The organism is Hymenobacter sp. BT559 (assembly GCF_016427535.1).
Lineage (GTDB): Bacteria > Bacteroidota > Bacteroidia > Cytophagales > Hymenobacteraceae > Hymenobacter.
In genome coordinates, this window is record NZ_JAELXV010000002.1 from 921,386 (window position 1) to 979,056 (window position 57,671).

General features: G+C 58.3%; 46 protein-coding genes, 1 tRNA gene and 1 pseudogene (2 of these 48 running past the window's edge). 20 read left to right on the top strand and 28 right to left on the bottom strand.

From position 1 onward, the window contains the following. Positions 1-215: the beginning of an FAD-binding oxidoreductase gene (locus JAO77_RS10355; protein ID WP_198990268.1), read on the bottom strand. It extends 1,195 nt beyond the left edge of the window; the window shows 215 of its 1,410 coding nt (coding positions 1-215); its start codon is at positions 213-215; the stop codon falls past the left edge of the window. A 147-nt stretch (positions 216-362) separates the two neighbouring features. Here JAO77_RS10355 and JAO77_RS10360 point away from each other — a divergent pair, with 147 nt between their 5' ends. The 4 genes from JAO77_RS10360 (at position 363) to JAO77_RS10375 (ending at position 8,648) form a co-directional block, all read left to right on the top strand. After that, complete coding sequence (locus JAO77_RS10360) at positions 363-986, top strand: C40 family peptidase (RefSeq protein ID WP_198990269.1); 624 nt, start codon at positions 363-365, stop codon at positions 984-986. Positions 987-1,123: 137 nt separating this feature from the next. After that, a complete protein-coding gene (locus JAO77_RS10365; RefSeq protein WP_198990270.1) occupies positions 1,124-4,615 on the top strand; it encodes a TonB-dependent receptor in 3,492 nt (1,163 codons plus the stop codon). A 299-nt stretch (positions 4,616-4,914) separates the two neighbouring features. Next, positions 4,915-8,412 carry a TonB-dependent receptor gene (locus JAO77_RS10370; protein WP_198990271.1) on the top strand — a complete coding sequence of 1,166 codons (3,498 nt, stop codon included), beginning with the start codon at positions 4,915-4,917 and terminating at the stop codon, positions 8,410-8,412. A gap of 162 nt (positions 8,413-8,574) precedes the next feature. Continuing rightward, positions 8,575-8,648 (top strand) — tRNA-Ala (locus JAO77_RS10375). A gap of 62 nt (positions 8,649-8,710) precedes the next feature. Here the strand turns inward: JAO77_RS10375 and JAO77_RS10380 are convergent. Next, complete coding sequence (locus tag JAO77_RS10380) at positions 8,711-9,169, bottom strand: Fur family transcriptional regulator (protein WP_198990272.1); 459 nt, start codon at positions 9,167-9,169, stop codon at positions 8,711-8,713. 121 nt (positions 9,170-9,290) lie between these two features. On the opposite strand from JAO77_RS10380, the gene JAO77_RS10385 reads away from it, so the two are divergent. Next, positions 9,291-10,934, top strand: a complete 1,644-nt coding sequence (locus JAO77_RS10385) for an ArnT family glycosyltransferase (RefSeq protein WP_198990273.1) — start codon at positions 9,291-9,293, stop codon at positions 10,932-10,934. 16 nt (positions 10,935-10,950) lie between these two features. Beyond that, positions 10,951-11,901: a lysylphosphatidylglycerol synthase transmembrane domain-containing protein gene (locus tag JAO77_RS10390; protein ID WP_198990274.1), complete on the top strand. Its 951-nt coding sequence runs from the start codon at positions 10,951-10,953 to the stop codon at positions 11,899-11,901. A 14-nt stretch (positions 11,902-11,915) separates the two neighbouring features. On the opposite strand, the gene JAO77_RS10395 is transcribed toward JAO77_RS10390, so the two are convergent. After that, positions 11,916-12,719, bottom strand: a complete 804-nt coding sequence (locus tag JAO77_RS10395; RefSeq protein WP_198990275.1) for a carbohydrate deacetylase — start codon at positions 12,717-12,719, stop codon at positions 11,916-11,918. Between the two features lie 66 nt (positions 12,720-12,785). Further along, positions 12,786-13,787, bottom strand: coding sequence for a glycosyltransferase family 2 protein (locus JAO77_RS10400; RefSeq protein WP_235998346.1), 1,002 nt, complete (start codon positions 13,785-13,787; stop codon positions 12,786-12,788). A 169-nt stretch (positions 13,788-13,956) separates the two neighbouring features. On the opposite strand from JAO77_RS10400, the gene mrdA reads away from it, so the two are divergent. Then, positions 13,957-15,798, top strand: a complete 1,842-nt coding sequence (mrdA, locus tag JAO77_RS10405; protein ID WP_198990277.1) for a penicillin-binding protein 2 — start codon at positions 13,957-13,959, stop codon at positions 15,796-15,798. Between the two features lie 97 nt (positions 15,799-15,895). Here the strand turns inward: mrdA and JAO77_RS10410 are convergent, their stop codons facing one another. After that, a complete protein-coding gene (locus tag JAO77_RS10410) occupies positions 15,896-17,521 on the bottom strand; it encodes a RagB/SusD family nutrient uptake outer membrane protein (protein WP_198990278.1) in 1,626 nt (541 codons plus the stop codon). 12 nt (positions 17,522-17,533) lie between these two features. After that, the gene (locus JAO77_RS10415) at positions 17,534-20,557 is read right to left on the bottom strand and encodes a SusC/RagA family TonB-linked outer membrane protein (RefSeq protein ID WP_235998347.1); all 3,024 of its coding nucleotides are present in this window, start codon (positions 20,555-20,557) and stop codon (positions 17,534-17,536) included. A 611-nt stretch (positions 20,558-21,168) separates the two neighbouring features. Between JAO77_RS10415 and rodA the strand changes: the two genes are divergently transcribed. The 4 genes from rodA (at position 21,169) to JAO77_RS10435 (ending at position 24,712) form a co-directional block, all read left to right on the top strand. Further along, entirely contained in the window at positions 21,169-22,479 is a 1,311-nt protein-coding gene (gene rodA, locus JAO77_RS10420) for a rod shape-determining protein RodA (protein WP_198990280.1), read from the top strand. Positions 22,480-22,693: 214 nt separating this feature from the next. Continuing rightward, on the top strand, positions 22,694-23,422 hold the full coding sequence (locus JAO77_RS10425) for a dioxygenase family protein (RefSeq protein WP_198990281.1): 729 nt from the start codon (positions 22,694-22,696) through the stop codon (positions 23,420-23,422). A 44-nt stretch (positions 23,423-23,466) separates the two neighbouring features. Continuing rightward, on the top strand, positions 23,467-23,979 hold the full coding sequence (locus JAO77_RS10430; RefSeq protein WP_198990282.1) for a hypothetical protein: 513 nt from the start codon (positions 23,467-23,469) through the stop codon (positions 23,977-23,979). Between the two features lies 1 nt (position 23,980). Further along, entirely contained in the window at positions 23,981-24,712 is a 732-nt protein-coding gene (locus JAO77_RS10435) for a pirin family protein (protein WP_198990283.1), read from the top strand. A 108-nt stretch (positions 24,713-24,820) separates the two neighbouring features. Here JAO77_RS10435 and JAO77_RS10440 read toward each other — a convergent pair whose 3' ends face one another. Further along, positions 24,821-26,011, bottom strand: coding sequence for a DUF8457 domain-containing protein (locus tag JAO77_RS10440; protein WP_198990284.1), 1,191 nt, complete (start codon positions 26,009-26,011; stop codon positions 24,821-24,823). A 47-nt stretch (positions 26,012-26,058) separates the two neighbouring features. On the opposite strand from JAO77_RS10440, the gene JAO77_RS10445 reads away from it, so the two are divergent. The 4 genes from JAO77_RS10445 (at position 26,059) to recO (ending at position 30,538) form a co-directional block, all read left to right on the top strand. Then, entirely contained in the window at positions 26,059-26,382 is a 324-nt protein-coding gene (locus JAO77_RS10445; RefSeq protein ID WP_198990285.1) for a 2Fe-2S iron-sulfur cluster-binding protein, read from the top strand. Between the two features lie 182 nt (positions 26,383-26,564). Beyond that, positions 26,565-27,194 (top strand): thymidine kinase, encoded by a 630-nt coding sequence (locus JAO77_RS10450; RefSeq protein ID WP_286192451.1) that lies wholly within the window; start codon positions 26,565-26,567, stop codon positions 27,192-27,194. 113 nt (positions 27,195-27,307) lie between these two features. Further along, positions 27,308-29,674, top strand: coding sequence for a type IX secretion system anionic LPS delivery protein PorZ (gene porZ / locus JAO77_RS10455; RefSeq protein ID WP_198990286.1), 2,367 nt, complete (start codon positions 27,308-27,310; stop codon positions 29,672-29,674). A 141-nt stretch (positions 29,675-29,815) separates the two neighbouring features. Beyond that, positions 29,816-30,538: a DNA repair protein RecO gene (recO, locus tag JAO77_RS10460; protein WP_198990287.1), complete on the top strand. Its 723-nt coding sequence runs from the start codon at positions 29,816-29,818 to the stop codon at positions 30,536-30,538. Between the two features lie 102 nt (positions 30,539-30,640). Here recO and JAO77_RS10465 read toward each other — a convergent pair whose 3' ends face one another. The 3 genes from JAO77_RS10465 to JAO77_RS10475 all read right to left on the bottom strand — a co-directional run bounded on the left by JAO77_RS10465 (position 30,641) and on the right by JAO77_RS10475 (position 33,987). Then, positions 30,641-31,717, bottom strand: a complete 1,077-nt coding sequence (locus JAO77_RS10465; protein WP_198990288.1) for an FKBP-type peptidyl-prolyl cis-trans isomerase — start codon at positions 31,715-31,717, stop codon at positions 30,641-30,643. A 152-nt stretch (positions 31,718-31,869) separates the two neighbouring features. After that, positions 31,870-32,886: an FKBP-type peptidyl-prolyl cis-trans isomerase gene (locus JAO77_RS10470; protein ID WP_198990289.1), complete on the bottom strand. Its 1,017-nt coding sequence runs from the start codon at positions 32,884-32,886 to the stop codon at positions 31,870-31,872. Between the two features lie 45 nt (positions 32,887-32,931). Beyond that, entirely contained in the window at positions 32,932-33,987 is a 1,056-nt protein-coding gene (locus JAO77_RS10475; protein WP_198990290.1) for a DHH family phosphoesterase, read from the bottom strand. Positions 33,988-34,175: 188 nt separating this feature from the next. On the opposite strand from JAO77_RS10475, the gene JAO77_RS10480 reads away from it, so the two are divergent. Continuing rightward, entirely contained in the window at positions 34,176-34,583 is a 408-nt protein-coding gene (locus tag JAO77_RS10480) for a nucleoside-diphosphate kinase (protein WP_198990291.1), read from the top strand. A 118-nt stretch (positions 34,584-34,701) separates the two neighbouring features. On the opposite strand, the gene JAO77_RS10485 is transcribed toward JAO77_RS10480, so the two are convergent. The 6 genes from JAO77_RS10485 to JAO77_RS10510 form a co-directional block, all read right to left on the bottom strand. Beyond that, positions 34,702-35,286 (bottom strand): hypothetical protein, encoded by a 585-nt coding sequence (locus JAO77_RS10485; RefSeq protein WP_198990292.1) that lies wholly within the window; start codon positions 35,284-35,286, stop codon positions 34,702-34,704. A gap of 51 nt (positions 35,287-35,337) precedes the next feature. After that, a complete protein-coding gene (locus JAO77_RS10490) occupies positions 35,338-36,621 on the bottom strand; it encodes a nucleoside permease (RefSeq protein ID WP_198990293.1) in 1,284 nt (427 codons plus the stop codon). 192 nt (positions 36,622-36,813) lie between these two features. Further along, positions 36,814-37,419 (bottom strand): superoxide dismutase, encoded by a 606-nt coding sequence (locus tag JAO77_RS10495; RefSeq protein WP_198990294.1) that lies wholly within the window; start codon positions 37,417-37,419, stop codon positions 36,814-36,816. A gap of 86 nt (positions 37,420-37,505) precedes the next feature. Then, a complete protein-coding gene (locus JAO77_RS10500) occupies positions 37,506-37,943 on the bottom strand; it encodes a nucleoside deaminase (RefSeq protein WP_370550057.1) in 438 nt (145 codons plus the stop codon). Further along, positions 37,943-38,488 (bottom strand): hypothetical protein, encoded by a 546-nt coding sequence (locus JAO77_RS10505; protein WP_198990295.1) that lies wholly within the window; start codon positions 38,486-38,488, stop codon positions 37,943-37,945. The genes JAO77_RS10500 and JAO77_RS10505 overlap by 1 nt, the downstream gene beginning before the upstream one ends. A 171-nt stretch (positions 38,489-38,659) precedes the next feature. Beyond that, a complete protein-coding gene (locus JAO77_RS10510) occupies positions 38,660-39,100 on the bottom strand; it encodes a T9SS type A sorting domain-containing protein (RefSeq protein ID WP_198990296.1) in 441 nt (146 codons plus the stop codon). A gap of 215 nt (positions 39,101-39,315) precedes the next feature. On the opposite strand from JAO77_RS10510, the gene aspS reads away from it, so the two are divergent. Continuing rightward, positions 39,316-41,079, top strand: a complete 1,764-nt coding sequence (gene aspS, locus JAO77_RS10515; protein WP_198990297.1) for an aspartate--tRNA ligase — start codon at positions 39,316-39,318, stop codon at positions 41,077-41,079. 74 nt (positions 41,080-41,153) lie between these two features. Here the strand turns inward: aspS and JAO77_RS10520 are convergent, their stop codons facing one another. The 12 genes and pseudogenes from JAO77_RS10520 to JAO77_RS10575 all read right to left on the bottom strand — a co-directional run bounded on the left by JAO77_RS10520 (position 41,154) and on the right by JAO77_RS10575 (position 52,563). Then, on the bottom strand, positions 41,154-41,660 hold the full coding sequence (locus tag JAO77_RS10520; RefSeq protein WP_144852374.1) for an NADH-quinone oxidoreductase subunit J family protein: 507 nt from the start codon (positions 41,658-41,660) through the stop codon (positions 41,154-41,156). Between the two features lie 123 nt (positions 41,661-41,783). Next, entirely contained in the window at positions 41,784-42,368 is a 585-nt protein-coding gene (locus JAO77_RS10525; RefSeq protein WP_235998348.1) for a NuoI/complex I 23 kDa subunit family protein, read from the bottom strand. 44 nt (positions 42,369-42,412) lie between these two features. Next, positions 42,413-43,510 carry an NADH-quinone oxidoreductase subunit NuoH gene (gene nuoH, locus JAO77_RS10530; protein WP_144852378.1) on the bottom strand — a complete coding sequence of 366 codons (1,098 nt, stop codon included), beginning with the start codon at positions 43,508-43,510 and terminating at the stop codon, positions 42,413-42,415. Between the two features lie 18 nt (positions 43,511-43,528). Then, positions 43,529-44,554 carry an NADH-quinone oxidoreductase subunit G gene (locus tag JAO77_RS10535; protein ID WP_144852380.1) on the bottom strand — a complete coding sequence of 342 codons (1,026 nt, stop codon included), beginning with the start codon at positions 44,552-44,554 and terminating at the stop codon, positions 43,529-43,531. A 144-nt stretch (positions 44,555-44,698) separates the two neighbouring features. Then, positions 44,699-46,036 carry an NADH-quinone oxidoreductase subunit NuoF gene (nuoF, locus tag JAO77_RS10540; protein WP_198990298.1) on the bottom strand — a complete coding sequence of 446 codons (1,338 nt, stop codon included), beginning with the start codon at positions 46,034-46,036 and terminating at the stop codon, positions 44,699-44,701. A gap of 19 nt (positions 46,037-46,055) precedes the next feature. Continuing rightward, a complete protein-coding gene (locus JAO77_RS10545) occupies positions 46,056-46,628 on the bottom strand; it encodes an NADH-quinone oxidoreductase subunit NuoE family protein (protein WP_198990299.1) in 573 nt (190 codons plus the stop codon). Between the two features lie 23 nt (positions 46,629-46,651). Next, positions 46,652-47,914, bottom strand: coding sequence for an NADH-quinone oxidoreductase subunit D (locus tag JAO77_RS10550; RefSeq protein WP_198990300.1), 1,263 nt, complete (start codon positions 47,912-47,914; stop codon positions 46,652-46,654). A gap of 126 nt (positions 47,915-48,040) precedes the next feature. Continuing rightward, the gene (locus tag JAO77_RS10555; protein WP_198990301.1) at positions 48,041-48,610 is read right to left on the bottom strand and encodes an NADH-quinone oxidoreductase subunit C; all 570 of its coding nucleotides are present in this window, start codon (positions 48,608-48,610) and stop codon (positions 48,041-48,043) included. A gap of 90 nt (positions 48,611-48,700) precedes the next feature. Continuing rightward, the gene (locus JAO77_RS10560; RefSeq protein ID WP_144852391.1) at positions 48,701-49,258 is read right to left on the bottom strand and encodes an NADH-quinone oxidoreductase subunit B; all 558 of its coding nucleotides are present in this window, start codon (positions 49,256-49,258) and stop codon (positions 48,701-48,703) included. A 95-nt stretch (positions 49,259-49,353) separates the two neighbouring features. Further along, positions 49,354-49,731, bottom strand: a pseudogene (locus JAO77_RS10565) (NADH-quinone oxidoreductase subunit A); the annotation flags it as partial. 96 nt (positions 49,732-49,827) lie between these two features. Further along, positions 49,828-50,478 (bottom strand): DUF4136 domain-containing protein, encoded by a 651-nt coding sequence (locus JAO77_RS10570; RefSeq protein WP_198990303.1) that lies wholly within the window; start codon positions 50,476-50,478, stop codon positions 49,828-49,830. Positions 50,479-50,673: 195 nt separating this feature from the next. Further along, entirely contained in the window at positions 50,674-52,563 is a 1,890-nt protein-coding gene (locus JAO77_RS10575) for an ABC transporter ATP-binding protein (RefSeq protein WP_198990304.1), read from the bottom strand. 206 nt (positions 52,564-52,769) lie between these two features. Here JAO77_RS10575 and JAO77_RS10580 point away from each other — a divergent pair, with 206 nt between their 5' ends. From JAO77_RS10580 to JAO77_RS10590, 3 genes are all read left to right on the top strand, one after another. After that, the gene (locus JAO77_RS10580; protein ID WP_198990305.1) at positions 52,770-54,005 is read left to right on the top strand and encodes an MFS transporter; all 1,236 of its coding nucleotides are present in this window, start codon (positions 52,770-52,772) and stop codon (positions 54,003-54,005) included. A 101-nt stretch (positions 54,006-54,106) separates the two neighbouring features. Next, a complete protein-coding gene (locus JAO77_RS10585) occupies positions 54,107-56,173 on the top strand; it encodes a transglutaminase family protein (RefSeq protein WP_198990306.1) in 2,067 nt (688 codons plus the stop codon). Positions 56,174-56,228: 55 nt separating this feature from the next. Further along, positions 56,229-57,671 carry the 5' portion of a DUF3858 domain-containing protein gene (locus JAO77_RS10590; RefSeq protein ID WP_198990307.1) on the top strand. Its footprint extends 636 nt past the window's final position, so only the first 1,443 of its 2,079 coding nucleotides appear in the window; the start codon lies at positions 56,229-56,231; its stop codon lies off the right edge, out of view.

The following is a 57,671-nucleotide window of genomic DNA, read 5'->3' on the forward strand; positions in this document are numbered from 1 at the left end:
CGGTGCTCGTGGCAGAGGCGCATAATCTGGCTGACCTCCTCCGTGGTGCCGGGGCGCAGCACCACGTCGGGCGCAAAGTGGAAGTCCTCGGTGTGGTCGCGGCCGTAGGTTTCGTACTGTAGCGCTTCGGTGCGCTGGGCGGTGAGCACGTGCGCCGGGCCTACAATGCCCTCAAAGGCAACTACAAGCTCGGGAGTAAGCGGGGAGAAGGTCATGGGGTGAAAATGTCGGTGTCGGGGTCGAAAAGTATATTTGCTTTAATGCACAGTGAAGGAACGAAGGTACAGCGGATGATAATAGAGCACCTAGCGCGTAGTCGTCGCTTGGCCACTACGGCGCTTTATTTACTAGCAATAACAGGGTTGCTGCTGAGTGCCAGCTGCCAACGCCAGCTCAATCAGCGCAATGGCCGCTACTACTCGGCCCGCGATATGGTGCGCCTCAAGCGCGGCGAGCGCGTGGCAGCGCGCCCCGGCAGCCGGCCTGCCAGTCGCCCGGCTTTGGCCAAAAGCAAAGTGAAAACGAGCACGCCCAGCGGTAGCGGCACGGTAGTAGCCAAAACTGTAACCAAGCGCCCGGCGCGCATAGGCAACGCCACAGGGGCCCTCGCTAGCGTTATCGAAAACGCCCGCGCCTACTACGGCGTGCCCTACCTCTTCGGCGGCACCACCCGCCTAGGTATGGACTGTTCGGCCCTACTGCAGCTGTCTTTTGCCGATGCGGGCATTGATATTCCGCGCTCGTCCAACGAGCAGGCGGCCTGGGGCGAGCCCGTGAAGCCGACCGAGCTGCGGCCCGGCGATTTTTTATTTTTTGGGGCCTCGCCCGGCTCGCCCATCATCACCCACGTGGGCATGGTGACGGTAGTCGACAGCGAAGGCGTCGAATTTATTCATGCGTCAACCTCGCTGGGCGTTACCGAAAACAGCTTTGAGCTAGACTATTACCTCAGCCGCTTCATTCGGGCTGTGCGCCCTAGGTTGTAAAAAACAGCACGCGAAAGCCAAAGCGAGAAGGAGCGCTGGGGCGGTTTGGTAACATTGGGGTAATATGAGGGGGGAAGCGGCGATGGTACCTTTGCAGTACTATTTAATCCGGTTTTTTTACCTTCTTTCAGCTTCCTATGAAGTTACTTTACCTGCGACGTACCCTGTTGCTGCTCTTGCTACTCACGGCCCACCTAGGATGGGGCCAGGGTGCAACCACCGCCGCCATGAGCGGCACTATCACCGACAGCAAAGGGGAAAAGCTGCCAGGCGCCACGGTTATTGCCGTGCATACACCCACCAATACACAGTACGTGGCGCCCACCAATACCGACGGGCGTTTCAATATCCAGAACATGCGCGTGGGTGGCCCCTACAGCGTGCGCATCACGTTTGTAGGCTACCAGGACTACACCCGGGCGGGCGTAAACCTGACGCTGGCTGAGAACTTCCGCCTCGACGCCAAGCTGAGCGAAAGCTCGACCCAGCTAACCGAGGTAGCCGTGACCGGCCGCCAAAACCCGGTTATCAACGCGGACCGTACGGGAGCCGCTACCACGATTCAGCGCCAGCAAATTGAGCGCCTCCCCACCATCAACCGCTCGTTTCAGGAGCTGACGCGCCTCACGCCGCAGTCGAGCGGCAACTCTTTCGCAGGCCGCAACAACCTGTATAATAACATCACCATCGACGGGGCTATTTTCAATAACTCCTTCGGCCTGTCGGGCAACTCTATTGGCAGCCAAACCAATGCGCAGCCTATCTCGCTCGACGCCATAGACCAGATTCAGGTAAGCATTGCGCCCTACGACGTGCGTCAGGGCTCGTTTACCGGTGCTGGCATCAACGCCGTTACCCGCTCGGGTACCAACAAGTTTTCGGCCAGCGTCTACGGGTTCTACCGCAATCAGGAGATGGTGGGCAGCAAGGTCGGAACTACCAACCAGCCCCTGGCCAACTTCAACCTCTACAATATTGGCTTTCGCTTTGGCGGCCCCATTGTAAAGGACAAGCTGTTCTTCTTTTTGAACGCCGAGCGCGAGCGCCGCAACGACCCGCCGACCGGCAACTACTCGGCCAACCGCGGCACGGCGGGCGCCGCCGTATCGGCCGTGTCGGCCACCGACCTCGATGCCCTAGGTAGCTTTTTGAACACCAACTACGGCTTTAACCCCGGCCCCTACGAAGGCTACCAACTGGCGTCTAACAGCGATAAGATTACGGCCAAGCTCGACTGGAACATCAGCCAGAGCCACCGTTTCAATATCAAATACAACTACCTGCGGTCGTACCGCGATGTGGCGCCCAATGCGTCGGGTGCCATTGGCAGCAGCGGCCGGGTGCAGTCTATTTTCGGGCTGCCCTACCTCTCGTCTTATTACCGCATCAACAACAACCTCAACTCGTTTATTGCCGAGCTGAACAGCACCTTCGGGGCACGCTTTGCCAACAACCTGACGGCCGGCTACCTAGCCAACCGCGACTTCCGTGAAAGCCCGACGGGCTCGATTTTTCCGCTGGTTGACATCGGCAACAGCTCCAACCTGAGCGCAGTGGGCTCCCGGGTTACGGCTTCGCAGGAGCTGACGGCATTCGGCTTCGAGCCATTTTCTGCTTTCAATCTGCTGAACAGCGACACGTATCAGCTAGGCGACAACTTCACGGCCTACCTAGGCAAGCACAACGTGACGGTGGGTACTTACAACGAGCTGTATAAATTCACCAACGGCTTTGCACCGCAGTACTACGGCGCGTTCGTGTACAACTCGCTGCAAGATTTCTACGCCTCGGCTGCTACGGCCACTTCGCCTTACGGCTACAATTATTCGAACGGCGCCCTGACGCCTCGCTCGCAGGCCGATGGCTTGCGCTCGGCGCAGCGCTACCAGGTGCGGTACTCGGCACTTCCCGATGGGTCATTCCCGTTTGCCGTGACCAAAGCCGCGCAGCTGGGTCTTTATGTGCAAGATGAGTGGTCGCCCATCAGCAACCTCAAGCTGACCTACGGCATCCGGGCCGACTTGCCCATCATCTTCTCCGATATTGAGCAAAACGAAGGCCTCGCGCGCCTGACCGGCTTCCGCGACAACATCCGGATTAACACAAGCCAGACGCCCAAGAAAACGCCGCTTTTCTCGCCCCGCGTGGGTTTCAACTGGGATGTGAATGACGACAAGAAAACGCAGCTGCGGGGCGGTACGGGTATTTTCACCGGCCGCGTACCCTTCGTGTGGATATCTAACCAGGCCAGCAACAACGGCGTGCAGTTTGGTTCGATTGACGTGCAGGGTACGGCCGCGGGCTACAGCTTTAGCCCTAACGTAGACCAGTACCGCAACCAGCTTACAGCGGCCGGCGCCAACACCTCGTACAACGTGGCCTTCACCGCAAACTCGTTTAAGTTTCCGCAGGTGTACCGGAGCAACCTAGCCATTGACAAAGAGCTATTTGGCGGCGTAATTGCCACGCTGGAAGGCATTTACACCAAAGACTTGAACGCGGTATACTTCCAGAACGTGAACCTGCCGTACTCGACGACCAATGCTGTTTCGTCGGCCACGGACGCTACTTCTGGCGACCGCCGTCCCATTTTCTACACCACTACGTCGCGCACAGCCCCCGGCGCGTTTGCCCCCACCAACCGTATCTACGGCCAGGTGCTGAATGGTGCGCCCGTTATCACGCCTACTACTTACTCGCTGAATAGCCCCAATATCACGGACGCTATTCTGCTGAATAATACCAACAAAGGCTACTCGTATACCCTCACCGCCCAGCTGCAAAAGTCGTTTAGCAACGGCCTCTACGCCATGGCGGCCTACACCTACGCCGATTCGCGCTCGGTTAACGACGGGGGCACCATTGCGCAGTCGAGCTGGGCCGGCCGCCCCGTATCGGGCGACCCCAACGCCGATGTCCTAGGTTACTCGCAGTTCGTGGTGCCGAGCCGCGTCATTGGCTCGCTGGCCTACCGCTTCGAGTACCTGCACCACCTGGCCACCAGCATCTCTCTGTTCTACGAAGGAGCATCGACTGGGCGCTTTTCCTATGTGTATAGCGGCGACATGAACGGCGACAACGTGCAGGGCAACGACCTGATGTACATTCCGCGCAGCCAGGACGAAATCATTCTGACCGACCGTACTCTGCTCACGGGTACCGCCTCGCAGTACGTGTACACGGCCGCTCAGCAGTGGACCGACCTGAATAGCTTCATCAACCAGGATAAGTACCTCAGCCAACACCGCGGCGAGTACGCAGCCCGCAATGGCGCTCTCCAGCCCTGGCAGCACCGCCTCGATTTCCGCCTGCTGCAAGACATCTTCACCAACATCGGCGAAAACCGCAACTCACTGCAGCTAAGCGTAGATATTTTCAACATCGGTAACCTAATTAACCGCAACTGGGGCATCTACCGCTTCCAGTACACGGCTTCGCCGCTGGCCTTCCAGAACTACGACGCGCAGGGCCGCCCTACCTTCCAGTACCAGTACGCCACGGCCCCCAGCCGCTCGGCGGCCGGCGTCGTAACGCCTGCCCAGACCCTGGACACGACCTACCGCCCCGATGTCACGACCCTAGCCTCGCGCTGGCAAATGCAACTAGGTATTCGCTATATATTCAACTAATAATGCAATTTGAAAGGGCACTATAACGTGCCCTTAGTAGGAGAGCCAGCGGACGCCTAGTTCCGCTGGCTCTTTTTTATGGCCCATTGCGCAGTTACGTAACAAACGCGTAACATTGCGAGAGCGTCGAGCTAACGCATAGATTACGTGGGTGTTATTAGCTTATTGCCGATGGGATAAAAAGAATGAACAACTTTTTTTGTCTTTGTAAATAGTTTCTAAAGCCAGTGGCCTACAGGCAGCACGTACCTTTGTAAGTGTATTTGCCAATACGCGCTTTTTACCTTTTTACCTATTTTATGAAAAAACTACATCTACGACACTTTGCTTGTCTGCTGATGTTGTTGTTCACCGCCCACTGGAGTTGGGGGCAAGGGACGACTACTTCATCCATGAGCGGCATTATTACCGACCAGAAGGGGGAAGGTCTGCCGGGGGCAACAGTTATTGCCATTCACACACCAACTAACACGCAGTACGTAGGGCCCACTAATTCGCAGGGCCGCTTCAACCTTCAAAACATGCGCGTAGGTGGCCCTTACACTGTGCGCGTCTCCTTTGTAGGTTTTCAAGAAGTTAGCCGCAATAATATCCAGTTGACGATTGGTCAGGACTACCGCCTCGACATCAAGATGCTGGAAGCTACTACCGAGCTGGGTGCTGTAACTATCACGGCAGTTGACCCTCGCTCGACGCTGAACGCCGAGCGCTCGGGCCCGGTAAACAATATCAGCACCGAGCAGCTACAGCAATTACCTACTATCACGCGTAGCCTCAACGACTTTCTACGTACCACGCCTCAATCTTCGCCGACTTCGCAAGGTGCTATTGGCGGTGGCAACTACCGTCAGAACAACATTACGATTGACGGCTCAGACTTCAACAATAACTTCGGTATCGGCGGCAACCTCCCCGCCAACGGCTACCCGGTTTCGCTCGACGCTATCGAAGCCCTGACGGTAAGCCTCTCGCCCTTCGACGTCCGTCAGTCGGGCTTCGTAGGTAGCGCCGTAAACGCCGTTACCCGTTCGGGCTCCAACCAAGTAACTGGTTCGGTATACGGATTCTATCGTAACCAAAACTACATCGGCCGGAAAGTGGGTAGCAACGAGTTGCCTCCCCTCAACAACACGTCGGTAAAGCAATACGGCTTCCGCCTAGGTGGCCCTATTGTGAAAGATAAGCTCTTCTTCTTCGTTAACGCCGAGCGCAATACCGAAGATGTCTTAGGTCAGCAGAATATTGCTTCTACCGGTGGTGCTGCAGACGCAGCCATAGGCGCTACTTACGGTTCGGCTGGCAACATTGCGCGGCCCAGTGCTAATTACCTCAACGGGATTAGCAACTACTTGCAGAGCACCTATGGCTATGCTGCCGGTCCCTACCAAGGCTATAATTTCCAGAACGAAAGAACGCAAGTACTAGGTCGCCTAGACTGGAACATCAATAGTAAGAATCACTTGTCGGTACGCTACAACCAGGTAACGAGCAAAACGCCTTCGTTTGTGAGCACCTCGCGTAGCCCCCTAGGTAACTTTCCTAACTCGCGAACCAGCCTGTTTGCGTTGCCATTCGCTAATGCGAACTATGCAACCAACTACAACTTCTACTCGGGCGCAATAGAATTGAACTCGACCATTGGTACGCGCTTTTTCAATACCCTGCGTGGCACGTACACGCACCAAAACGAACCCCGTAGCTCGAATAGCTCGCCTTTCCCATTCGTGGATATTCTGGATGGTTCGGTAGGACGTAATACCACCACTGGCGGCTTCGGCTCTTACAGCACTCCTCTCACATCGTTTGGCTACGAGCCCTTCTCGCTGGGTAACCTACGCGACGTAGAAACCTATTCGGCAGTAGACTTTATCTCGGCCACTTTCGGTAAGCATACTGCTACCTTCGGCGGCCAGTTTGACCTGCAAAGCACGAAAAACGGCTTTCAGCGTTTTGCTAGCAGCTACTACACCTACAACACTTGGGATGATTTTGTGAACGGCGCCAACCCGGTTGACTTTGCCATCACTTACTCGTTGCTCCCCAATTTTGAGCAGGCTTATCCTCGCTTCAAAACGGCCCAGTATTCACTATACGCGCAGGATGAGTTCAACATCAGCGACAACTTCCGCCTGACCTACGGCTTGCGCGCCGAGTTGAACAACTACTTGAACGTGCGCGAAATTCAGACGCACCCTCTGATTGCTTATTCAAACACAGCAACGCAAACACCGCGCAACTTCATCGACAACCAGACTATCGACACGGGCGTGCTACCCAAGAACCGTGTGCTATTATCACCGCGTATTGGCTTTAACTGGGATGTGAAAGGTGACCGTACCCTACAGCTGCGCGGTGGCTCGGGTATTTTCACCGGCAAAGTGCCCACCGTATGGATTGTGGCCCAGTCAGGTGATGCTGGTCTAATTCAGGTGACGCAGACCTATACTACGGTTGGCTCCACGACCACTGGTACTGGCACAAACGCCGTTACGACCCCTGGCATAAATCCTGCCGGCGTATATGGCAACCTGCCTGGCTTCGCTAACGGTGTACTGCCCTTTAGCGCCGACCCCAACGCTCACCGCCCAGCTACGCCGCCGGCTGCTGGCACGGTAGTGCCCAGCACAATCAGCGCTACGAACCCCGATTTCCGTAACCCGCAGACGTGGAAAAGCAGCCTAGCACTTGATGCTAAATTGCCCGGTGGTATCGTTGGTACTATCGAAGGCTTGTACAACCGTGACCTCATTGTGGCCTACGGTCAGAACTACAACTTGGTTAACCCCACGACCCTGACCACTAACGGCAATGATAAGCGTGACATTTACCCAGCCGACGCCGCGCAGAAGTTTGTTAATCCTGTTTATAACGGCTCATTTACCCGGACCGGTAACGCTCGCGCTTCAGCCCTCAACGCTATTGTGCTCTCGAACGGCTATAAGGGATACAACTGGTCGGTAACGGGCCAACTGCGCAAGCAATTCCGCAACGGCATGGAAGCCATGGTAGCTTATACTCGTAGCGATGCGCGCGTTATGTTTGACGGCACTGGCGACCAATTGCTGAACACGTGGTCGGGCAACTACATTGTAGGCAATGCCAACCACCCCCAGCTGAGCTACGCTAACTATGTAGTGCCTGACCGGGTAGTAGCTTCGCTAAACTACCGTAAGGAATACCTCAAGCACCTAGGCACGCAGATTTCGCTCTTCTACTCAGGCTCTATCCAAGGCCGCTACTCGTACATCTACGGCAGCGACTTCAACGGCGATGGCCAGACCAACGACCTGATGTACATTCCGAAGGATGCATCGGAAATCAATTTCGCGCCTATAACTACGGGTCCTACTGGCAACCAAACGGTTGTGTTCACGGCTGACCAGCAAAAAGCTGCTTTCTTCGCCTACATCGCGCAAGACTCTTATTTGAGCAAGCACCAAGGCGAATATGCCCAGCGTAACGGTGCCACTTTGCCCTGGCGCAACCAGATTGACGTGCGTTTCGCCCAAGATATCTTCGTAGCTGGTGCAACCCGCAATACGCTGCAGTTTACCGTAGATATCTTCAACTTTGGTAACCTAATCAACCGTAACTGGGGTATCTACCAAACCAACCCCATCCTGAGCGGTGGTGGTGCGACTCTGATATCGCCAACAGCGGTAGCTAACAATAACGGTGCACCAACCTTCCGCATGAATACGTTTGGTGGTGCTTTGGTTAGCAATTCGCTTATCAACACGGTATCGACAGCGTCAACGTACTACATGCAAATTGGCCTACGCTACTCGTTCAACTAGTAGCTGCCAACGATTAAAAAGGTGGAGAGCAATCTCCACCTTTTTTTTATGTCTGATTTTCGGCTACTTACTAAAAAGATGGACGCTATTGCTTGCACGAACCAATATTCACCGTACTTTTGCACAACCAAAACGCAAATGGCGCCGCGGTTAGCAAAAGAAGGGGGATTAGCTCAGCTGGCTAGAGCGCTTGCATGGCATGCAAGAGGTCATCGGTTCGACTCCGATATTCTCCACTCTGATTACAAAAAAGGCACCTCGCGAGGTGCCTTTTTTCGTTTATAGCCGGCCTAGGTCCCTATGCGGGCTGACAAAGCTGGCACACGCCCGACAGCAGGAAGTCGCGTCGCTCAGCTTGGAAACCACCGGGCAGTTGCACTGCCGGAATGGCCACTTGGCTGAGGCAATAAGTATGGTGGCAGGTGCTGCACTTGAAGTGCACGTGGTTATCGAAGTGGGCGTGGGCGCTGCACTCGATAGAGCAGGCGGCGTAGCGCAATACATCAGTATCGTCGATGACGCGGTGGATGAGCCCGTTTTGCTCGAAGCTCTTGAGGGTGCGGTACAGCGTAATGCGGTCGACATCGGCTCCAATTTCTTGCTCAATCTCGGCCCCGGTGAGTGCGTAGCCTTTGCCCGATACGGCTGCCAGCACGGCTCGGCGCACAGGAGTTTGGCGCAGGCCGTGGCGCAGCAGCGTTTGAGTAAGACGGTCGTTGGCGGTGGGCGGCGGGGTAGTGGGGGCAGGAGCAATCATACGTCAAAAATAGGGGCGATGCGACTTCTTTAAACAGCGTAGACCTACCTAGGGTTCGCGGAGCCAGTACCTTTGCGGGGCGATGCGCTACCTAGAGCACCGCTTTACTTAAGCTTACCTAGTGATAGAATCTGTTGCCCACCGACTACTAGCGGCGCTGGGCCGGCGGCCAGGGCTGCTGGCAGTGCTTACGTTGGCGCTGGCCCTGCCGGTGCTGCTGCTCAACATCGGCCGCATGCCGCTCCTGGTCGATGAACCTATTAGAGCGCTGGTGGCGCTGGAGATGCACTATTCGGGGCACTTCTTCCAGCCTACGTTGCAGGGGCTGCCATACTACAATAAGCCACCGCTGTTTAATTGGCTGTTGATAGCACTGTTTCGTCTTACCGGGCGGCAAGATGAGTTTATACTGCGCCTGCCCACGGTAGCAGCGCTGCTGCTGTACACTGCCGCCCTCTGGCGGGTACTGCGGCCTCACCTAGGTAGCAAAACAGCCTTTACAGTGGCGCTGGCGTTTGCTACTACTGGGCGCGTATTGTTCTACGATTCCTTTTTCGGGCTGATAGACCTGTGGCACGCGGGCCTCACGTGGCTGGGGTTCATGGCTATTTGGCACTACGGCGAGCGCCAGCAGTGGACGCGGCTGTTTGTGATTACCTATTTGCTCACGGCCGTAGGCTTTTTGCTGAAAGGACTGCCATCGGTGGTTTTTCAGGGCATTGCGCTACTGGTATACTGCCTCGGTGCGCGGCAGTGGCGGCGGCTCTTTAGCTGGCAGCATGTGCTGGGGGGGCTGGTACTGCTGGGAGTGCTAGGTACTTATTTTCTGATTTACAGTCGTCACAACTCGCTCGATGTGGCCCTGAAAACGTTGTGGTCGCAGTCGAGCCAACGCACGGTGGCCGCCCAGCCGCTGGCCGAGTCGGTGCGCTACGTGCTGCTGTTTCCGTTCGATTTCATTAAGCACTTTCTGCCCTGGACCCTATTAGTGCTGTGCCTGGCGCGGCCCGAGCTGCGGGCCGCGGTGTGGCGGCAGCCCTTTTTGCGCTATAATGCCCTGCTGTTCGTAGCCATTCTGCCGGTGTATTGGCTGTCGCCGGCTACCATTCCTCGCTACCTCTTTATGCTGGTGCCGCTGCTGCTCACGGTGGTTATCCCACTCTACTATAAGCTGCAGCCTGCGCGCGCTTGGCCCGTGCGTCTGCTTGATGGCCTGCTGCTGGGCTTGCTGCTGCTGAGCAGCCTGCTGGTGCTGGGCGCGCCATTGGCATATATTACCCCGGCGCTGGCTGGGGCGCCCCAGGTGGCGCTGGCTAAGCTGGTGCCCGGTGCCTGGGCCTGGAGCCTCGGACTGGGCGTAGTGCTGCTGGGGGGAACGTACCTTTTTTGGAAGCTAGTCGACTACCGGCTCCTGCTGCTGGGCTACTTCTTGCTGGTGCTACGGCTGGCGTTCGATGTGTTCGTGTTTCCGGCTCGCCTTCAAACATCGTCTGAGGTAGCGTACCGCACAGCGGCCTTGCGGGTGGGCCGCGAAACCCGGGGGCGGCCGCTGATTTTGCTGCCGCACGCCAAGCTCGATGATGTGGAAGCCTTCTACATCACGCGCGAGCGGGGCCAGACCCTAGAACGAGATTCACTGCCGGCCCGGCCCGGCTACCTCTACCTAGGGCGAGTAAAGCAGTTGCGCGGCCTACGCTACCGCACCCTCGACGAGTTTGTCATCGACGGTAAGCAGCGCTTTCGGTTGGTAGAAATAGTGCCCTAGGGCCCGCCTCTTCGCCATGACCAACGACGATATAGAAGCAGTAACTCTGCCTACTGAAAAAGTGCCCGCGCCAGCCTGGCGGCGTCACCTGCTGCTGCTGGGTAAGCTGGTCTTTATGGCCGGGGCGCTGTGGCTGGTGGCGCGCCACCTCGATTTGCCGGCCCTAGGGCGCACGCTACGCGGGGCCCAGCCTGGCTGGCTGGCCGTGGCTACGGGGTTGTTTATTGTATCGAAGCTGATATCGTCGGTGCGGCTCAACCGTTTTTTTCGCGCCGTCGACATTCGCTTGCACGAGGGGTACAACCTGCGGCTGTATTGGCTAGGTATGTACTACAACCTGTTTTTGCCCGGTGGCATCGGGGGCGACGGCTATAAGGTGTACCTACTGGGGCGGCAGTTTCCGGGGCGGCGGGCCGTCATTTTCCGGGCCTTGCTGCTCGATAGACTCAGCGGCATGGTAGCGCTGCTGGTGCTGTTGTTGCTTTTGTTTGCCGGTACCGCTTACCCAGGCTGGTGGCGCCTAGGAGCGCTGGTGTTGGTGCCACTGGGCTTAGGGCTCAGCTACGGGCTTGGGCGCTGGCTGTTCGGCGATTTTCGGGCGGCTTTCGGGCGCACCTCGTGGCAGGCGCTGGGGGTGCAGGGGGCACAGGTGCTACAAGCGTGGTCGCTGCTAGCGGCCCTAGGTGCCGCCCACGGGCCGGTGCTGCCCTATCTGCTGGTGTTTCTGGCTTCGTCGGTGGCGGCGGTGCTGCCGCTCACGGTGGGCGGGCTGGGCGCGCGCGAACTCACGTTTCTCTACGGGGCCAAGCTGTTTGGCCTGGCGCCCGCGGTGGCGGTGAGCGTAAGCGTACTATTCTACGTCATCACGGCCGTCGTATCGCTCGGTGGCGCATTTGTGCGGGTGAGCGCTGGCGAAGCCACCTCCGCTAAGCTAGCCGACGAAGAACTCGCTCCTACTGTAAGCTAGAGAGTAGATAGGTGCTACAGCGCCGCGTAGCTCACCACCTCGCCGCCTGCTTCGCGAAGCAGCTCATGCGCCGCGCCGCTGCGCCAAAACTCGTATTCCGGCACGCGCATCAGCGGCGAGCCGGGCCGCTCGCTCAAGCCTGGGTGGCTCATAAACTCGGCCACCTGCACGCCCGGCCGAAAGGCAGCCGCCACGCCCCGCCGAAAGGCGTCGGCGTTGGCAGCCTCGGTCGAAAAAGTGGTTATCAGCGTCTGCGGCGTGCGAAACGGACCTAGAGCCCGTTGGCTAGTTTTGGCAAAGGCTTGCAGTATCAGCCCGCGGCTATCGAGCCGGCCCGCGGCCGTGAGGCGGCGCACCCGGCGCACGCCTAGCTCGGCGAGAATCTGCAGTAGCGCCGGGCCTAGCAGCGGGTATTGGTGCAGGTGTTGGTGGCTGTCGGCGTGGGTCAGGGCGAGGCCGGCTGCGGCTAGATGCTTGAGCTGCGCGGCTATTTCCAGGCGCAATTCGGTGCGGCGCACCTTGCCCCGCAAAAAACGCTGCCACAGCTGGCTAGAGCTATAAAACTGTCCATCGGCATTTACTAGCGACGGCACTTGCGAAGCGGCGCTCAGGGGCTGCCCAGCGTTGAGCGTGAGGTGCAAGCCTACCGACAGGGTAGGGGAAGCCAGCCGGGCCAGCTCGCGCAACTTGGCCTCGCTGGCAAAATTGGCCATCACGGTAGTGCTGCTCACCTGCCCCGCCGCCCCCAACTCCAGTATGGCCTGGGTGGCAGGCGCATCCCAGCCAAAGTCGTCACAATTGATAATCAGCTTCTTCATTCAACAGTTAGCCAGTAACATGTAACAACTCGTCAGAGCCATCTCTATCCTGTTAAATGCTACTTACTAACTGTTAAATGATGATGCTACCGCCCGCACCACATAAGGTGGGCGCGTTTGGCGTGAGTAGTAGATGTACATGCCTATCTCGGCCAGTACGCCGAAGCAGAGCAGGAAAATACCACCTAGGAGCAAGAACAGGCTGAAGATGAATTCCAGCGGGTATGTGCCGAAGATATTGAGCTTGAAAAATATCGACCGCACCAAAAATTGCCCCGCCAGCCCGCCGCCTAGCAGCAGACTCAGCAGCCCCGCCAGCCCAAACAGCCGGAATGGCTTGCGCCCGTGCACAATGAAAAAGCGCAGGATGAACAGGTCAAGAATAACGTAGAAGAGTTTGCTAATCCTGTAGTTGCTCTGGCCAAACTGACGCTCGTGTATCTCAATCGGAAACTCGCAGTAGCGTAGGCCCTTGCGCGCTACCAGCGCCCCCAAGAAGCGGTGTGCGTCGCCGAGCATCTCTACATTCTTCACTAGGTAGCTGCGGTAGGCCTTGTAAGTAGCTCCAAAGTAGCGCAGCTGTACCCCCGACAAGCGCCGGATGATGCCGTGCGCCGTAGTAGCCAGCGCTGTGGCCACCGGCCCTTCGGGGCGCTTGGCTTTGGCACCGCCCACCATGTCGTAGCCCTCATTGATGAGGCTGATAAACTGCGGGATATAAGCCGGGTCGTGCTGCAGGTCGCCGTCCATGGCAATGATAACCTCGCCGCGAGCGCGCTCGAAGCCGGCGCGCAGGCTGATGGTTTGGCCATAGTTGCCGGCCAGGTCGATGGCTACCAGGTGGCGGTCGTGGGCGGCCAGCTCCTGCATCAGCTTCCAGCTTTGGTCGCGGCTGCCGTCGTTCACCAAGATGAGCTCGTAGTCGTAGCCGTGCTGGTTCATCACGGCGGCCACGCGGCTCACCAACTGGCCTACGTTGGCGACTTCATTGTAGAGCGGCGCCACCACGGAAATTAAGCCGGTAAAAGCGGTGTTGGTGGTGGGGGTAGCGAGCGAAGGCATAGACATAAGTACCCGCAAAGGTACTAGGCGCCGCGGCGCCCATTTTGCAATTGTCATGTAACGCGCAGCAAGCTGAACGCTGAATAAGCCGATAAGCTTATTCGGCGTTTGGCTTGCAGAATTCTGAGCCTGGCCGCCGACCTAGGCCGTAACTTTGTAGACTATTGGATAAGCTATGCAATATTTAGAAGGCCGCCGCTACGTGGTGATGGCCATTTTTATAGTGGTGGGGATGTTGTTTGCGGGGCGGCTGTTTTACCTGCAGGTGCTGGACGATTCTTATAAAGCTGCTGCCGACCGCAATACCCTGCAGCGACAGGTGCAGATACCCTACCGCGGCCTCATCTACGACCGGCACGACTCGCTGCTGGTGCAAAACACGCCCGTGTACGACCTTGTGGTGGTGCCTCGCGAAGTGCGGGGCCTCGACTCGGCCAAGTTTTGCCGGGTCATGCAGCTTTCTATCGAAGACCTGCGCCTGGGGCTGCGCTTTGCCAAAAAATACTCGCGGGTGAAGCCTTCGCCGCTGCTCCAAAACTTGAGCACGCCCGAGCTGGCCGCCATCAACGACCATCTCATTGACTTCCCAGGATTTCGGGTGCAGGCGCGAATGGCGCGGGCCTACCGTACCCAAAACCTGGCGCACGCCCTAGGGTACGTGGGGGCCATTACGCCAGCCTTCCTCGAAAAGCCAAAATATGCCAAGTACCAGCCCGGCGAAAACGTGGGTATCTCGGGCCTCGAAGCCTACTATGAATCAACCTTGATGGGCCAGCGGGGCGTACAATATCGCCTGGTAAACGTGCGCGGCATCGACAAGGGGCCCTTTCGCAACGGGGAGTTCGATACGCTGTCGGTGGCGGGGCAGGACCTGCACCTAAGTATCGACGCCGAGCTGCAAGCCTACGGCGAAACGCTGCTGGCCGGGCGCCGGGGCTCCATCGTGGCCATCGACCCCAAGACGGGCGAGATACTGTGCTTTGTGTCGGCGCCACACTACGAGCCCCAAATGCTGACCGGTAAGGGCATGGGCAACCGCTACATGGACCTGCTCAAGAACCCCAACCGCCCGCTCTTCGACCGCCCGCTGATGGCGACCTACCCGCCGGGCTCGGTGTTTAAGATAGTGAATGAGTTGGTAGCCATGCAGCTAGGTGTGGTAGGGCCCAACACCGGCTTTCCCTGCAACCAATCGCTCATTCACTGCACCCACCGCCACGAGTACCCGGCAAATCTTAGCATCGCCATCAAGAACAGTTGCAACCCGTACTTCTACCAAGTGATGCGGGCAGCGGTATTGCGTCACCAATCGCCCAATGGCTTCGAAGATGCCCGCCTAGGTCTCGGCCAGTGGCAAAAAATGGTCAAGTCGTTTGGCCTAGGTGAGAAGCTGGGCGTGGACATGGGCCAGGAAAAGCGTGGCCTCATCCCCTCGCCCGAGTACTACGACAAGCACCTAGGCTACCACCGCTGGAATTTCAAGACGGTATACTCGCTCAGCATCGGGCAGGGCGAAATCGGTATCACAGGCCTGCAAACGGCCAACGTGATGGCCACCATTGCCAACCGGGGCTACTACTACGCGCCACACTTCGTGCGCAGCATCGGCAAAGACGGGCAGCCGCTGCCCGAGTACCGCCAGCGCCACTACACGGCCGTCGATACCACGCTGTTTAAGTACGTTATTCCGGGCATGTGCGAGGTGGTAGACGGGCGCGGCGGCACTGCCCCGCTGGCCTCGTTGCGGCAGTTTGGCATCTCGGTGGCCGGCAAAACCGGCACGGTGCAAAACTCGCACGGCTTCGACCACTCGGCCTTCGCCGCCTTCGCGCCGGCCAACGACCCCAAAATTGCCATTGCGGTATTTATCGAAAACGGGGGCTTCGGAGGCAGCGCCGCCGCCCCGGCCGCCGGCTTAATGATGGAAAAATACCTGCGCGGCAAAGTGGCCAACTACCATCACCGCATGGAAGACTGGATTAAGTACGGTAACCTGACCATCAGAGCTAGGCACTAGTAAACGGTGCCCCTAGGTCGGCTTTCAGGCACTAAACAACAAAAGGGACAGCCAAGCGGCTGTCCCTTTGTTTTTCAATGACCAGTAGCAATTGGCGCTATTTGGCCGGGTACCCCTCGTTTTGCTTTAGGTTGGGGTTGGCCGCCAGCTGGCGCTGCGGCACGGGGTACAGTGCTTTAGTTTTATCGCTGGGCCGGTGGTCCCACCACGAGGCGGTAGTAAAGGTGCCGAAGCGAATCTGGTCGGTGCGGCGCTTGCCTTCGAAAATGAATTCACGGCCCCGCTCGGCCAGCAGCTCGGGTAGCGTGAGGGTGGCCGCGGTGTAGGTTTCCTGGGCTACGTCAGAGGCCTTGAAGGCCCGGCTGTGCACCTCGTTAACTAATCTTAAGGCTTCCGGTACTGCCGTGCCGCCGTTTTTGCGCATCAACGCCTCGGCTTTGTAGAAGTAGATGTCGGTGAGGCGGTACATAATCCAGTCGTTGCTCCAGTACTTGGCCTCCGACTGCCGGCCTGGCTGATACTTGTTGAAGCGGGCGCCGCTGTTTTCCTCGCCGTCAATCATGGTCGAGCTAGTCTTGTTTTCGCTGGCCCGCCGAATTTCCTTTACAAAAACTAGTGGCTTACCGCGGTATTCTTCGGTGCCTTCCACTGGCTTAGTCGGGTTGGTGAGCTGGTACTGGGTGCCGATGAGCATCCAGGTAGATTTGCGCAAGTCATTGTCCTTGAAGGCATCGTAGGCGGTCGGAATCACCACCATGCCGTTGTTGCCGTTGGCATCGCCGTCATAAATTAGGCGCTGGGCGAAGTGGTAAAAGTCGCCGCTCCAGCCGCAGCGGGTGGGCGTGGCCTGGTAGTCGTAGGTGAGCTGGAAGAGCGCCTCCTTCGAGTTGTCGTTGGTGTTGTTATAGGTCGCAGTCAGGTTCGAGTCCAGCACTGGCGCCCCGTTCAGGCCACCGGTAGCGCCCGAGCTGATTTTGTCGCAGGCCGCGATGCACTCATCCCACTTGGCCGTGCCAGTCCACACCTCCGCGTTCAGGTAAAGCTCGGCTAGCATCGAGTAGCCAGCGGCTTTTGTAATGCGCCCAATTAGGGCCTTGCTGAGATTAGGCAGCAGGTCTACGTTCTCTTTCAGTTCCTTTTCCACGAAGGCAAAGACCTCGGCCCGCGGCGCGGTGGGGGGGCTTACTGGCTCGCCTACCTTGGTTACGATGGGTACGTTGCCGTATAAGTCCATCAGCTTGAGGTAGTGAAAGGCCCGGAACACCTTGAGCTCGGCAATGAAGGCAGCCTTCTCTTGGTCAGAAACGCCGGCTCGGGCGAAATCAACCCGCTCGAAGTCACCTAGGGTGCTGTTGCAGAAGCCAATGCCCGTATAAATCAGCCGCCAGGGGTCCCATACGAAGTTTTCGGTGTATACCCAGCTGTGGCCGTGCTGCCGTATCCACTGGGCATCGTCGTAGCCGTGGCGGCCCTTCTGGGGCCAAGCCAGCTGGTCGGCCGACATCTCATTGAGCCGCCAGTAGCCAGTCTGGCCGGTGGGCGCCATCCAGGCGTTGGCGTGGGTGTAGGGGCGCAGCACACCCGCCAGAATCTCCTGGCGGTTGTTATAAAACTTGGCGGCGTCAATCTGGCTGTAAAGCGTTTCATCCAGCTTGGTACAAGAAGTGCCTAGTAGCAAGGTGAGCGCGCCGGTTAGCAAAAAACCTTTGGATAATCGTTGCATAGAGGTGGGATATTAGAAGCCAACGTAGAGACCAGCCGTGAAGGAGCGCGTGCGCGGGTAGAAGCCGCGGCCATCGATGCCAGGGGCTAGGCCTGTGTCGTTCACTTCGGGGTCTAGGCCGCGGTACTTAGTAAAGGTCAGTAGGTTGCGGCCCGTCAGGTACACGCGCAGGTTGCGGATATAGCTGGTGTTAAATTTGAAGTTGTACCCTAGGGTCACGTTGTCGAGCTTGACGAAGCCGCCCGGCTCGAGGTAGTAGTCCGAGTACTGCAGCACGTCATTGATTTGGTTGTTGCGCGAAATGGCATCTTGCAACACGTTGTTGGGCAAGTACACTTTGTTGCCGAAGAACACCTGTTGTAGGTTCAGGATGTCGTACTTGAACTTGCCGCGGAAGAAGAGCGTCAAGTCAAAATTCTTGTACTGGAAGCGGTTGTTCCACGACATGTAGTACTTGGGCACACCGTTGCCAATGTAAGCGTAGTCGTCGTTGGGCGCGATTTTGTCGGCTGTAACTGCTTCGCCAGTAGCCTTGTAAAACAGCCACTTGCCTTCGGGTGTGAAGCCCGCGAAGCGCTTGCCGTAGAAGCTGCCCAGCGGCCCGCCCTCGATGGTGCGGATGGCGTTGCCGAGTGCCCCGAAGCCCCCGATGTCGCCGAAGTTCAGGAACGTGGTTTTATACACGTCGTCCGAGAAGGACACCAGCTTGTTGCTCTGCGTGCTGCCCGTGAAGTCCATGCCCCAGCTGAAGTTTTTGGTCTTCATCACGGTGCCGCTTAGGGTTACCTCTAGGCCTTTATTGTCGATAACGCCCACGTTAGTAAACACCGTAGACTGCACGAAAGGTGGCAACTGGGTGTTGAAGTTGCCCAGCAGGTCCGACGTGCGCCGGCGGTACACATCAATGGCGCCGGTGAGGCGGTTGCCGAAGAGAGCAAAGTCAACGCCCACGTTTACCTCTTGCTTGCGCTCCCAGCGCAGGTTGGGGTTGGGGTTGTTGTTGGGGCCGTAGGTCTGGCGCCAGATGCCATCGTCGTTCAGGTACTGGTTGCCGGTACCTAGGCGCACCACCGACTGGTAGTTCGGAATACCCTGGTTGCCGGTTACGCCGTAGCCAGCGCGCAGCTTCAAGTCATTCACGAAGGAAACGCCTTTCATGAATGACTCCTGGCTGATGGCCCAGCCTACCGAAGCGGCCGGGAAATCGCCGTACTTGTTGTTGGCCCCGAAGCGCGACGAGCCTTCGTGGCGCAGAATGAATTGCGCAATGTACTTGTCTTTGAACGAGTAGTTTACGCGGCCAAAGAAAGCAATAAGCTTGTTGTCTTCCTTACCGCTGCCCAGCGACGCCTTACCCAGTTGCAGGAAGTTACCCGCCCCTAGGTTATTTTCCTGAAACACATCGTTCAAGAAGCCGCTGTTGCCCGCTTCAAACGACTCAGCTACGCGATACTGGTAGCTGTAGCCGCCCAGCACCCGGAAAGTATGGGCCTCGTTAAAGGTGCGGCCATATTCGAGCGTCGACTCGAAAGTATAGTTGTTTTCTAGGTAGTTGCGCTTGCGAGCATAAGCGGTGCCGCGTACGGGCGTACCATTCAGCTCGCCAAGCTGCGAGAAGCGAGAGCCCGCCTGCCGGTACTCATTGTCGTTCTGGGCGTCGCGCACCACGGCCCCAAACGCCGTAGCCCGCAGGCCCTTGATGGGCTCGAGCGTAAACCGAATGTCGGCCGACGTCGTGTTTTGGTCGCGCAGGTTGCTTTCCTGGGTGAGGCGGCCGATGGGGTTAGTCGTCGAGCCTTCCTCGTAGAACGTACCGTCGGGGTTATACACCGGCTGCGTGGGGTTGCGGCCCAGCGCATTCTCAAAGTCGCCGCCGTTGCCACCGAGCAGGTTAGCCTTGTTGAAGTTGGTGGCTAGGTCGAGCTGCGCGCTCAGCATGTCATGAAAGCCCCGCTGGTTGAGACTCAGGCGCCCGCCGTACTGCTTGCGCCAGTTCTGAATCGTGATGGGGTCCGCGTTATTGTAATAAATAGAAGCTCGGTAGCTGCCCGTAGTGCTGCCGCCTGACAGCGCCAGGTTGTGATACTGGCTCAGATTGCTCTTGTTAATCAGCAGGTCGTAGAAGTCGGTCGAAGCACCTAGGTCCTGCATTTGGCCCGCCTTGGTATTAGTCGGGTCGGCGCGGTACGCCCGCCAATCATCGGCAGTTAAGAAGCTGGGCCGCTTGGCCACCACCTCGCGCTGGATATAAGTCGAGTAATCGAAGTGGGCCGGGCCGTTCTTGCCTTTCTTGGTCGTAATCAGAATAACGCCCGCGTTGCCGCGGGTGCCGTAGATGGCCGCCGCCGAGCCGTCCTTTAGTACGTTAAACGACTCAATGTCATCCTGCTGCAGCAAGTCAAGGTTGCCGCCCGGAATGCCGTCGATAACGATAAGCGGCGACAAGTCACCATTTACCGACACAATGCCCCGCAGCTGAATGGCCGGGCTAGAGTTGGGGTTGTTGCCCTGGGTACGCGTTACTGACAGGCCCGCCACCTTGCCCTGAATCAGGTCGAGCGCGTTGCGCGTGCCGCCCTGGTTGAAATCTTCCGACTTCACCGTGGCCACGGCCGAGGTCACTTCGGCCCGGCGCTGCGTGCCGTAGCCTACTACCACCACCTCGTTCAGCGACTTCACGTCCGTCTTCAGAGTCACATCGACTGTGGTGCGGTTGCCAATGGGCACCTCTTGTGCCGTAAACCCAACAGCCGAAATCACCAAGGTGCCCGTGGCGTCGGGCGCCTCCAGCGAGTAGGCCCCATCAGCGTCGGCCGCCGCTCCAATGGAGGTGCCTTTAAGCAAAATGGTAGCCCCCGGAATGGGTTTACCCAGCTCATCTTGCACGTGACCTCGCACCGGAACGGCAAAGTTAATCGTTTTAGCAGCCGAAGCTGACTTTCGCTTTAAGCCGGTCAGCGCTTTGCCTTCGGCGGTTGAGCAAACCGTAGTAGAGAGCACAAGTAGCGCGCCAGGCAGCAGCGTACCCCTTGTCATTCTCCACCAACCAGTTGTTTGGTGTAAGTGGTCAATCATACTTTAAAAAGTTAGGGTGGGGAAAAAACTGCAGCCCTTTTACTGGGTTTTGCAGGCAACTAATTGTGAGTATGTCGATTAGGCTGATAATGGCCTTCTATTTCGGACTGACGCGGTGTGCTAGGTAGCGGCTTGCTTAAGTAAATCTTAGGGCGAGTCAAAAATTCTTCTTAGCTCGTCACCATCCTGATTAATCAACTAAGCGCTATAAATCTATGTAAATTGAGTGACAAGCAGCTAGAATAATACTGTGCCAGCGCTTGCATTAGGTTAGTGCTAAGAGAAGGGGCGAAATGTACTACTAATTATTCATAGGATGTACACGTTGTGCCTAGGCTAGGTGAAACATTTTAGCAGTTTATTACGTGGGCGCCAAAAAGAACCGGGTAGGGGCCAGGCTGCAGCAGTTGAGCTTAAGAATCAAGTGCTTTGGTAGGGTGCCGCGCTACTGCGTTGGCATTCTGCACGCACGGCGTCTTACTGGTGTGCTATTCTTATAGCGACTGGTGCCTAACTGCAAGGCACCCTAGGACTTCAAAGCTGGCGGCCCGACCTTTGCGGAAAATTTTCGCATGTATCCAACCGTCGCTATCCGTTCGTCGCGCAGCATCGACTGGCTCACGGTATTGCTGTACCTGGCGCTGGTGGGCCTGGGGTGGGTGGCCGTGTACGCAGCCTCCTACGCGCCCCCCTCTCCCGATGCGCCCGCCGTGCACGCGCTGCGCGACCTCAGCTTTTCGGAGCTGATGGCCTTCAACTGGTTTAAGCAGCTGCTGTGGATGGGCACCGCCATAGTACTCATTGTGGTGCTGCTAGTGGTCGATTATAAGGCGTATGATACCCTCGCCTACATTCTGTATGGCGGCATGATATTGCTGTTGGTGCTCACCATCTTCATTGCCCGGCCCATTGCGGGGTCACGCTCGTGGCTCGAACTGGGGCCCGTGCGCTTGCAGCCCGCCGAGTTTGCCAAGTTTACGACGGCGCTGGCGGCCTCACGCTTCATGGCTGGCATCAACCTAAGGCAGCAAAACTGGCGCGACCAAGCCGTGCTGGCCGGCCTCACACTACTGCCAGTGGCACTTATTCTGGCTTCGAATGAGACCGGCCAGGCGCTGGTGTTTGCGGCCTTGCTGCTGGCTTTTTTTCGCGAGGGCATGTCGCCGCTCATTCTATTGCTGCTGGCGGCAGGGGGCGTTATTCTGCTGCTGGCGCTGCTGGTGCCTAAGCTGTGGCTGGTGGTAGTCTTCACGGTGCTGCTGCTGGCCGCCTTTGGGCTCAATTCGCGCCTGTGGCGCCACCACCTGCCGCTGAGCCTGAGTGTGTGGGCCGCGGTTATCGGTATGGTGTTCGGGGTCGATTTCTTTTTCAACCACGTGCTGCAGCCCCACCAGCGCCAGCGCATCGAGATGCTCATCGACCCCGGCAAAGACCCCCTAGGTAAGGGCTGGAACGTGACGCAGAGCAAAATCGCGCTTGGCTCGGGCGGCTGGCTGGGCAAGGGCTTTCTTAAGGGCACCCAAACCAAGTTCGACTTCGTGCCCGAGCAGAGTACCGACTTCATTTTCTGCACCGTAGGCGAGGAGTGGGGTTGGGTGGGCTGCATCGTTGTGATAGGGCTATACCTCACGCTGCTCTGGCGCATTTTGCTGGTGGCCGAGCGCCAGAAATCGGTATTTGGGCGCACCTATGGCTATTGCGTGGCCAGCATCCTGTTTGTGCACTTCACCGTGAACCTAGGGATGACTATGGGCCTGATGCCGGTGGTGGGTATTCCGCTGCCATTCTTTAGCTACGGCGGCTCGTCGCTGTGGTCGTTTACCATTCTGCTCTTCACGCTGCTGGCCCTCGATGCCCACCGCAAGCAGGACCTGCTGCGCTAGAAAGCGAGTGGGGGCAAGGCTAGTTGCGCACGCAGGGTCGCTTAGTCTCCACACGCTCTCACTTAGTTACCTAGGTCAACCCACGGCCTTACTCCGCAAATAAGCGTCATCCGTCGAAGCAAAAGCCGGCCCCGTCGACTAGCTACTTGGCCGGAAGGGAGTGCAAATCACCTTTGCATAGGTATCGCACTACACCTTCTCACCCCTAGCTAGTATGGAAAGAAAGCATTTTCTCAAGAGCCTCCTTATGGGGGCTGCGTCGGCCCCAGTATTGCTTGCCGCCTGCGGCAAAGACGAGGTGGCGCCGAGCACTGCCACCACAACTGCCAATGGCACAGGCACTACTACTGCCACTGGCTCGGGCAGCTGCACCGTGGCGCCCACCGAAACTGAGGGGCCCTTTCCGACGCACACGCCCTCGTCGTATGTGCGCAGCGACATCACCGATGGCCGCACGGGCTACAAGCTGACGGTGAAAATCACGATAAACAGCAGCGCCAATGGCTGTGCTGCCCTGGCCGGGGCGCTGGTCGATATCTGGCACTGCGATGCCCAGGGCAACTACTCAGAATACGGCGGCACCGGTATGCAGAGCACCAACTATACGAACGTGCATTTCTTGCGCGGCCGCCAAACCACCGACGCTAGTGGCTTGGTGACGTTTACCAGCATCTTTCCGGGCTGGTACTCGGGCCGCGCCACCCACATCCACGTGCACGTGTACAACGCCAACGGCACTTCTCTGAAAGTAACCCAGATAGCGTTTCCTGAAGGCGCCGGCACGGCCCTGGCCGCCGTCAATGGCTACGGCAAGGGCCTGAGCGGCTACACGTATAATAAATCGGACAACGTATTCAGCGACGACACGGCGGGCGCGGAGATTGCCGCCGTAACGGGCAACACCACCGATGGCTTTGTGCTCACGATGGCCATTGCGGTCTAATATCTAATTATTAGTTCATTACGACACTAACTGGCCACTACCAAATGCCGCCCCGCGTGATTACGCTTGCCTACCGCAAGGTGCTCGATGCCACGGCTTCCAAGCCATGGGACAAGCTTGTGCTAGTCGATAGCTACCGCGAGCTGCGTATGCAGGCGCAGCTCTACAACCCCGGCGGGCAGTACCGCACCTTCGGCGAGCTGCTACACTATGTGCCCGGCGCCGATAAGCTGCATTTTTTGGTGGGTGGCTCTATCGGCGGCTACGTGCAGCAGCTGAAGGGAGTAGTGCCCGACATTGTCAACAACGTGGGGCGTTATTTTCTAAAATTTACGCGCTACCAGTTCGAGCTGATTAACTCGGACCTGCACGACCAAAGCAAGCATCAGGTAGCCATTACCTTTTATGCTGAGCCGCTGCACTGGCACGACAGCATTGCCCCTTACTTGCTCGTGTCGGATGCCGCCGCGCCGGCCGAAGCCAGCGGCGAAGTACTGACGCACCTCGTGCAGCTGCAGCCCTATCTCACCATTCATTCTCTGCACCCGGCTAGCTAAGATGATAACCCAAGCGCCTGGCAAAATCTACCTGGCCGACCAGCGCGGCGTGGTCGAAAGCCCACAGTTTCGGCGCCAAAGCACCCTTAGCTTTGGCGACTATCAGCAGGAGCACAAGGCGCCCATTGGCCGCCTCTACGGGCTGAATGAGGAAACACTGGCCGGTGGGCACGAGGTAGAAGTGCCTGTAGCCCAAGATTCCTACGTGGTTGTGCTGCCCATTACGGGCACCGTCGCCTACAGCACGGGAGGCGGGGCGCACGGCACGGCGGAGGTCGGCACAGTACTCATCATTTCAGCTCCCGCTGGCACGCTGCTGCTGCTGCGAAACCCTTACGCCAACGAGCTGATTAGCTTCCTGCATTTGTGGGTGCGCGCCTCTGCGCCGCTCACGCCGCCTGCGCCAGCCGTTGGCCTTGTTGCGGTGTTTGAGGAACTGCGCGAAAACGAGCTGCTAGAGCTGGTGAGCGTGCGCACGCAGGGCCAGCCGCCAACTCAGCCTAATCTGCCAATTATGCTCAGCCTAGGTCGGTTTATGGGGCGGCAGGAAGCCGTGTATAGCTTGGCTAGCAAAAGCAACCAACTGGTTGCCTTTGTACTAACGGGAGCCTTCGAGCTGGAAGGCCGCTTGCTGCACGAAAAAGACGCCCTGGCGCTCTGGAACGTCGATTCTGTCGAACTGGAAGCCCTCAGCAACCACGCCATCGTGCTGCTGCTCGAGCTAGTGCCCTAGCCTAGGTGCCTCCGAAGGAAGCCTGCCAGTCAAAGCGGCCTATAATCGCCTACGCTACCAGCGCCGCCCGCGGCCGGGCCCTGGTAGCTTCGCCAGCCAGGGCATACCCTAGGCGCCGGCAAACTTGCGTTCAATCAGCTTGAGCAGCTTGCCCACGTGCTCTTCTTTGCGGCTCCAGTCGTGGCTATTGGCCAGCTCCTGGCGCACGTAGGCCATGGCGGCATCGGCCGTGGGTAGCGAGTCGAGGTGCTGAATGGCGGCATGATACTCCATATTTTCCCCATTAAACAGCTCATTGATAAAGCTAAAGCGCTGATTGATGGAAATGGCTTCCCGCAGACTGCCTACCTTGGGCGCGCTGCGCTCGGCCAGCGGCGCCCCACCCTGGGCCGAGTGGCGCAGCGTACTCGCCAGGGGCGCGGCGGCCGCTGGCTGCGTGGCCTTGAGCTTTTCGTAGAGGGGCACCGCGCTCGTGGGAGATGGTTCCTCCTCGGTAGGCGGGGCCGTAGACGATTCAGCGGCAGGTGTAGGGGGCGTAGGGGGCGCTACTGGTGCTGGCTCGGGGGCCGGTACAGCAGCGGCTGGGGCCGGCGCCGGTGCCGGCGTAGGCGTGGGAGGGCTAGCCGGTGCGGGGGTAGGCGTAGCCGGGCCATCATCCCAGAGGTCGGCCTCGGTGAGGGGGAGCAAGGCGCTGAAGGCAGCTACCAGCCGCGGCATAGCATCGACGGCCTTGGTGTGCTTGGCTTCGTAAAGGGCGAAGCGCTGCACCAGAAAATCGCGGCTCAGCGGAGCGTTGCTGGTAGGTAGGCTGTCCACGAAGCTCTGGTAGTACTCCTTGTCTTGGTCGAGGTAGCGGAGAGCGTCGCGCAGCTCGGCCACTGGCACGGGCTCGTCGGCATCGGCGCTGGCGGCGGGCAGCAGCAGGCGCTCGAAGGCCAAAGCCGGGTCGGCGGCTAGCAGCAGCGTGTCGGCCGCAGCCTGGGCGAGCAGGGGCTCCAGCGCCGCCCGGTCGAGGCGAATGTGGCGCGAAAGCACGTTCATAAACTGCGTGAGCGCTGTGCGCACCGCCTCGGCCTCAAAGTTGAAGTAGGGGCTCCGAAGCTGCTGCGCCTCGTGCTGCCAGCGCCCAAGCAACTGACGCACCATCAGTAAGTTGAGCTGCCGGATGGGCGTGAACTTGAGCAGTGCCGGACCATCGAGGGTGGCGTCGGGCTGGAAACCAAAGTGCTGCTGGCACAGCCGGGACGCAAGCCGGCGGCCGTATTGCTCGCACTTGGCGAGGCTATAGTTATCTTGCATAAAACCGCCGGGTGGGTCCGGCCTTTTCGCCGCCAAGTTAGCCACAAATGCCCCTGCTGCACCTTATCAACCTGCCGGGCCCGCCCGTGGCGGTGCCCGCCGGGGCCACGCTGCTAGCGGCTATTCAGCGGGCTGGCCACGACTGGCGCCACGCCTGCGGGGCCAAGGGCCGCTGCACTACCTGCCGCTTGCAGGTGCTAGCCGGGGCCGAGCACCTCACGCCGCGCACCGAGCCCGAGCTGCGCTACCTAGCCGCTGGGCTGCTGCTGCCGCACGAGCGCCTAGCGTGCCAAGTGCGCCTGCCCCAGGGCGAGGTTACGGGCCAGGTGCCCGAAGCCACCAAGCTGCCACACGTCGAGTACGTGGGCTGAGCAACTGAGCTATCAGAAGCGCACGAAAAGGGCTTGGCTTGGGTTCGCTTAGCCGCTGGGTTACCTTTGTTAGGAGGTCGTAAATTCGCTCTGGCGAGGTTCGTCCTTCGTTTATTTTTGCCTGGGAAGTAGCACCTAGGGATTTTTTCTACCTGCGTCCTTTTCTCAATTACCGCTTCATCTTGTTTACCGAGCCCCATCGTCCTGTTGATTTTTTGCGCCGCCGCGGCTGGCTGGAAGTAGTGTGCGGCTCCATGTTTTCGGGCAAAACCGAAGAGCTGATTCGCCGCCTCACCCGGGCCCGCATTGCGCGGCAACGGGTCGAGATATTCAAGCCCGCCCTCGATACCCGCTACCACGACCAGGATGTGGTGAGCCACAACCACAATAGCATCCGCTCGACTCCAGTGCAGTCGCCCTCCGAAATTTTGCTGCTGGCCGGCGGCGCCACCGACGTAGTGGGCATCGACGAGGCGCAGTTCTTCGACGAGTCGCTGGTAGACGTGTGCCGCCGACTGGCCGATGCGGGCACCCGCGTCATTGTGGCAGGGCTCGATATGGACTACCTAGGGCGGCCCTTTGGCCCCATGCCCGCCCTGCTAGCTACGGCCGAGTTTGTGACCAAGGTGCATGCTGTGTGCGTGTGCTGCGGCGAACTGGCCGCGTACTCCTATCGTCTCTCGGCCAGCGAAAGCCAAGTGCTGCTGGGCGAAACCGATGCCTACGAGGCGCGCTGCCGGCCTTGTTTTCTGGCGGGACCTGCGGCCCGGCCGGCCATCGAGGCGGCACGGGCGGCCCAGGCGGCGCGCTAGCTATCGGTGCTGCGACCATCCCCTAGGGTGCCATAGCCAAGCGCTAGGCGCGCTAAGGCCACCAGCCGGGCGTTCGAGCCAGGCGTTTTATTGCTTCTGCTTTTTTGCTGCTTATGCGCTACTTCTCCCCGCTGCTGTTGGTTTTATGGGTGCTTGCGCTGGCAGCCCGCGCGCAGGGCGTGGCCTATGGCGATTGGCAGCTGCATCTGCCAGCGGCTCGCCCCTACATGTTAGCCGATGCTGCCGACCGCCTGTACGTGGTCGATGCGTCATCTTTTTACTACTACGATAAGGCACTCAATACTACGCAGCTGCTCTCGCGCCGCGATGGCCTGAGCGACGTGGGCGTGAACGCCGTGGCCTACGACTCGGCCAGCAGCCAAGTCATTATATCCTATCAAAATGGCAACATCGACTTGCTGCGCCCCGATGGCACGGTCAAGAACGTGACCGACGTGCTACGCAAAGCGCAGCAAACGGCCAAGGCCATTACCCAGATACAGGTGTACAACGGCTTGGCTTACCTAGCAAGCAACCTAGGGCTGATTGTGCTGGACCTAAGCAAGCTCGAAGTGCGTGACACCTACAGCGCCATCGGCCCCAGCGGCCAGGCCGTGACAGTATATAGCACGGCCGTTGTGCACGACACCATCTTTGCCAGTACCACGCAGGGCGTGCTGCGCGGGCGCCTTAGCCCAGCCATTAATCTGCTCGACTACCGCAACTGGACCAAAGAGCTACCCAATCCCAGCCTGCCGGCCGATACGTACCGGCAGCTGGCCACCTACCGGGGGCACGTCTACGCGCAGTCGAGCTACCGGGGGGCCTACAGCCTGGTAGGCACAGGCAGCGCCCGCGCCTGGCACCCGCTGCAGGGCAGCTACGGCACCGATGCCCGCCGCCTGCGCACCAGTGCCGCGGGCCTGCTCATCAGCTTCGATAATACCGACCTGCGCAGCTACAACCCCCGGACGGGGGCGCTTAGTACGGTGCTGCCCAAAGAAGCCCTAGGTGCCTATCCGTTTGACGTGGTGCGCCAAGCCGACGGCACTGTCTATGTAGCTAGCTACGACCGCGGCCTGCTGCGCTTTGCGGCGGGCAGCACCACGCCCGAAATCATTAAACCCAACGCTCCCGCCACGGCCGAAGCATATAGCCTGCTGGCTGATGCTGCCACCAACTCGGTGGTAATTTTCAGCGGCGGCTATAGCGGCGATAACGGGTTGCAGTTTGGCCGCCGCGATGGCTTTTATGAGTATCGGGCGGGCCAGTGGACCAACTACACCGCCAGTAACTATCAGGCCGCCGACTTCCCCAACCTGCTCGACATGTCGCACGGGGCGCGTACGCCCGATGGCACACTCTACGTAGCCAGCTACGGCAATGGCTTGCTGCAGTGGCAGGGGCCGGGGCAGTTTAAGCAGTACACCTTTGGCACGCCAGGCTCGCCGCTGCGTAGCACCCTCGACCCCGACCAGCGCTACATCGATTATGTGCGCGTAACCGACGTGGCTGCCGACCCCGGCGGCCAATACCTGTGGCTGGCCAACCGCCACGAGCGGGTGGGGGTGTCGGGGCTCTACCGCTTTCGCCCCGGCCCTAATACCTGGCAGGTGGCGCCTTACTTTCCCGGTTCCCAGAACTTCGACCGGCTAGTGGTCGATGCCTACGGTAACCCCTGGGCTGCGCAGTCGCGCAAAGGTGGCGCGGGCCTGGCCGTGTACGATACGCTTAGCCGCCAAGTTATTACTTTCAACACGGGTACTACTGTCAACCAAGTGTATGGCATGGCCCGCGACCGCACCGGCAGCATTTGGATTGGTACCGGCGATGGCGTGGCGTACTTCAGCGACCCCAGCCAGGTGGTGAGCTTCCTGAGCGGTACCAGCAGCCTAGGTAGTGCGGGCACCTTCGCAGTGCCCATTGTGCGGCGCGGCACGGGCACCGGCTACCCGGCGCTTTTTAATACCATCGTGCGCTGCATTGCCGTGGATGGGGCTAACCGCAAATGGCTGGGCACGCCCAGCGGCCTCTGGCTGTTTAGCCCCAACGCCGATGAAGCCCTGCTGCACTTCACCACGGCCAATAGCCCGCTGCCCAGCAACAGCATTGTGGACGTGGCTGTGAACGACAAAACCGGCGAAGTATTCGTGTCTACCGATGGCGGCGTGGTCAGCTACCAGGGCTCGGCCACCCTCACCGACGAGGCCCCGAGCTGCGCCGAGGTATTTCCGAACCCGGTGCAGCCCGATTTCGTGGGCCAAGTGGGCATCCGCGGCTTGGTCAACAACGCCTACGTGAAGATAACTGATGTGGCGGGCCACCTCGTGTATAGCACCCGCGCCAATGGCGGCACCCTCACCTGGGACCTCAACGATGCCCAAGGCCGGCGCGTGCGCTCGGGCGTATACCTAGTGCTCACCTCCGACGCCGACGGCAAAAACGGTTGCGTCAGCAAAGTGGCCGTATTGAGCCGCTAGGGGAGGAAATTCAGCGACTAGTGGTTATTAATAAGCAGTAGTCCACCAGCGCAAGTGCCCCTAGATAAGGCCTAGGTACGCCATGCGAATACTAGCGCCGGCACCCTGCCCATCGTTTTATAATTGCCCACCTCGCTCCTCATGCTAATAAAAACCCGCGGCATCGTTCTCAGCTTTCTCAAATACCGCGAAACCAGCATCATCGCCCGCATCTATACCGAGCGGCGCGGCGTGCAGAACTACATTGTGAACGGCGTGCGCAAGGCCAAGCCGCCGGGGCGCATTGCCCTGTTTCAGCCCCTCACGCTGCTCGAACTCGTGGCCTACGTGCCGCGTCAGGGCAGCGACCTAACGCGCCTCTCCGAGTTTCGGTGCGCCGAGCCGTTCCGCACGCTGCCCTACGAGATGCGCAAGAGCAGCGTCGCGCTGTTTTTGTCGGAAGTGCTGAGCAAGTCGGTGCGCGAGGAAGAAGAAAACGAGCCACTCTTTCGCTTCCTGCACGATTCCATAATGGCTTTCGACGAGCAAACGGTGGGTACCGAAAACTTTGCCTTGCTCTTTTTGCTGCACCTGGCGGGCTACCTAGGGTTTGGGGTGAACACCGGCGCCGAGCTCATGGACCAAATCGTGCTGGCCGGCACCGCCATGGGCCCCGGCCAGGGCAGCGGCATCGCCACCGTGCGCCTGCGCGAATTTGAGCAGTACTTCGACGAGCTGTTGCACACGCCGGCCGCCGTCACCATCCCCAACGGCCAGGTACGGCGCGAGCTGCTCACGGTGCTCATTCGCTACTACCAGCTCCATGTGGAGGGGTTGGGTGAAGTCAAGTCGCTCGATATTCTGAGTGAGGTATTAGGCGGTTAAAACTGGCAGCGCTTACAAATAAAAAGCCGCTTCCTATTACGGGAAGCGGCTTTTCTGTTGCCCTAGGTACTCGGTAGGATGCGGTTTCATCCCATCCCAGGACTATTTTTTCTTGACGGGGGCTTTTTTGGCCGGAGCTTTTTTCGCGCCCGCGGCTGCCTTCTTCACCGGAGCCTTGGCCGCAGCTTTGGCCGGTGCCGTAGCCTGCGGCGTGGGCGTGCCCTTAACGTCTATCAGTTCCACGTCGAAGCTCAAATTAGCATTAGCCGGGATGTCGCCGCCCGCGCCACGCTCGCCGTACCCTAGGGCCGACGGAATATAGAGCGTCGCCTTGCTACCCTTAGGCAGCACCGCCAGGCCCTGGTCCCAGCCCGCGATTACTTGGCCCTGACCTAAAGTGAAATCAAATGGCGTGTCACCGTGCTTGGCCGTAGAGTCAAACTCCTTGCCCGTTTCCAGCACGATGCCACGGTACTTCACGCTCACCGTTTGGCCCGGCTTGGGCACCACGCCCGTGCCGCGCTTGGTGATGACGTACCACGTGCCACCCGGCGTTTTCTTGGCCTGCGAGGTCAGGTTCTTCTCCTTAAAATATGCCTGAATTTTAGTATTGTCTGTCACTAATTGCTTAGCGGCGCGAGACTTGGCAGTGCGCTGCATCTCGGCCATCATAGCTTGCTGGCGGGCCTGCATCTGCTCCATGGTCACTAGCTCTTTGGCGGCCACCGTCAGGCGCAGGGCATTGCCCGAGCGCTTGATGAAGGGCGGCACTGCTTGCCGCATCTGGGCAAAGGCCGTGTCGGCATTAAAGCGAAACACGGCGCTATCGCCGGGTAGCAGCAGGCCCATCGCCTCCTCAATCGAGCCGGGCTTGGTGGTGGGGGCCAGGCCCACCGGCACGGGCTCGGGCCGCAGCCGGCGCGAGGCCATCAGCACCGAGTCGCGGTCGGTGCGGTACTCAATGTACACTAGCAGCACCTGCCCGGCGCGGCTGGCATAGGGCGCATCGCCAGCGGGTGCCAGCACCCTAGGGGCGTAGTGCCCCGCCGCATCGCGCCGAAACAGCTGGTACTGCGTGGTGCTGCCCGGTAGGGTCGCAAAGCCGGGGGCTGGTGTGGTCTGGGCCGATGCCCCCTGGGCTAGTAGCAAGGTGCTCAGCAACAAAAAAATAAGTCGCATAAAAGTTGTCGAAAAGAAAAGTAGGGTAGGGCTGCAAAGCAAAAGTGGTGCCTTGGCACAACGCCTAGGCACCACTCGCGGCCCCTCTGGGCAAGAGAGAAAACAAAACCGCCGCACCCCTCAGGGCACGGCGGCAATTAGTACCTAGGTGCTTACTGAGCCGGGCCGGCCGGCGCATCCTTAATACCTACCAGCTCCACGTCGAAGCGCAGGGGCGAGTTGGGCGGAATAGCCGCGCCCGAACCACGCTCGCCATAAGCCAGCGACGACGGAATGAGCAGCGTAGCCTTGGCGCCCTTGTTGAGCAGTGCCACGCCCTCGTCCCAGCCCGGAATCACTTGGCCGCGACCTAGGGGGTATTCGAAGGGCTTGCCGCCCATGCTCTTAGCCGACGAGTCGAACTCTTTGCCGTCGAGCAGCGTGCCGCGGTACTGCACGCTCACTAGCTGGCCCGGCTTGGCTACCGGGCCCGTGCCGGGCTGCGTAATGATGTAGTACACGCCGCCGGGAGTCTTCTTGGCGTTGGTCAGGTTGTTTTTCTTGAGGTAGTCTTGCAGGGTTACCTCATCTTTTTTGTTTTGCGTCTCAGCATAAGCCTGCATTTGCTTCTGCTGCTCGGCCATCATTTTCTGCTGCAGCGTCTGCTCCAGCGCCTGCTCTTCCTGCGCCGTGATGAGCTTGTCGGTCTTCACGTTGATAACAATCACGTTGCCGCTCTTCTTGAGGAAGCCGGGCACCGGGCGGCCCTGGGGCTTGAACAGCGAGTCGGCATTGAAGCGGAACACGGCGCTGTCGCCGGGCTGCAGCAGCGAGAAGGCTTCGTCGGGCATGCCTTTGCGCTTCACTTCCATCATGGGCATGGGCACGGCCGTACCCGCAAATTTCTTGCGCGTGTCTTCCAGTACCGAGTCTTTGCCGGTGCGGTAGTACAGGTAGGCCGTCATAAACTTGCCTATCCGGTCCTTATAAGTAGGGTCTTCGCCGTTGGCCACCTCGCGGCGCTCGTACTTACCGCCAACGTTCTTGAAAATCTTGTACTCAATCCCCGACTTGGTTTTGTCGAAGTCGCCCCCGCCTTTGTTACACGAGGCAAGGAAAGAGGCCAGGCTGAGCGCACCGGCCGCTAGGGCCAGCTGCCGGGCCCCGCGGGGCCGGAAAGAAAACTGCATGAAAACAGAAATTATTAGGAATACAGAACAGATACGAGGCCAAAGTTAGGCCACAGGCGGCGCAACCGCTACGGGCACGGCCGGCGTGCTCACTAGCTGCGCCTGGTAGGTGGGCAGCAGCCCCAAAAAGCGCTCTACCGTGGCATCTAGCGACTGGTAGCTGACGCCGCCCGAGGCGTTGTGGTGCCCGCCGCCCTCGAAGTGGCTGCGCGAAAAATCGCTCACCGAGAAGTCACCTACCGAGCGGAAGGAAATCTTTACCGCCGAGCCGCGGTCAATAAAAATGGCTGCAAACACGATGCCCTCGATGCTAAGGGCGTAGTTGACGAGCCCCTCCGTGTCGCCGGTTTTGCTGTCGTAGTCGCGCAGCTCCTGCTGCGTCACGGCAATGTAAGCCGTGTTAAACTCACGCTTTACCGTTAGTTTATCCTTCAGGATATACCCTAGGAAGCGCAGCCGAATCTCGGAGTGCGAGTCGTAGATGCGCCGGTGCACCGAGGCAAGGTCGATATGGGCATTCAGCAACTCGGCAATGATGAGGTGCACATTGCGCGAGGTGCTAGGGTGCCTGAACGAGCCCGTATCGGTCATGATGCCCGCGTAGAGCGCCTCGCCCATGCCCTGGTCTACAAGGTCCTGGTCGCCTAGGTCCCGGATTATCTCGAAAATCTGCTCGGCCGTGGCCGCCGCCGCTGGGTTCGAAAAGCTCACGTCGGCGAAGCTTTCGGGGCGCTGGTGGTGGTCGATAAGCACCTTGGTGCCCGGCGCCTGCCGCACGTATTCGCCCAGCTCATTGATGCGGGCCAGGCAGTTGAAGTCGAGGCAGAAGATGAGTTCGGCGCGGCTCACGAGGTCGCGCACCTGGCGGTCGTTATGGCGCGGCTCATACACTACTACCTCATCGTTGCCCTGCATCCAGTTGAGGAAGGCCGGGTAGTCGGACGGCGTGACCACCGTTACCGAATGGCCTTTTTTCTTGAGGTAGCTGGCCCAGGCCAAAGAGGAGCCTAGGGCATCCGCGTCAGGCTTGTGGTGGGTCGTAATGAACACCTGCTTGGGCTGAGCCAGCAAGGCCTGTAGTTCGGAAACGGAAGTGGACATCGACTAAGTGAATGGCCTGCAAATGCGAAAAAAAGCGGATTGGGCTAACTAAGAGCAAATAGGCCGGCAAAGGTCGGCATGAATTAGGTTTCAACAAGCAGAGTGCCTGGGAAGGTTCGCCCGGAAGTGAATAAGCGCCTCGCTCCGGCTACCTTTGCGCCCCCAACCTATTTTCCCCGAATAACCGAATGGCAACCAATCGCACCTTCACCATGATTAAGCCCGATGCCGTGGCTGAAAACCACATTGGCGGCATCCTGAGCATGATTGAGCAAGGCGGCTTCCGCATCGTGGAGCTTCAAAAAGTAAATCTGACGCCCGAGCGCGCCGGCGAGTTTTACGCCGTACACAAGGAGCGTCCTTTCTACAACGACCTCGTAAAATATATGTCGAGCGGCCCCATCGTAGCCGCTATTCTGGAGAAAGACAACGCCGTAGCTGACTTCCGTACCCTCATTGGCGCCACCAACCCGGCCAACGCCGAGGAAGGCACCATCCGGAAGAAATACGCCAAAAGCATTGAGGCAAACGCTGTGCACGGCTCGGACTCGGACGAGAACGCCCAAATCGAAGGTCAGTTTTTCTTCGGCAAATAAGCCCGCTAGAAACTCGCCCTAAAGCCAAAAAAGCCGCTCTGCATCACGCAGGGCGGCTTTTTATTTATGCTGTAATCAGACTTTTTTTGTGCCAAATTTGTACTGAATTGGAACTTGGCTAGTTCCCAAATAAGTGATTGGGTTTCGGTAAGCTACTTACCTCGAAGTAGTAACCTTCTATGTTATCGGGCTCAAAATAAATGGGAAGCGTAACGCCCTGGCGCAGATGAGCGCTCGGGTCAAAGGAGAGGCGCTCGCTTTCAAAGGTGTATTTCTTACCAGTAGCTGGGTTTTGCCATTGGCTGTAAATGTAGTAGAAACGCTCGCCATTACCGCCGCGCAACAAACTCTCTTCTATCTTGGTGATGGGTGGGTCGATGCGCTGACCAAATTGTACTAGCCGCTCTCGACGACGTTGCTTGCGCAGCCGAAAAGCGCTGTATACTCCGCAGGCAGCCGTAACTACCAAGCCATACAGGATATTGCCTAGAAAGCTTGATATGGCGTCTGGCAAGGTGGGCGGGCGACTCTGCTCAGGTAATAGCGGCTGGCAAATAGAATAGATGGTACCCAGTACGCCAACCAAGATTGGCAGGCCGCCAAAGCCAAACCAAAAAAGCTTTCCCACTACTGGCAACGCTTTAAACAGTGCCTTGAGGTGGGTTTTCATGGCATAAAACTCCTCTGTGATGTCGTTAATCAAAAACAAGGGCTTGCTTGGCGCGATTACCAGCAAGCCCTCACTCTTGGTTGCCTAAGCCTGCTCTACTGAGAGCACGGGCTCGGGGTAGTCGTTTTCGACTTTCAGCGGGTCGTGCTTATGCTTAAAGATGAGTACGAACAGTACCGCGATGATGAGCGCGTAGGCTGCAAAAGCCAGCCAGATGCCTTGCCAATCTTTGTTGCCGCTGGCATCGGTAAAGTAGTTCTGGATAACCAAGCCGCTAATGGAGCTACCTAGAACGGCGCCAAAGCCATTGGTCATCATCATAAACAAGCCTTGGGCACTGGCCCGGATGCTCGGCTGGGTCTGAGTTTCGACAAACAGCGAGCCCGAGATATTGAAGAAGTCGAAGGCCATGCCATACACGATGCATGACATAATAATCATCCAGAGGCCGTCGGCGGGGTTACTATAGGCCAGCAATCCAAAGCGTAGTACCCAGGCAATCATACTGAACAGCATCACCTGCTTGATGCCGAAACGCCGCAAAAAGAACGGGATGGCCAGGATGAAAAGCGTTTCCGAAATCTGCGAAATCGACATGATAAAGGCAGGGTGCTTTACTGAAAGCGTATCGCGGTAAGCAGGTACTTTGTCGAAGTCGTGCAGGAAGGTGTCGCCGTAGGCATTGGTAAGCTGCAAAGCGGCACCTAGGAGCAGCGCAAAGGCAAAGAAGGTCGCCAGCTTGCGGTCGCGTAGCAGCGCAAACGATTTCAAGCCCAGCGCATCAACCAGCGAGCGGCCCGAGGCACCCTTAGAGGGCGGCGGGCAGGCAGGCAGCGTAAAGGCGTAGAAACCCAGTAATAGCGCCGCGGCGGCGGCTACAAAAAACTGGTTGGCCGACTTCTCGAAGCCCAGGAACGTGACCGTCCACATGGCCGCAATAAAGCCAACGGTGCCCCAAACCCGAATAGGCGGATAGTCCTTTACCACGTCGAGGCCCTGGCTTTTCAACGCCGAGTACGACACGGCAATTGCCAGCGCCAGCGTGGGCATGTAGAAAATCATGTTCAGCAGGATAACCCAGAAGAACAGGCCGGGGTCCGTCACGAACGGGATGCAGCAAAGCGTGAGGCCGCCCAGCAGGTGCAACACGCCGTAGAGCTTTTCGGCGTTTACCCACTTATCGGCCACAATGCCCATGAGCGAGGGCATGAAAATGGACGCAATGCCCATGGTTGAGAAAATAGCGCCGAACTGCGCGCCCGACCACTGCTTGGTCTGAAACCAGTAAGCTCCAATCGTAATCAGCCACGCACCCCAAATAAAAAACTGGAGGAAGCTCAGAATAGTAAGACGCAGCTTGATGCTCATGCAGGCACAAGTAAAAATGTTGAAAGTAGCTTTTGTTGTTAAAGATACAAGTTAACCTACCAGAAACACAGTAACCCGCCTGCCGATTAAAGCGGTTTAAGCCTCATTATGAAGCGATTTTACTACCTAGGGCCCAACAAAAAGCCCACCGGCGCGGGGCCGGTGGGCTTCTATTAGGTTAGGCGAGGGGACCTAGGCGGCAGCGTAGCGCTTGTTCACCTCATCCCAGTTGATGAGGTTGAAGAAGGCCGCGATGTAGTCGGGGCGACGGTTCTGGTACTTGAGGTAGTAGGCGTGCTCCCACACGTCGATGCCCAGGATAGGGGTGCCTTTGCAGCCGGTATCGGGCATCAGCGGGTTGTCCTGGTTCGGGGTCGAGCAAATTTGCAGCGAGCCATCGGCCTGCTTGCACAGCCACGCCCAGCCGGAGCCGAAGCGCGTGGTGGCTGCTTTGGCAAACTCCTCCTTGAACTTGTCGAACGAGCCGAAGGCTTCGTTGATTTTGGTGGCTACTTCGCCCGTGGGCTGGCCGCCGCCATTGGGGCTCAGGATGGTCCACCACAGCGAGTGGTTCCAGTGCCCGCCGCCATTGTTGCGGATAGCCGGGGTGGCTTTGGCAATATTCTGAAGAATGTCTTCGAGGCTCTGGTTCTCAAACTCGGTGCCTGCGATAGCGGCATTGAGGTTGGTAACGTAGGCTTGGTGGTGCTTGGTGTGGTGAATTTCCTGGGTCTGCGCGTCGAAGGTAGGTTCGAGGGCATCGTAGCCGTAAGGCAGCTTGGGCAGTTCGAAAGCCATGTCAGTAGGGTGTTTAAAGAATGGAAACGGTAGCTAGGTAACCAGCCACCGCCCGCCCCGGTTTGGGGCGACTGCCCAAAAGTAGATTATTTCCGCTTAGCGTTGAAGAAATCACGCATCAGCACGGCGCAGTCTTCAGCCAATATGCCGGCTCGCACCTGCGTGCGCGGGTGCAGCAGTCCCAGGCCGTGCCGTCGAAATCCCACTTTGGGCTCTTCCGCCCCGTAAATAACTTGCTGCACTTGGGCCCAGGCGCTGGCCCCAGCGCACATCACGCACGGCTCGATAGTGACGTATAGTGAGCAGGCGCCTAGGTACTTATTGCCTACAAAATTGGCCGCAGCCGATAAGGCCAACATTTCGGCGTGGGCGGTTACGTCGCGCAGGCGCTCGGTTTGGTTGTGCCCGCGGCCGATGATGGTATTATCGAGCACCACCACCGCGCCAATGGGTATTTCGCCTTCGGCCAAGGCCAGACGAGCCTCAGTTAGCGCCTGGCGCATGAAATACTCGTCGGTGAGCACTATTTCAGGCTGATAGCGCTTTGCACGGCCTGGGCCACCGGCCGCCACTGCGCCTGCTCCTCGGCCGGCGCCGAAAACGAGAAGATGTATAGCTGCTCGCCCTGCACTGTATACTGGATGTACTCGTACTTTTTGAGCGTAGCCAGCGCGTTGCTGCGGCGGTTATCAGCCATTGTAGATACAAACTCTAGGGCCACAAACTCGCGGCCATTCACCTTGCGAACTTCCTGAGTCAAAAAATCTACCTTGGTATACAGGCGCTGAATGCTGGCTTTGTACATGGGTAGCAGCACATTGTAGTCGGGCCCAAACATAGTAGGCCGCACGGCTACGCTGTAGTCTACCTTGCCATTGGGGCTGCTGTACACGGCCAGCGGCTTGCGCGGCGACGGAAACTTGACCGCAATTCCTTCGTCGGGCAGCGGCGTAAAGCCCTGCGGCACCCCCACCGCGAGACCCGGCGCTACCTTCACCGACGTGAGCTTGGGCTTGGGGGCAAAGCTGGTGAGCGCGAGCAGCGAGCAGAGGAGGACGAGAACTTTCATAAGTAGGGCAAAAATAGGGTTGGCGGCTTAGGTGTATGGGCGGCACGAAAAAACGACTGTCATCTTGTGCTTGCAGCAACAGCTTGTCAGGTTGCGTCAGAAGTAGTACTCCAACGAACCGACTAGGATGCTTTGCAAGCGCAGTATGACAGTCGTCTAGATATGCTATGGCTAGTTGCGCTGGCGCGTCGGATACTTAATCCGCACCTTCTTCCAGTACACGTAGTTACCTGTTTTTGCCTCTACCAGGTAGGTGCCCGCCGAAATATGCCCTAGGTCCACGGGCGCGCCAGTATTGTTCTGCGGGTCTAGCTCCTGCTGATACACAACCTTATTTTTATAGTCGGTCATCACCAACGTGCCGGGCTTCGTGAACTGCTGCGTAAAGCTCAGCATCACGCTGTTAGAGTTGGGCTTCGGGAAGATGTCGATGCCCGAGAGCGTCTCCACGCGCTTGATGGGGCCATCGAGCGTCACGGCCGGCGCCTGGCCTTTGGTTTTGACCTCGGCGCCACTCTCATACTTGTTTTTGGTCTTGACTTTCGTTTGGGCCTGGGCGGCTCCGGCCCCAAGCAAAGCGGCTGCTAGAGCCAGCGAAGAAAGAAATTTCATGTCAGCTAGAAGGAAAAAGGATACAGCGTATAAGCAGTCCTAGGTCTCCTTTTACATACTTCATACCAAACTAAGCTGCTACCGCTCGCCAACTAGAAGTAACTTCGCCACAATTTGGCTTATCGCCCAAAGGGCTACCCCCATAAAAGCACAGCCAGCCCGGCGCAGCCGGGCGTATCCGTTAAATTCTAAAAATCCGTTTAAATCTGCGGTCCATGTTGAGAAGTCATACCAACGGCGAGCTTCGCCAAGAAAACGTAGGTCAAACCGTTACGCTAGTGGGCTGGGTGCAGCGCACCCGCGACAAAGGTGGCATTCTGTGGATTGACCTGCGCGACCGCTATGGCATCACCCAGCTAGCTTTAGAAGAAGGCGTGGAGAGCGAAGAAGTACGCGAAAAAGCGCGTACCCTAGGTCGCGAATTTGTGGTTAGCGTGACTGGCAAAGTGGCCGAGCGCTACTCCAAGAATGCGCACATCCCGACCGGCGATATCGAGGTACGCGTCGAGCAAATCGAGGTGCTGAACCCCGCCAAGCTGCCGCCCTTCCTCATCGAAGACGACACCGACGGCGGCGACGAGCTGCGCATGAAGTATCGCTACCTCGACTTGCGCCGCACACCCGTGCGCAACAACCTGATGCTGCGCCACAAGATGGCCCAGGCCGTGCGCCGCTACCTCGACGGCCAAGACTTCATTGAAGTAGAAACGCCCGTGCTCATCAAGAGCACGCCCGAAGGCGCCCGCGATTTTGTGGTGCCTTCGCGCATGAACCCCGGCGAGTTTTATGCCCTGCCGCAGTCGCCCCAAACGTTTAAGCAGCTGCTCATGGTGTCGGGCTTCGACCGCTACTTTCAGATAGTAAAGTGCTTCCGCGACGAAGACCTGCGCGCCGACCGCCAACCCGAGTTCACGCAGATTGACTGCGAAATGGCTTTCGTAGAGCAGGAGGATATTCTGAACACGTTTGAAGGTCTCGTGCGTTACCTGTTCAAGGAAATCAAGAACCTCGACTTCCCGACCGTACCCCGCATGGAGTACGCCGACGCCATGCGTTGGTATGGCAACGACAAGCCCGACGTGCGCTTTGACATGAAGTTCGTGGAACTGAACGACGTAGTAAAAGGTCAAGGCTTCCCCGTATTCGACAGTGCCGAGCTGGTAGTGGGCATCAACGCCGCTACCTGCGCCGCCTACACCCGCAAGCAACTCGACGAGTTGACCAATTTCGTAAAGAAGCCGCAGCTTGGCGCCACTGGCCTCGTGTACGCCCGCGTAGAAGCAGGCGGCGTGGTGAAGTCGTCGGTTGATAAGTTCTACTCGCAGGAGGAACTGCAGAAGTGGAAAGCCGCCTTCAATGCCAACGAAGGCGACCTGCTGCTCATCTTGGCTGGCCCGGCCGATAAAACCCGTAAGGCCCTGAGTGAACTGCGCCTAGAAATGGGCCAGCGCCTAGGTCTGCGCGACAAGGATACCTTCGCCCCACTATGGGTTGTCAATTTCCCACTGTTGGAGTACATCGAGGAGGAAGGCCGTTACTTTGCTATGCACCACCCCTTCACCTCGCCCAAGCCCGACGACCTGCACCTGCTCGACAACCCCGAGACCATCGGCCAGGCGCGCGCCAACGCCTACGACTTAGTTATCAATGGAGTGGAAGTGGGCGGTGGCTCTATCCGTATTCACGACCGCGCAGTGCAGGCCCGTATGTTCTCGCTGCTCGGCTTCTCGCCCGAAGAAGCTCAAGCGCAGTTTGGCTTCCTGCTCGATGCGTTTGAATACGGCGCGCCGCCCCACGGCGGCATTGCCTTCGGCTTCGACCGCTTGTGCTCGCTCTTCGGCGGCGCTGACAGCATCCGCGACTTCATCGCCTTCCCCAAAAACAACTCGGGCCGCGACGTGATGATTGATTCGCCTTCGCCAATCTCAGATAAGCAGCTAACCGAGCTGAGCATTAAGACGGACGTGGTCGTGAAATAAGACCTAGGTACCACAAAAAAGAGAGCGGCCACTGATACTTCAGTGGCCGCTCTCTTTTTTGTGATAATGCTATGCTAGAAGTTCCGTTCGCCCGTTTCGCGCTTGCCCAGCATAACCGAGCCAACCATGGCGGCCAGGAGTAGGATAGAAGCTAATTCAAAGGGCAGCGAGTACTCCTTAAACAGCACCATACCTAGGCGGTCTACCATGCCTATCTGCGAATCGAAGGTGGCGGCATTGTAGCCAGTAGGCTCTACACCGCGAAGTGCGGCTACCATCACCAGCAGCAACAGGCCACCCGAAACCGTAGCGGCTACCTTAGCTAGCATAGGCTTTTGCGGCTCGGTTTCTTCATTCAGGTTCAAGAACATAATCACGAACAGGAACAATACCATGATGGCCCCGGCGTATACGATGATGTTCACAGCGGCTAGAAACTGTGCGTTAAGCAACAGGTAATGGGCTGATAGCGTGAAGAACGTGAGGATAAGAAACAGCACGCTGTGCACTGGGTTCTTGGCCAGCACCACACCTAGGGCACTCAGCAGCGCAACGAACGATAAGAAGAGAAAGAGAGACATAAAAGAGTGTCATGCTGAGCTTGCGAAGCATCTTATCAGGCTCGCAACGCTCGGGTAGGTACTAGTTCTGAGGAAGGCAGCCGTGATAAGATGCTTCGTTCCTCAGCATGACAGGGAGTGAACCTAGGCAGACTGCATTTGCGTGCGCAGCTTATCGGCTTGCTCAGGCGTGAGCTGGATGCCACGCTTCGACCGGTTATCCGGTGATACGGGCTCTACTAGGCGGTCTTTACCGTAGATAAACTCGTCGCGCTCGTAGCGTGGCGGCGCCATTTTGTCAGCCTGCAAGTACACGGCGGCCTTCGGGCAAGCCTCCTCACAGAGGCCGCAGAAGATGCAGCGTAGCATATTTATTTCGTAGCTAACGGCGTACTTCTCCTCCCGGTAGAGGTTTTGCTCGCCCTTCTTGCGCTCGCCAGCCACCATCGTGATGGCTTCGGCGGGGCAGGCTACGGCGCACAGGCCGCAGGCCGTGCAGCGCTCGCGGCCCTGTTCATCGCGCTTCAGCACGTGCAGGCCACGAAAAACGGGCGAGAACGGACGCGTTTCCTCAGGGTAGCGAACGGTGATTTGCTTTTTGGTAGCAGCTCTAAAAAAGTGCTGCATGGTAATAGACAAGCCCTGGAAAATCGCCGGAAGGTAGGCCCGCTCGGCGAGCGTCATCGGCTTCTTTTCTAGTTTCTTGGCGCGGTTGCTTAGCGATTCCATATAGGTCGGTAGGGTAAGAGGGGAGGGCTAGCCGAATAGGCTGTCTACCACCACTGCTTGATTTCGGGGATGATACCGGTCGTGATGAGGCCGCCCGTCAGCAAGATATTGAAGATGGCCAGCGGGATAAGGATAGTCCAGCCGAGGCGCATCAATTGGTCATAGCGGAAGCGTGGCAAAGTCCAACGCACCCACATGAAGAAGAAAATGAACGCGAAAATTTTGGCGAAAACCGCAACTACCCCTAGGATAGCAATGATATTCTGCGCGGCATCAATAGAGAGGCCTTGCGAAGAAGACAGCCAACTGCGGAGCTCGTATTGGAAAGGGAAGTTGAAGCCACCAAAGTAGATAACGCTCATCACGGCCGAAGCCACGAATACGTTTACATACTCGGCAAAAAGGTACAGGCCCATCTTCATCGAGCTATACTCGGTGTGGTAGCCGCCTACTAGCTCCGTCTCGCACTCAGGCAAGTCGAAAGGCGTGCGGTTAGTTTCGGCAAAGGCGCAAACGATGAAGATGATGAAGCCTAGGGGCTGTTTCACCACGTTCCAGAAGTGCCACTCGCCGGGCACCGATTGTTGCAAAGTGATGTCGCGCAGCGAGAGCGAACCCGACATCATGAGCACCGCAATCAGAGCCAAGCCCATCGCCAGTTCGTAGCTAATGTTCTGCGAAGCAGCACGGATAGCACCTAGGAGCGAGAATTTGTTATTGGAAGCCCAGCCGCCAATCATGATGCCATAGACACCCAGCGACACGATACCGAACACGTAGAGCATGCCCACGTTGATTTCAATACCTTGCAGGTGCACGACGGTCTCGCCAAACTTGAGGAAATTACCAAACGGAATAACGGCCGACGACATCAGCGCTGTTATCATCGCTAAGCAGGGGCCGAAGATGAACAGCGCTTTGTTGGCGCCGCTCGGGAAGAATTCTTCCTTCGTGAAAAGCTTTACAGCATCGGCCAGCGGCTGCACAATACCAAAAGGCCCAGCGCGGTCGGGGCCTACGCGGTCTTGCAGAAACGCGGCAATTACGCGCTCGGCGTAGGTACAGTAGGTGGCAATGAGCAGCGAAATGCCGAACACTACCAGAATAACGAGGCCTTGCCAGCCTAAAGATTCGAGAGACATACAGTAGAAACTATCAGCTTAGAAGGAGGTGCCGTTGGGACCACCCAGTTTCAGCGGCGGGTTTTTCTCTAGCTCACGCACGGTGCTTTCGGGTAGGTCCGCAATCACTTGTGGATTGATTACCGGCAGCTCGTAGTGGTTGGCCGAAATAACCGACGAGCGGTCGATGTGCGCCGGGCCTTCAATAACCCAATCCGAAGTTTCCTTCTTCTCGAAGCGGCACTCGTTGCAAATCCACTCCTTCACTTCGCCATATTCGTCCTTGCGGGCGGTTACGCGCAGCACGTCCTTGCCTTTGTACCACAGCGTTACGCGGCCGGCGCATTTCTCGTGGCCACAGTCGCGGTGCGCGTTCACCGGCTTAGTAAACCACACGCGCTGCTTAAAGCGGAAAGTTTTGTCAGTGAGGGCGCCCACTGGGCACACGTCAATGACGTTGCCGCTGAAGTCCTTGTCAATCGAGTTCTCGATGTAGGTGCCAATCTCCGCAGCATCGCCGCGGCCCAGTACGCCGTGCACGCGGCCTTCGGTAAGCTGGTCGGCGGTATACACGCAACGGTAGCACAAGATGCAGCGCGTCATGTGCAACTGCACGTAGGGGCCGATATCGATTTTCTCGAAGGTGCGGCGCTCTTCCTCGTAGCGCGTGGTGCTCACGCCGTGCTCGTAAGCGAAGTTCTGAAGGTCGCACTCGCCAGCCTGGTCGCACACCGGGCAGTCGAGCGGGTGGTTGATAAGCAGCATCTCCACGATGCCTTTGCGCACATCGAGTACTTGCTGGCTAGTAGTATTTTCTACTACCATACCATCCTGCACCGGCGTAATGCACGAAGCTACAAGCTTCGGCATGGGGCGCGGGTCTTTGGTCGAACCGGCCGCTACGCGCACCAGGCAAGCGCGACATTTGCCGCCACTACCTTTAAGGGGCGTGTAGTAGCACATAGCAGGCGGTACCACACCACCGCCAATTTTGCGGGCTGCGTTAAGGATAGTAGTGCCATCTGGCACTTCCACCTCTATTCCGTCAAAAGTTATTTTAGCCATTAGAATAGCTGCTGATATACGTTTGTCATCCTGAGCTTGCGAAGGACCTTATCACGCGCGCATCATTGGACTTGTAATGGGTGCGACGAAAGCAGCCGTGATAAGATGCTTCTTTCGGTACGCAAGATGAGGCATAACAGAAGGTTAAGCCATTACTAGGTTGCCGCGGTACACGGCACCGGGTGCAGTAGCTTCTTTCGGGTGCGTCACGTGCCACTCAAACTCATCGCGGAAGTGGCGCACGGCGGCGGCTACTGGCCACGCAGCGGCTTCGCCGAGCGGGCAAATGGTATTGCCCTCAATCTGCTTGGCCACACTCACAATCAGGTCGATGTCGTGCATCGAGCCGTGGCCATGTTCGAGGCGGTGCAGTACTTTTTCGAGCCAGCCCGTACCCTCGCGGCAGGGCGAGCACTGCCCACAGCTTTCGTGGTGGTAGAAGCGCGAGAAGTTCCAGGTATTCTTCACGATGCACGTGGTCTCGTCCATAGCAATGAAGCCACCCGAACCTAGCATGGTGCCTGTCACGAAGCCCCCATCGCTCAGCGACTCGTAAGTCATCAAGCGCGGTTCACCCGCCGCAGTTTTGAGAATCAATTCCTTGGGCAGAATTGGCACTGATGAGCCCCCGGCCACTACGGCCTTCAACTCGCGGCCTTTCCAGATACCACCGCAGTACTCATCCGAGTAGATGAATTCTTCGACCGGCACACCCAGCTCCAGCTCGTAGATGCCGGGCTTGTTAAGGTGGCCACAAGCCGAGAATAGCTTGGTGCCGGTGCTGCGGCCCACGCCAATTTTGGCGTATTCATCGCCACCCATGTTCAGGATGGGTACGACGGTAGCAATGCTCTCCACGTTATTAACCACCGTGGGGCGGGCGTACAAACCTTGCACAGCCGGGAATGGAGGCTTATTGCGCGGGTTGCCACGCTTGCCTTCCAGCGATTCTAGCAACGCGGTTTCTTCACCGCAGATATAAGCGCCTCCACCTGGATGCACGTGCAAGTCAAGTGAGTAGCCTGAGCCTAGGATGTTTTCACCTAAGAAGCCAGCGGCATAAGCCTCGGCAATAGCTTTCTCCAGAATGCGCAATACATACAAGAGCTCGCCGCGGATGTAGATATAGCTCGTGCGGGCACCTAGGGCGTAGCTACCCGCAATCATGCCCTCAATGAGCAAGTGCGGTAGCTTCGACATCAGGTAACGGTCCTTGAAAGTGCCTGGCTCCGACTCGTCGGCGTTGCACACCAAGTAGCGCGGCACGCCCTCGGGCTTAGCGAGGAAGCTCCACTTCATACCCGTAGGGAAGCCAGCGCCGCCGCGCCCACGTAGGCCCGACTTTTTTACTTCTTCCACTACCTCTTCGGGCGTCATTTTCAGCGCCTTTTCCACGGCGCGGTAGCCGCCGTGCTTACGGTATACCGCGAAGGTTTCGATACCTTCGACGTTGACGTGTTCAGTTAATAGCTTGCGTCCCATAATATTAACCTTTTAGCTATTAGTTATTTTGTAAAGAGGTTGGCAAGCCATTTTCTTCCCAAGGCAGAATAGGCCGGTGCACAAGGCCGCGGAGCTCATTGAGCATGGCGTTCACGTTTTCTTCCGTGTCAAGCGACTCGTAATATTTCTCCCGTACTTGCACTACTGGGGCAAAGCCGCAAGCGGCCAGGCATTCTACTTCTTTCAGCGTGAACAAGCCATCGGGGGAAGTGCCGCCCACTTGTGCACCCGTAATGCGCTCTAGGTGAGCCGTAAGCTCATCGGAGCCGCGCAGCATGCAAGGGCCCGTGCGGCAGATTTCCAGCACGTGCTTGCCAACCGGCTTAAGGTTGAACATCGTGTAAAACGTGCTCACCTCGTATACCTCGATAGGCCGCAGGCCTAGGGTTTCAGCCACCAGGTCTTGTACCTCGGGGCTTACCCAGCCACCAAACTCGGCCTGTGCAATGTGCAGCACGGGCAGCAAGGTCGACTTCTTGCGGTCGTCGGGGTAGTGCGTGAGCAATCGCTTAATCTCGGCCTGGGCAGCGGGTGAAAACTGAGGTTTGGCGGCGGGGGTGGTCGGCTCCATATCGGGTACTTTCAACTTAAAAACTAGGCGTCTAGCTCGCCGGCAATCACGTTCATCGACGACAGAATAACAATGGCGTCGGAAAGGCTCGTGCCCACTACCATCTCCGAATAAGCTTGGTAGTAGATGAAGCACGGCCGGCGGAAGTGCAAGCGGTAAGGCGTGCGGCCCCCGTCCGAAATCAGATAGAACCCGAGCTCGCCGTTGCCACCCTCTACCGAGTGGTACACTTCACCTACCGGCGCTTCAATCTCACCCATGATGATTTTGAAGTGGTAAATCAGCGCCTCCATGTTCTTGTACACGGCCTGCTTGGGAGGCAGGTAGTAGTGCGGCGCATCGGCGTGGAACGGGCCTTCGGGCAACCGGTCAAGCGCCTGATTAATAATGCGCAAGCTCTGCCAAATCTCTTCGTTGCGCACCAGAAAGCGGTCGTACGTGTCGCCGTTGGTGCCTACCGGAATGTCGAACTCAAAATCCTCGTAGCTCGAGTAGGGGTTCATCACCCGCACGTCGTAGTCTACGCCCGCGGCCCGCAGGTTGGGGCCAGTAAAGCCGTAGTTCAACGCTTTCTCCGCCGTAATGGGGCCCACGTTTACCACGCGGTCCATGAAAATGCGGTTGCGGTTGAACATCGACTCAAACTCTTTCATTACAGCCGGGAACTCCTTCAGCCACTTGCGCAGCTTTTCGATGGCTACCGGCGAGAAGTCACGCTCCATGCCGCCTACGCGCCCCATGTTGGTGGTTAGGCGCGAGCCGCAGACTTCTTCGTAAATCTCGTAAATCTTCTCGCGCTCCTGAAACACGTAGAGGAAGCCCGTGAAGGCGCCCGTGTCTACCCCTAGGATGGAGTTGCAAATGAGGTGGTCGGCGATACGGGCCAACTCCATCATTATCACGCGCATATACTGTGCACGCTTCGGTACTTGCACCCCTAGAAGCTTCTCTACCGTCATGTGCCAGCCCATGTTGTTGATGGGCGACGAGCAGTAGTTCATGCGGTCGGTGAGCGGCGTAATCTGGTAGAACGGCCGCCGCTCGGCAATCTTCTCAAACGCACGGTGGATGTAACCGATAGTCGGCACGCCCGAGATAATGCGCTCACCATCCATTTGCAGGATGTTTTGGAAAATGCCGTGCGTAGCCGGGTGCGTAGGACCTAGGTTAAGGGTCGTTAGCTCCTGCGAGAAGTCATTGAGCGTAGGCACCAACTGGCCGCCCTGCTGCTCCTGGGCTTCCTGAATAATCTTATGAGTCCCTGCTAGGGTGTCGTTTACTGCCATTATGCGCTATGTCATGCTGAGCCCGCGAAGCATCTTATCAGGTTCGCTTAACTCGGATAGTAACTAATTCTGACGAAGGCAGCCGTGATAAGATGCTTCCTTCGTCAGCATGACAATCTATAGAAATTAGCGACCGAAGAAGAGGTCGGTTTTGTCTTCGCGGGTGCCATCTTCGAGCGGGTACTGCCGGCGCATGGGGTGATAGTCCATGTCCTCCACATTCAGAATGCGGCGTAGGTTGGGGTGGCCGGTGAAGATGATACCAAAGAAATCGTAGGCTTCACGCTCCATCCAGTTGGCGGTGGCGTAGAGGTCCGTAAGGGTAGGCACTACCGGGTCGGCCAACGGGAAGAAAATCTTGATGCGCAGGCGAACATTGTGCACTAGGCTGTGCAAGTGGTATATCATCCCAAGCTCCTGGTTTAGGTTCTCGGGGTAGTTGATACCGCACATCGTAGTCAGGAAGTGGAATTTTAGCTCCGTATCCTGCTGCAAGCCCGCAATAATATTGTGAATGTGCTCGCGCTTCGTCGTCACAGTCAGCAAGCCATAGGGCTCCTCCACATCCGTAAATGTAGACTCGCCAAACAGGCGATGCAGCAGGGCTAATACCTGCGCGTTTTGCTGAGTGGTAGGGTCTTGGGCAGCGGCAGTTTCCTGAGCAGCAGTAGATTCTTCTTTGGTTGGGTCAGCCATTGGGCTTCTGGTTTTCGGTTTTTGGTTTTCGGTTCTCGGTGATTCGCTTGAAAGCCAACAACCGAAAACCAGTTACCAAAAACCAGACAATTACTTGATGTTATAGGAGGCCAGCAGCGCCTGGTATTCGGGCGAGTTGCGACGGCGGATGCTCTCGTTTTTAGCGAGGTCCTGCACGCGCATCAGGCCGTCGAGCACCTGCTCGGGGCGGGGCGGACAGCCAGGAATGTACACATCGACCGGAATGATGCGGTCGATGCCTTGCAGCACCGAGTAGGAGTCGAAGATGCCGCCCGAGCAAGCGCAGGCACCCATAGCCAGTACCCAGCGGGGCTCGGCCATCTGCTCATACACTTGCTTCACGATGGGCGCCATTTTCTTGGCGATGGTACCCATCACCATCAGCAGGTCGGCCTGGCGGGGCGAGAAGCTAGGACGCTCCGAGCCAAAGCGCGAAATGTCGTAGTGGGCGCCCATGGTAGCCATGAACTCGATGCCGCAGCACGAGGTAGCAAAGGGCAGAGGCCACAGCGAGTTAGCGCGGGCGATGCCGACTACTTTCTCGAGCGAGGTAGCAAAGAAGCCAGCGCCTTCGATGCCCTCGGGGGCCGGCACAGATTTAATTTCAGGAACGCGGGTATCAACCATGAGAATAAGTCACTTTAGGCAGCCTGGCCAATCTCGGCGGGCTGATTTTTCAACACCGGTTTTGCCGCGAAAGTTTGGCTAGGCACGGCTTCATTCCAGCGCAGAATACCTTTTTTGATAACGTAGCCAAAACCAGCCATTAGCAAGGCCATGAAGATAATCATCTCCACAAAGCCTGCCGTGCCAAGCTGGCGGAAATTCACGGCCCAGGGGTACATGAAAATTACTTCCACGTCGAAGAGCACGAAGAGGATGGCTGTAAGGAAGTACTTGACCGATATAGGAGTACGAGCGTTGCCCACACTCTCGATACCACACTCAAAGGAGGCATCTTTCACGCGGCTGTGGCGCTTAGGGCCCACTAGGTGAGACACCACCATGGCGAAGGCGACGAACGCCACGGCTAACCCAAACTGAATGACTATCGGCAGGTAGTCGCTGGGCTGATAAGAAGAATTAACGGCAAGAAGCATAGTAGTCAGCTGATTAGCAAACGGGCGCACTGGCGCGGACAGGCAAAGGTACACCCGCGCCGGTTTGGGCAAAAACCCGACCTATGAAGCCGTGCTCTAATGGGTAGTTTCGGCGGGTTGCGGCACGCTGGGCTCGCCGTTCATGGCCCCGTCGAGATTGCCTCCGTTGAAGTAGTTTTCGGTGAAAATGCGGTAGCGGTCAAAGATGGAGCGCACCGAGCGCACCAGCACGTACTCGCCCCGAATGCCCTCGGGCACCGTCACGCCTGAGGCGTAGCCGTTCCAGATGGCGTTGTCGGTATGCGTATCGATGAGCGTGACCATGAGCGTGCCATCGAGGAGTAGCATGCGTTTGGCTAGGTAGCTGTGGCGCTGGTCTTCGGGCGTCTCGTCGTCTTCAGGGTCATTGTTCTTCACCCAGCGCGTAATGTCTTCCTGCATAAAGCCTGGGAAGCGCATGTCGCCTTCAAACAGCTTGAAGCTGACCATGAGGTCGGGATTTTTGCGCGAGTACTTGTAGCCTTGCAGGCGCATGCGCTGGCGCACGGCGTCGCGCAGGGTTTCATTGAGGCGCGTGCTATCGGCAGTGAGGCCGGCGCTGTTGAGAAAGCCGTAGGTGCGGTAGTGCCGGAAGCGGCCGCGGTAGCTGTAATTGGACTCGATGCGGGCTTCTCGGGAAGTCAGGCAACTTGATAAGAAACCTAGGCTTAGTAGGCAGATAAGCTGAAGAGTAAGGGTGAGCTTCATGAGGAACAGGAGGGTAGTAGTAAACAACTCCCTAAGCTACGCCAAGAAATTCATTTGTTGCACATTGCCCAGCTTGTAAGTGAGTTAACCGTGACCTAGGTGCTCATGCGGAGGTGCCGGTGGCGGTTTTAGCGAGAAAATAGTTTGTTGCACGAGCCGTTGTAAAGGACGACATGGCTGGCTGCGGCGCGAAGATTACCGATACCCCGCCGCCTGCAGCTGAAACAGCTCGGCATAGCGGCCGCCCTTGGCTAGTAATTCTTCGTGCGAGCCAATCTCCTGTACGCGGCCGTGCTCTACCACCAGGATGCGGTCGGCCATGCGCACGGTGCTGAAGCGGTGCGAAATGAGGACGGCCGTTTTGCCCTGGGTCAATTCTTTGAAGCGCTCGAACACTTCGTACTCGGCGCGGGCATCGAGCGCAGCGGTGGGCTCGTCGAGGATGAGCAGTTGGGCCTCGCGCATGTAGGCGCGCCCTAGAGCAATTTTCTGCCACTCGCCACCGCTCAGGTCCACGCCACCGTTAAAGCGGCGGCCTATCATCTGGTCGTACCCTAGGGGCAGTTTGGCAATGACCGTATCGGCAAGACTCTGGTGGGCGGCTTGCTCGATGCGCGGCTGGTTTTGACGCTCCGAGATGCGACCCACGGCCAGGTTCTGACCCGCGGGCAACTGGAAGCGCACAAAGTCTTGAAAAATGACACCGATTTCTTGGCGTAGCTCGGCGGGGTCGTATTCGCGCAGGTCATGTCCATCGAGCAAAATGCGGCCCTCGGTGGGGTCGTAGAGGCGGGCCAAGAGCTTAACAAGCGTGGTTTTGCCGGCGCCATTTTCGCCCACCAGGGCTAGCTTCTCGCCGGCCCGCAGCTCAAAGCTGAGGTTGCGTAGGGCCCACTTCTCGGCGTTCTTGTAGCGGAAGCCCACGTTTTCGAACGTGAAGCCCTGGCGAATGGGCCTAGGGAACGGCCGCACGGCCTGCCCAGTGCTAGGCCGCACAATGCGCGGCGCTATCTGAAAAAAATCAAAAAAATCTTGCAGATACAGTGCCCCATCGGCTACCTGGCTGAAACGGCTCAGGATGCCTTCAAGCAAACTGCGCAGCCGGGCAAATGACCCCGCCAAAAACGTGAGCTGACCAATAGAGATAGCGCCCCCCACAGCTTGCTTAATAATATAGATATAAGCCCCATAGTAGCCCGCCGCACCAACTGCCGCGAATACCGTGCCCCAGCCGGCCCGGCGCAGCGCCAAGCCTTTGTTTTGCCGGTAAAACTGATCAGACAGCGTTTCAAAACGAGTAATCAGGAAGTCGGACAAGCCGAAGATTTTGACCTCTTTGGCCGTTTCGTCGCTAGCGCCGGTTTGGCGCAGGTAGTCGAGCTCGCGGCGTTCGGGCGTCCAGGAGTGCGAAAGCGAGTAGCTGCGCTCGTTGAAGTGGCTTTCGCCCAAGAAGGCGGGTACCACCGCCAGCAGCAGCAAGCCCAGCAGCCAGGGCTGAAAGGCCACTAAGCCGCCGGCCAGCAGCACCAGCGTCACGGCGTCCTGGCCCTGGGCGAGCACCTGGCTCATGAGCACCGAGCGCGAAAGCGTTTGGCGGCGGGCGCGCTCCAGCTTGTCGTAAAATGTGCTGTCCTCAAATTGGTCGAGGTCGAGCTCGGCCGCGTGCCGCATCAGGCGCACCGAACTGGCGTTGGCAAACAAGTCACCTAGGAGCGAGTCGAGCAGGGCCACGGCCCGGCCTAGGGCATCGGCCAGCAGCACCAAGCCAAACTCCAGGGCTACCAGCCCCAGCACTGGGCCCAGCACTCGCGCCGCGGGTGGTAGCTTGCTGAGTTGCACCACATCATCAAGGATAAGGCGGCCCACGTAAAGTGTGGCCAGGGGCAGAGCTGCTCGCAGTAGCCGCAGCGCAATATTAGCCAGCGTGAGCGCCGGCGAGGTGTGCCAGATGAGCTGGAGAAAGGCCGGAAGGTGCCGCAGGGCCGATACCCGCTCGCGCACGCTCACGGCAGGTTTTTCGGGGCTGCGCTTGTGGTTAGGGTTTTTAGCAGATATTTTCTCTAGTAGCGATGATAACCAAGTCATAGGCTACTGGTACGGCACATTTGGGGCCGGGGTAGGGGAACGGCCGTTTTGGCAGACCTAAGTAGTACCTGGTGCTTCGGGCTTAGTGCTTATTAAGTAGGGGGTGGAGGCAAGCCTAAAATAGTAAAACAAGCTACCCGCTAAGCACCAGACACTAGGCACCAAGCACCACCACTAAACACTAATTCCCGACCTTTGCATTACTTATGCTTGGTTCATATTCGCGCGGCTTCTGGCTGATGTGCCTGTCGTCGTTTCTGTTTTTCCTGTCCTTCAACCTGCTGCTGCCCGAGCTGCCCGACCACCTGGCGCACCTAGGCGGCGGTGAGTACAAAGGTTTTATCATTGCCCTGTTCACGCTTACGGCGGCTATCTCGCGGCCGTTTTCGGGCAAGCTGACCGATACCGTGGGCCGCATTCCGGTAATGGTGTTTGGCTCGCTGGTTTGCTTTGTGTGCGGGTTTGTGTATCCGTGGGCGCTCACGGTCAGCAGCTTTCTGCTGCTGCGGCTGCTGCACGGGTTCAGCACGGGCTTCAAGCCCACGGGCACAGCCGCCTTCGTAGCCGACATCGTGCCAGCCGAAAAGCGCGGTGAGGCCATGGGCCTGCTCGGCGTGACGGGCAGCCTAGGTATGGCGGCCGGGCCGGCTTTCGGCTCGTGGGTAGCCGAGCATTTCTCTTTGAATACTATGTTTTACTGCTCTAGCGCAGCAGCTTTGCTGTCGGTGCTTGTGCAAGGCACGCTCACCGAAACGCTACCTAAAGCACAGCGGCAGCGGTTTAGTCCCGCTTTGCTCAAGCTCAAGCTAGATGAGATACTTGAGCCCCGCGTGCTGGCGCCGGCCCTCACCACACTGCTATGCCTGTTTCCGTACGGCGCGGTGCTTACGGTGATACCCGACCAAAGCCGGCTACTCGGGCTGACCGGGCCCACCAAGGGCTTGTTTTATATCTGCTACACCGTGGCTTCGCTAGGTGTGCGGCTAGTGGCGGGCAAGGCTAGCGATACCCACGGGCGAGTACCGGTGCTCCGCTGGTCGGCAAGCATCCTGGCCCTGGGGCTGGCGGTGCTGGTGTGGTCGCCGTCGGTGCCGGTGTTTTTGCTGGGCGCTGTGATATTCGGTATTGGCACCGGGCTCAACTCCCCCACGCTTTATGCCTGGACCATCGACCTCAGCCACCCCGAACGCCGGGGTCGGGGCGTGGCTACTATGTACATCGCGCTCGAAATCGGCATTGGTATCGGCGCGCTGCTGGCTGGCTGGATTTTCGACAACCAAGCCCTGCGCCTGCCCTGGGTGCACGCCATAAGCCTGGCGAGTGTGCTAGCGGCCTTGGCCTACCTGCTGCTGGGCGTGCGGGCCACCCCCGTTGGCATACCCGCTACCGAGGCCGAGGTAGCTACTGCACTTGCCGTAGGAGCACCTGAAGAAATGGTGTAAGAATGATGAATAAAACTTGCTAAGCAGCTAGGGCACACGTAAGTTTACGGGTCTTCTTAAAGCTTTATAGTTTTATTTCAATTCTTACCTTTTTTTCTGCAATGGAAACAACTCTACGCATCTTGGTGCAGAGTGTATTGGGTGCCGCTGCTGTGCTAAGCACAACCGCTAGCTACGCGCAGCAGGCCCCAGTGAAGCCAGTCGTCATCAAGTTTGGGCAGCCTGCTCCGCAAGATTTCGATGACAAAAATTTTGTGCGCGACAGCGCCGCCGCGGCCGTAGTGCTGTACGACAATGGGGCGGCGCGCTTCCGGCTCAACGGCACCAGCTTTCAGCTAGAAACCGAGCGCACCACGCGCATCAAGATTCTAAAGAAAGCGGGCTACGACTACGCCACCGTGGAGGTACCGCTCTACCACCGCGATGGTGACGAGGAGAAGATAACGGCGCTAAAAGGGTTTACCTATAACCAAGTAGGCGGCAAAATCGAGAAGGTGAAGCTCGAAAGCGCCAATATGTTCAGCGAAGAGCGCACCAAAAACGTGCGGGTGCGCAAGTTCACGCTGCCCAATGTGCGCGAAGGGGCCGTTATCGAATACACGTATTCGGTGACTTCGGATTTTCTCTTCAACTTCCAGCCCTGGGTTTTTCAGCGCGATATCCCTACCCGCTGGAGCGAGTTTCGGGCTACTATTCCCGAATATTTCGACTACCAAATGCTGATGCAGGGCTACCAGCCCTTGGCGCTGCAAACCCGGGAGGAGACGGGCGCGCAGTACGTGGCCTCGGCGCGGGTGCAAAAAGCCGACCTAGGGGGCACCCACTCGGCCACCGAGACCGAAGCCATTCAGGCTCGTGCCACTGCCTATCACTGGGCGATGCAAGATGTGCCGGCGCTGCGCGATGAGCCCTACATGACTACGATGCGCGACTACGTAGCGCGCATCGACTTTCAGCTGGCAGGCGAGCGCATGCCGGGCCAGGCCTACCAGAACGTGTCGGGCAACTGGACCAAAATCAACAGCCTGCTGCGCAACAGTACCGAATTTGGCGGGCTCTTGGACCGGGCGGGCTTTCTGGATGCATCACTCAAGCCGCTGGTGGCGCAGTACCCTGACCCAGCCGCCCGTGCGGCGGCTGTGCGCGACCTCGTGGTGAAGGCTGTGAAGTACAACGGCACCAACAACTACTGGGCTACGGGCCCGCTCAAGCGTAGCTACGAGCTGCACCGCGGCACGGCCGCCGATGTTAACCTGCTATTCATTGCGGCCCTGCGCCAGGCTGGCCTGCCAGCCGAGCCCGTGCTGCTGAGCACCCGCAGCCACGGCCGCGTGAACGAGCAGTTTCCGATGCTCGACCAGTTTAACTACGTAATTGGGGTGCTGCCGCTGGCCGATAATAAGGAGTTGCTGCTCGACGCCACCGAGCCGCTCCTGCCGTGCGGCATTCTGCCCGAGCGCTGCCTCAACCAGATTGGGCGCCTCATCCCGAGCAAGGAGGTAGAAGGCCGCTGGGTAAGCCTAGCGCCCAACCAGCGCCACAGCCACTTTCAAAATATTAGCTTGACCGTGGACGCCCAAGGCAACCTAAGCGGACAGGTGCGCGAAGAGCACGGCGGCTACGCCGGGGCGGCGGTGCGCGAAAAAATACAGCAGGTAGGGGAGAAGAAGTACGTGACCGAGCTGGTGGGCCGGCACGCCAACTGGGAGGTGCCTACCTATAAGTTCAACGCCGTAGAATTGCTCAACCAGTCGATAGCGCTGAGCTACGAGCTGCGCCAGCCGGCTAGTACCCCCGGCACGGCCCAAGAGATATACCTGACGCCGCTGGCCACCTTCGGCGAAACGCAAAACCCGTTCCGGCACGAGCACCGCACCTATCCCGTCGATTTTGGCGCCATGACCCAAGACGTGATAGTGATTACAATGGTACTGCCCGCCGGCTACACCGCCGAACTGCCCAAGCCCGCTACCATTGCGCTGCCTGACAATGGCGGCCGCTACCTCTACTCGGCCACTAGCCCGACCCCCGGCACGGTGCAGCTGATGAGCCGCCTCACCTTCGACAAGCCCGTGTATGGCGCAGAAGAGTACGAAGGCCTGCGCGAGTTTTACCGCCGCGTGCTGGCCAAGCAAGCCGAGGCGCTGGTGCTCAGAAAGAATGGCTAGCCCAAATGGGCCGGGCCCTAGGTCCGGCCCACGGGCTCACTTTTTATAAAGCGCTATGCTACGCACTATTTTTAAGCAGCCCTGGCGGGCTGTGCGGCTGGCCGTGCTGGCGTTGGCGCTGCCCAGCGCCGCGGCCGCCCAAACCACTGCCTCGGCCAAGGCGGCGCTGCCCATCAAGTTTGGCCAGCCCGACCTAGGGGACTTCGAAGCCAAGAATTTTGTAGCCGACAGTGGGGCTGCGGCCGTCATCCTCTGCGATTATGGCAGCTCGCAGTTTAGCAGCTCGGCGGGCCACTTGGTCATTACTACCGAGCGCACCACGCGCATCAAGATTCTGAAGAAAGCGGGCTACGACTACGCCACCGTCGAAGTGCCGCTCTACCACCGCGACGAGCGCGCCGAAAAACTAGGTAACCTGCGCGGCTTTACCTACCTGCGCGGGGCCGATGGCAACGTAACCAAAACCAAGCTCGAAGCCAGCAATATCTTCGATGAGAAGCGCACCAACAACCTGCTGGTACGCAAGTTCACCCTGCCCAATGTGCAGGAGGGCGCCGTGATTGAGTACAGCTACGTGGTAACGTCGACTTTCTTCGATAACTACCAGGACTGGACGTTTCAACACGCCATCCCGACGCGCTGGAGCGAGTACCGCACCAGTATTCCGCAGGTATATCACTACAAGATATTGTACCGGGGCTACCTGCCGCTCGCCATCAATGAGGGCAGCGTGGGCTCGGTAAGCCTACTGCTGGCCAATCGGCTCAGTGCTGGTGCTGGGGCCGGCGCGGGCATGGAGGTAGGTACTTCGGGCGTGCACATGAGCACCGAGCAGCACCGCTGGGTGGTGCGCAATGCGCCGGCCTTTCGCGAGGAGCCCTACAGCACTACGCCCAACGACTACCTAGCGCGCATGACGTTTGAGCTGGCGGGAATTCAAATGCCTGAGGAAGAGTACCGTGACCTCACCGATAGCTGGGCCAAGAAAAACAAGCTGCTGCTGGAAAGTGAAGAATTTGGCAAGGCCTTCACGAACAGTAAGTTCTTGGCGGCCGAAGTGCAGCCTTTGATAGCTCAGCACCTGGAACCGGCACCTAGGGCCGCCGCCGTGCGCAACTTGGTAGTGAAAGCCGTGAAGTACGACGGCACCGACCGGTACTGGGCCACGGGCCCGCTCAAGCGCAGCTACGAACAGCACCGCGGCACTGCCGCCGACGTGAACCTACTGCTCATTGCGGCCCTGCGCGAAGCCGGCCTAACGGTAGAGCCCGTGCTGCTGAGCACCCGCAGCCACGGGGCCGTTAGCCAAGATTATCCGCTGCTTGAGCAGTTCAACTACGTGGTGGCCCTAGTGACCCTGCCCGACAATAAGGAGCTGCTGCTTGATGCTACCGAGCCGCTGCTGCCCGCAGGCATTTTGCCCACGCGCTGCCTTAGCCAGGCCGGCCGCACGGTACCCACCACTGGCGAGGGCCGCTGGGTAAGCCTGGTGCCCGCT

What these genes read in the sequence shown, in the direction of transcription:
- JAO77_RS10365 (WP_198990270.1), top strand. Translation starts at nt 1,124, where the DNA reads ATGAAGTTACTTTACCTGCGACGTACCCTGTTGCTGCTCTTGCTACTC.
- JAO77_RS10370 (WP_198990271.1), top strand. Translation starts at nt 4,915, where the DNA reads ATGAAAAAACTACATCTACGACACTTTGCTTGTCTGCTGATGTTGTTG.
- JAO77_RS10380 (WP_198990272.1), bottom strand. Translation starts at nt 9,169, where the DNA reads ATGATTGCTCCTGCCCCCACTACCCCGCCGCCCACCGCCAACGACCGT.
- JAO77_RS10390 (WP_198990274.1), top strand. Translation starts at nt 10,951, where the DNA reads ATGACCAACGACGATATAGAAGCAGTAACTCTGCCTACTGAAAAAGTG.
- JAO77_RS10395 (WP_198990275.1), bottom strand. Translation starts at nt 12,719, where the DNA reads ATGAAGAAGCTGATTATCAATTGTGACGACTTTGGCTGGGATGCGCCT.
- JAO77_RS10400 (WP_235998346.1), bottom strand. Translation starts at nt 13,787, where the DNA reads ATGTCTATGCCTTCGCTCGCTACCCCCACCACCAACACCGCTTTTACC.
- mrdA (WP_198990277.1), top strand. Translation starts at nt 13,957, where the DNA reads ATGCAATATTTAGAAGGCCGCCGCTACGTGGTGATGGCCATTTTTATA.
- JAO77_RS10410 (WP_198990278.1), bottom strand. Translation starts at nt 17,521, where the DNA reads ATGCAACGATTATCCAAAGGTTTTTTGCTAACCGGCGCGCTCACCTTG.
- JAO77_RS10415 (WP_235998347.1), bottom strand. Translation starts at nt 20,557, where the DNA reads ATGACAAGGGGTACGCTGCTGCCTGGCGCGCTACTTGTGCTCTCTACT.
- rodA (WP_198990280.1), top strand. Translation starts at nt 21,169, where the DNA reads ATGTATCCAACCGTCGCTATCCGTTCGTCGCGCAGCATCGACTGGCTC.
- JAO77_RS10425 (WP_198990281.1), top strand. Translation starts at nt 22,694, where the DNA reads ATGGAAAGAAAGCATTTTCTCAAGAGCCTCCTTATGGGGGCTGCGTCG.
- JAO77_RS10430 (WP_198990282.1), top strand. Translation starts at nt 23,467, where the DNA reads ATGCCGCCCCGCGTGATTACGCTTGCCTACCGCAAGGTGCTCGATGCC.
- JAO77_RS10435 (WP_198990283.1), top strand. Translation starts at nt 23,981, where the DNA reads ATGATAACCCAAGCGCCTGGCAAAATCTACCTGGCCGACCAGCGCGGC.
- JAO77_RS10440 (WP_198990284.1), bottom strand. Translation starts at nt 26,011, where the DNA reads ATGCAAGATAACTATAGCCTCGCCAAGTGCGAGCAATACGGCCGCCGG.
- JAO77_RS10445 (WP_198990285.1), top strand. Translation starts at nt 26,059, where the DNA reads ATGCCCCTGCTGCACCTTATCAACCTGCCGGGCCCGCCCGTGGCGGTG.
- porZ (WP_198990286.1), top strand. Translation starts at nt 27,308, where the DNA reads ATGCGCTACTTCTCCCCGCTGCTGTTGGTTTTATGGGTGCTTGCGCTG.
- recO (WP_198990287.1), top strand. Translation starts at nt 29,816, where the DNA reads ATGCTAATAAAAACCCGCGGCATCGTTCTCAGCTTTCTCAAATACCGC.
- JAO77_RS10465 (WP_198990288.1), bottom strand. Translation starts at nt 31,717, where the DNA reads ATGCGACTTATTTTTTTGTTGCTGAGCACCTTGCTACTAGCCCAGGGG.
- JAO77_RS10470 (WP_198990289.1), bottom strand. Translation starts at nt 32,886, where the DNA reads ATGCAGTTTTCTTTCCGGCCCCGCGGGGCCCGGCAGCTGGCCCTAGCG.
- JAO77_RS10475 (WP_198990290.1), bottom strand. Translation starts at nt 33,987, where the DNA reads ATGTCCACTTCCGTTTCCGAACTACAGGCCTTGCTGGCTCAGCCCAAG.
- JAO77_RS10480 (WP_198990291.1), top strand. Translation starts at nt 34,176, where the DNA reads ATGGCAACCAATCGCACCTTCACCATGATTAAGCCCGATGCCGTGGCT.
- JAO77_RS10490 (WP_198990293.1), bottom strand. Translation starts at nt 36,621, where the DNA reads ATGAGCATCAAGCTGCGTCTTACTATTCTGAGCTTCCTCCAGTTTTTT.
- JAO77_RS10495 (WP_198990294.1), bottom strand. Translation starts at nt 37,419, where the DNA reads ATGGCTTTCGAACTGCCCAAGCTGCCTTACGGCTACGATGCCCTCGAA.
- JAO77_RS10505 (WP_198990295.1), bottom strand. Translation starts at nt 38,488, where the DNA reads ATGAAAGTTCTCGTCCTCCTCTGCTCGCTGCTCGCGCTCACCAGCTTT.
- JAO77_RS10510 (WP_198990296.1), bottom strand. Translation starts at nt 39,100, where the DNA reads ATGAAATTTCTTTCTTCGCTGGCTCTAGCAGCCGCTTTGCTTGGGGCC.
- aspS (WP_198990297.1), top strand. Translation starts at nt 39,316, where the DNA reads ATGTTGAGAAGTCATACCAACGGCGAGCTTCGCCAAGAAAACGTAGGT.
- JAO77_RS10520 (WP_144852374.1), bottom strand. Translation starts at nt 41,660, where the DNA reads ATGTCTCTCTTTCTCTTCTTATCGTTCGTTGCGCTGCTGAGTGCCCTA.
- JAO77_RS10525 (WP_235998348.1), bottom strand. Translation starts at nt 42,368, where the DNA reads ATGGAATCGCTAAGCAACCGCGCCAAGAAACTAGAAAAGAAGCCGATG.
- nuoH (WP_144852378.1), bottom strand. Translation starts at nt 43,510, where the DNA reads ATGTCTCTCGAATCTTTAGGCTGGCAAGGCCTCGTTATTCTGGTAGTG.
- JAO77_RS10535 (WP_144852380.1), bottom strand. Translation starts at nt 44,554, where the DNA reads ATGGCTAAAATAACTTTTGACGGAATAGAGGTGGAAGTGCCAGATGGC.
- nuoF (WP_198990298.1), bottom strand. Translation starts at nt 46,036, where the DNA reads ATGGGACGCAAGCTATTAACTGAACACGTCAACGTCGAAGGTATCGAA.
- JAO77_RS10545 (WP_198990299.1), bottom strand. Translation starts at nt 46,628, where the DNA reads ATGGAGCCGACCACCCCCGCCGCCAAACCTCAGTTTTCACCCGCTGCC.
- JAO77_RS10550 (WP_198990300.1), bottom strand. Translation starts at nt 47,914, where the DNA reads ATGGCAGTAAACGACACCCTAGCAGGGACTCATAAGATTATTCAGGAA.
- JAO77_RS10555 (WP_198990301.1), bottom strand. Translation starts at nt 48,610, where the DNA reads ATGGCTGACCCAACCAAAGAAGAATCTACTGCTGCTCAGGAAACTGCC.
- JAO77_RS10560 (WP_144852391.1), bottom strand. Translation starts at nt 49,258, where the DNA reads ATGGTTGATACCCGCGTTCCTGAAATTAAATCTGTGCCGGCCCCCGAG.
- JAO77_RS10570 (WP_198990303.1), bottom strand. Translation starts at nt 50,478, where the DNA reads ATGAAGCTCACCCTTACTCTTCAGCTTATCTGCCTACTAAGCCTAGGT.
- JAO77_RS10575 (WP_198990304.1), bottom strand. Translation starts at nt 52,563, where the DNA reads ATGACTTGGTTATCATCGCTACTAGAGAAAATATCTGCTAAAAACCCT.
- JAO77_RS10580 (WP_198990305.1), top strand. Translation starts at nt 52,770, where the DNA reads ATGCTTGGTTCATATTCGCGCGGCTTCTGGCTGATGTGCCTGTCGTCG.
- JAO77_RS10585 (WP_198990306.1), top strand. Translation starts at nt 54,107, where the DNA reads ATGGAAACAACTCTACGCATCTTGGTGCAGAGTGTATTGGGTGCCGCT.